Below are 55,462 nucleotides of genomic sequence, written 5' to 3'. Positions count from 1 at the left end.
TGAAAATCTGAATCCGATAGCACGGTTCACTGGCAAAAACCCGTCATGGCTCGATGAGCGCGGGCGAGCTCGTTCCTTAAACCACAAGGTATTTCAGAACAGGCTGCCCACCGAGGCAGAATGGCGGCGCTGGTTGTCCAACCCTGCCAATGGTATCGGCACCCTTGGGGGGCACAACGGTATCGACTGGCTAGACTTCGATGCTAAAAACTACCCATCACAAGAGGCATGCGATCGCGACGTAGAACTCATTCGCCAACGCATTGGGGCGACATGGGTAGAGCAGACCGGGTCAGGTGGCTGGCGGATAGCGGTTAGGCCACGGCAGCAACCTACCTTTACCAACTTCACCACCTCCCCCGATGGCGTTGGCCATATTGGCGAGGCGCTTTGGTCGGGGCGTTTTACGGTGCTGGCCCCAACAATTCACCCTAACGGCACCCCTTACCGGTTGGTTGAGTTGGCCCCAGTGGCAGAAGTTGAGTCGCTAGAGGCGATCGGCATCTATCCCACCAAAGACGAACAGGCCAACCAACAGCGCAAAGCAAAGCAGTCTGGCAGTACGGCCATAGTGTCGGCACCCAGCGACCCCAGCAGCAACCCCTGGGATATGCGGAACCTGTCCGACTACTTAGAGGGCACCCACGAACGCGGCAACTTTATCCGCTGCAAATGCCCGGCTCATGATGGCGTTAGCGACGATTCACTATTTATCAACCGAGACACCGGTGCCTTTAAATGCTGGTCAGGGTGTGACGGGGCGCGGATCCTGGCTGAGGCAAAGCGAATCGCGATCGCTGGTAGGTACAGCCCAAAGCCAGCCCCTAGGCCAAGAGCGGCTGCGGCAGGCCGGGGGGGTGCCAACGACCATCCTTTGGGGAATGACTTTGCTCGCAAGCTGGAAGCGCTGCTCAGGCACACGCCTTCCTTAGATCGAAGCGTCAAGCCAGCGAGGGCAGCGGCGTTAACGGCGGTGGATGCTGGCTCTACAGTGGTCTACACCCCTGGATGCTTGCCCCAATACCAGCCAGGAGGGCAGAAGCCTGCCTACACGGTTGAGCCCGACCAGATGAAGGAATTTATCATTGAGGCTGTGGCGAAAGGGTGGAACGTCCACGACAGACGGGATACCGGCGCGGGCAAGTCTTACCTCTTTGGGACGCTCAACGAAAGTGACTTTTCTCGGAACGAAGATGATCACGTGAAGCTGTACTACCTGGATACCAACCACAGAAACCCCAGCACGGCACCAATTGAGGAACGATTCACCGACATGCCAACCCGGCATAACGGGCTAGTTGTAGACGAAAGCCGTCACACAGCAATGGGCAAGCCTTTTTTGCGGAGGCCTGGGGCGGGCGATGAGGTAGACCGAAATACTGGTAACTGCATTCGGACAAAGGAATTTGCGATCGCACGCAGCAAGCGCTTACCTTGGGCCGACAGTGCCTCAAAGGACAATCCCCTTTGTCGACGGTGCCCGTTCTACGGAACGTGCGGACAGAGTGAGAGCATCGGCAAGTCCGGGCAAGGGTTTCGTGCGATGCGCCGGGAGGCACTTAAACACAGCCGCCTGCGCATGACACCGGAGCAGGCACCTAGCCCCGAGAAATTTTCCTACAGCGACGTGATTGTCGGATGGGAAGAAGCTGCAACTCTCCTTACTGCGGAGGCGGTGCAGGTCAGTGCCGATGACATAAACCGGCAATTCAGTCTGATTGCCAGCCGTGACCCTGAACTTTACGAGCGGCTGACTCCTGCCTACTTGGCCCTTTCACGGCTGCTCAATACCAAGCCAGGGCCACACGGGCTAGACCCTGAGCCGTGCATGGAGATTTTAGGGCAGCCCCCAAAATGGCTAGATGCGTCCGTCATCCGGCAAGTGCAGGCCGCTGGGGGAGAGGACATCAACTCTTTGCTGGGCGAAATTGACCGAGGCGACACAGACCCACTGACAAAAGAAATTACCAGCCTAAAGGGCAAAATTGACCGGCGGCAGCAGTGGCTGGCAGAGGTGCATCGCCGGTTCGATCTGGATCAAGAAGTTTCTCAAAACGATCTATTCTCTAGCCCAGAACCGATCCACGAATCAGAAGTCCAGCGGGAAACCCTAACCGGTGTAGCAGCGCTCGAAATGCGGCAGCAGATCTCTGATAAGACAGAGCAAATCGCCATCCTGCAAGATGAGCTGACGGAGAAATTAAGTCTGCGTGCTGCTTTACGAGCTGCAAATAGCAAACAGCGACGGGACGATAGGCGGCAACACGTCGATCGCTTGCTGTCAGCCCCAGTACAAGGGCTAGCTGATGTGCTCAGCATTTGGGCCGGACTAACCCCAGGCGGATCAATCGGGGCTAACTATAACGGACTGGTGTTATGCAGCCCTAACCAGCACTCTAAGGCGATCGCGCAGTCTGCCAGAGCCAATGTCTTCATTGACGCTACCGCAGATACCCTAGGGCTTGCCTTAGCGGCTGGTGTGCCCGTAGACAAGGTGCTGGTGGCGATCGCAGATACCCCAGCACCCAACAACATTCAGCGCATTCAAATTCCTAGCTATGGTCGAGCAGCTAAGAGCCGTGTAGAGAGCACGGACGAGCTGATCAATGCCCTTATAGATGCAATAGCGGGGGATTCTCGCAAAGCCGTAATCGACTGGAAAGATAAAGCCGACTGCCATGAGGGGGCCTCTGTGTTCCTAGCGCATTTCAGCGGCAGCAGGGGCAGCAACGAAGCGGCGGGAGTTGAGTTCCTATTCACCGTCGGGACACCATCGCCCCACGTCGGAGCCGTAAAGCAGCAATGGCTAGCACTAGGCGGCGAAGACTATTGCGCCTTTGATGCCTACTACCAAAACCAGGTGAATGCAGCCTTTATTCAAGGGGATGGCCGTCCCCGCGCCCATCGGTACCCTGACCGGCAGTTCGTGCATGTTTACATCACAGACGCAGCGCTCCCCTGGCCCAACGTGGAGGTCAAGCAGGCGCACGAGGTGACCCTAGATGCAGCCCGCCAGGGCGATCGCACCCGGATAGAAGTTCTGCGCACCATGCGCGACGTCATGGGGCAGGGAAAGAAGGTCACTCAGCAGGTGATCGCGGCGGCGGTTGGCGTTACTCAAGGCCAGATCTCCAACATTTTCAAGGTTCTTGGGGGGTGGGCCACCTGGAAAAAAATTATTAGTGCCTCTTTAGATAGCCTATTAAGGGACGCTAATAATTTTTTGGGAACCCTGGAGGGGATTACGGATGAGGTTAGGTCGATGGCCGAAACCCTTCTCCCCTCTGTGCTTGAAGCCTTTGATGGGACAGCCGCTTCGGTGGTGGCTGTCCTACAGGGCGTTGTTGACTTGGCAACAATGCTCAGTGAAGCCGACTTTTTGAAGGCGGTGGCGATCGCTCCCTCTAAAACTAGGGCTGCAATAGTGGCTCTTGGGGAGATCGTGATGGGTCAGTCGCCCCCTGGCCCCCTTGCCTTGCCTTGCCTGACCCTCGCACCCCCTGCGCACGGGTGTGCTGAGCAATCGCTACAAGCTGCTAAAGCTGGCATTCAATCCTGACAATATTTTTGCCTCGGCACAAAACCACTATGCCTAGATCGCGGTAAATGTGGTTGCGCTCTTCCTCTCCCATGCCATCCCAGAATGTGGGCTGGGCCAGCAAGGTTACCCATTCCCTTAATTCGACACTGTGCTGCTGCTGGTGTTGGGCTTGGCTGCGCAGGTGAGCCAGCTGGGCTTGCCGCTGCTCAATATCTCGCCTTAGCCCGTCGCCTGGGTATTGGCGATAAACATCCTGAAGTTTGCCCAGCTCCGACTCTAGGCGCAAAATTTCAGGGCTGGCAGTTGCCTCGGGTGGTTCGGCTAGGCCCAGGGCGATCGCCTCAGCCTTCGAGCAAATGACCTCCAAAATAGTGGGCTCGATAACCCGGTGGGGAATGATGCCCGAGTTAGGGCACTTAATATGTTGGCTGGTCTTCCCCCTGCATCGCCAGTAATAGGTAATGCCGCTCTGAAGATGACGGCTGCTCTGCTGCAATTTGCGATTGCAGTCGATGCACCGGCAAAGCGAACTAACGGCCAGGACACGGCGATCGCGTGGGTGGCTGCGATTTTGCTCCAGGCGCTGATGAATGGCTCGGCTCTCGGCCAAGGTGATTAAGGGCTGGTGGGTGCCATAAGCGATCTCGCTTTGCTCCAGACCTTTGCCATAGCGATAGTGGATGTTACCGCGCAGCTTTTCATTATTGAGCCATTCATTTAGCCCAGGAGCGGTGAACTTGATTCGTTGGCCCTGGAGCCAGCGGGCTAGGGTGGTGAGCTGCTCCCCAGCGAGAAAGCGATCCACAATCGCCCTGGCCAGCTCCCACTGTTCCGGGTTGGGGTGCAAGGCGCTGTTGTCGGCGGCCCAACTATAGCCGAAGGGTGCCTTCCCACCGACGCGGCCACGCTTGGCCCTGATCCGCGCCATGGCCCGACGGCATTTGTCGGCAGTGTCGAGGCGCTGGTGTTCATCGACTACGGCTTTGATCTGCACCCTCAGCCGCTCGTTAGGGATGTACATTGCCAGCTCTTTACCGGCGTCGAGGTCGATGATTCTGGCCCCAGCCCCCTCCAGTTCATCAACCCGGTTTGTCAACTCGGCAACATCCCGAAAGAAGCGCCCCTGATTGCAAATGACAACCTCGACAGGTTGAGATTGCACGGCGGCTAATGCCCGCTCCCTCAATTGCTTCCACTGAGGGCGGCCCCGATCACCCCCACTGAGGCGCTCAACATAAACCTCGCTACAGCCGTACTCCCTCAGCCGTTCCTCCTGAGATTCGATAGAGCTGGTTTGCTCATCGTTGAGGGTGCTCACCCTGGCATAGCCAAGGCGCAAAGTCTCTGATTCAGTCATTAGGTGTTGCCCACTTCTGACTAAATTGGAGGTTGGCTTTGGACTACTCATGGGGCACCTCCCCCTGGGGGCGATCGTCTGTCTGGGATAGGTCGACGGCTGAGGTACTGGACAGTGTGCCAGCTTGGCCCTTGCCCAGCTCGCGGAGACGCCGGAGCAGAATTTCTCGGGAACGGGGGGAAATCCTCATTGCTCCACCTCCCCGGCTACAACCAGGAGAGCCGCCACGTCCCAAAACTCACTACTAGTGATGCCAGTTTCTGACCACCAAAGCCCGATCGCAAAGCGCTGCGTCGGTGGTGGCCACCCGCTCACCCGCTCAATAAACTCAGCGATATCCGTTAAGCAAGGAGGCGTAACGCTGGCAGAATTTTGATTTATACTAGAATCGTCGCGCATTTCAAGACTCCTTAGTCTCAGCTTGCGTCTCTGAGCGCTAGCTCATCCTTGCAAACCAAAATCTCCGCCGCCCAGCGAAAATTGGTTTAAACGACAAACCCCAGCCCCGGCATAAGCCAGGTCTGGGGTTTGTTTTTGGATGTAAGGATGAGTCAGCGCTTCAGCGCCGCAGTGGGTATTAGGATTTGATAAACAATTGGTGCGATCGCCTCTCTCAGGGCACAGCGACTCGACACTAATAGAGATAGTAGCGCGGTTCGACGGGGTGGAGAACGTTGAAACTGCGATCGCCGAAAAATCTGACAGGTGACTCTGGGTTTCGCTGAACCAGAGCCCGATTGCGGTCTTTCTGACCGACGGGCACCAGCAAGCGAATAAAGCGAGAGAAGGACTTAGTCTCATTTGGCCACGGGAAGTTGAGGCCGCGAGGTGTGCGGCCTGGTGGGGTGCGATTGTGAATGGCTTTATTTGTCCGCCGCACCGTTTTTGTCTAGGCGGGCCTTAACGGCTTCTTCGATCAGAATGGCGCACATCTGAGACAGCGATCGCCGTTCATCGTCGGCCATCGAGTCAACCTGAACTTTCAGGGCCTCATTCAGGTATACAGCTATGCGCGGGATCTTTGCGGGCACGTCAACAGGCAAGTTTGGAGTCCCCATAAGTCTATATCCAATAGCGATTGAGAGTATCTTAGTGGGCTTCCGAGGCTTTCGGTAAAACTCGGTAGCACACCGTGACATACTTATGTTATCACTATTGTAGAAACCGAACGTAACGGATCCCTATAGACCGGTTCAGGAAGTCGCTCGGTTTTGCCTCAAATCACCTCAAACCCCAGAGACGACAATGCCTTTAACCACTTCAAAGACCAAGCCAACTATTGGGGGCGCACTGCCTACCCCGTCCGTATCAGTTCCGAATAACTCCTATGCGGTCAAGGTTGCGATCGCGGTAGGAGCCGGATTTTCCAAGGCCTATGACGGGGCTAATTTCTACCGTTTGCGATCGCTGGTCACCCGTGAGATTCCCCGCACTGGGGCCGCCTCAGCGGTGCAGTTGCGGGTCAAAATCACCAATTCCACCTTTGCCGGTGAGTTCGCCGCTGGTGAAAACCTCGACAACTCCACCACGCTGCTAAGCGTGGCTGATGGGCTCAAGGGCGATTGGTACGGGCCGCTTGCCCTTGCGATGTTGGCCCAGATAGCACCTGTCAGCGTGGAGCTATTTAACGTCAGCTTGGTGTGCTCAATCCCCAGCCCCAACATGGCCGACCAGCTAAAACCCCTGGTGGGTCTGCATGACGTTGAAGTGAATGGCCGTCGCGTGACGGTGAACATTACAGCCATTCGCCCCGTGCCCGAGGGGTTGGGGACTGCCTACGCGATCGCCTCCGGGCAGTCAGTAGCGGTGCTCGATCTGGGCTACCAGAACGCGACGATCGCAGGTTTTGACCCCACCACTCAGCAAATGATTGACGTGGTGAGCCTGAATGGTGGCGTGGGAGAGCTATTTGAGGAAATCAGCCGCCTGACCAATACCACTGGCACGGCCCCCACTGCTGAAGCTATCCGGCTAGGTGTTGAGGCTCGCACCTATGAGTTTTATGGCTACAGCGGCGAAAGCTTCAAGTGGGCCTATGAGCAAGCCTTTGAGCCCTGGCTACGTGCCCGCATCCATGAGGCCAAAACCAAAGGTGCCCACATTTTTGCCCGGTGCCCGGTGAAGGTCATTGCCGGGGGCGGCTCATTGCTGCCCGGTGTCGGTGAGGTCGCCCAGGCGATCGGGGTTAGCACCTGCCCAACCCCCCAACAGACTGAGTTGAAAGGAATCTACCGGATTTAAGTCATGCCCAAGCAGCGTTTTTTCCTGCCCCGTGACTACGCCCACCTCATTGGAGAGCGGGCAGCAGCAGCAGGTGTGAGCCCCGATATCTACCTGCAAACCCTAATCACTCAGGACTACATCGGGGGCCAACAGCCTCCCCAGGCACAGCCCGCGATCGCGCCGTCACCCACTGCTGACGAGGGATTGCAGCTATCCGGGGATTGGGGCGCTTTATCCCTTTAGCCGACCCAATATACTACCCCGGTTAGCCCTGCTGGGGCTGCGATCGCATAGATATTGTCTTCAATTTAGGAAAACGCTCAATGCTTGAATTCATCCCTCGTGAGCTCCGTGTTACTGAAGTAAAAGTCCCCCTTGACCATGTTGCCTCTATTATTTCAGTCCACTTGAATGCCTTGATTCCGCTCGCATATGCGGCAAAAGACCAAAGTGAGCATCCGAATTGGAGTCGAATTTACAGGGCACTTCAAGCGGCGATCGCTATTGCCAACCTCTTGGACACCGAGGGGGCATCTGCATTGGTCAAGCTTCCTGCGGAGCCACCTATTCAGCATTTTGTAATGCACCCAGGAGGGTATTTTGCCCCGGTGAAGATGATGCCGAGTTTTCTTCCTTGGCTCAAATGCGAAGCTCTGCCATATCTAGGCCTCTTACACGTCGCTGCACATGTCTGTGCGAGTGAGTGTGAAATTGCGTTCGGCACTAGCGAGGTTTACTACTGGGACAACCTGGCGCGGCTGATTAATGAAGCGGAATCGGGCTTGGTGTTCTTTGACGCTGATTCCTTAGAGCCACATTTTTCTCCCGACACCTTCAACTAGCTCTGCTGGCCCTGGCAGTGCTGGGGCTGGCGATCGCCTTCCTGCTGTACTAACCCGGGTTAGCACATGCGAATTTCCCGACAAACCTTAGCCTTGGCCGAGCGCCTGCAAGCCAACAGCGATCGCTCTGTAGATGACCCGGTTAAAGCCCACTTCCTACTATCCTCGGTTAACACCATGATCTACCGACTCATTAACTCTCTGCCCCGCACTTGGCGCTACCGAGCACAGCGTCTATGGATGCACATCCGCAACATCTGTGATTTGTTCTGGCAGCAATCGCCGCGCCGACTTTTTGAGGGTGCTTTTGTCGTTCCTTTTGCAGGATTTCTCTTGATCGGCCTGATTAATTTGCTGGACAAGCTTAGCAACTTTTTATGGTTAGCTTTCCTGCTCTATGGTGCCGTGCTGCTGGTGCTGTCGGTGTCCAAAGCGATCGCGCTACGGCTGACCCGGTGATCAGGATGGCGGTTCCTCCCACGGAGGGCGATCGCCGCCGGAAAATCTGCACCACCACCCAAGAACCACGCAGAACCAAGCGGTTCGCCCCCCTGTGGTTCTGAACCACGCAGAACCCAGAACCCCAGAACCACTAGAACCACCCCCACCATGCTCTATGTGTTGACCCGATTTATCTTGCCCCTGGGCTTTGCCGCCGTCGGTACCGCCTGGTCATTGGGGGGCGAATGGCAAAAGTTTTTGACCCACCAAGACGGGGTATTTAGCTCCTACCAAATCACTAACTTTTGCTTTAGAGGTGCCTTTATCTTTGGTGCCCCTGGTGCTGCCGTTGGTATCTCCATTGAGCAACACCTAGCCCGCCGCGATCGCACTGCAAAGGATCGCGCCAGGCAACGACTCATTGCCCAATTAAATGCCCTGACCGGTCGCAATTTGCCCGACGAAACCCGAGGGGCGATCGCCATGATTTTGGAGGATCTATCCAATGCCGATTAAGTTTGCCAAGCCGTTAGTCTTCGGCTGCATTGTGGCCGGGTCGCTGATTGTTGTCGGGGCCGTGCGCATCGCCAGTAAGCCCACCGCTACCGAGGCCGTTGACCCTAACGCCTCTCTCCCACAGATTAACCAAGCGGTGTCTGGTGCTTTTGGCGCAGGCCATGAGGAGGGCATGAGAGAGGCCGTAGCACCGCCAACCCTACCTGCTGCATTAGCCACCCGCGCCGCAGTGTTAGAGACTGCCCTGGAGTTAGCCCAGGCTGACGTAGACAACCTGCTATGCGCCCGTAGCGCTGCGTATCTGACCGCCGCGCAGAACCGCCAGCACTCTGATTCTGTTGATGTAGAGCGCTGGCTCCTTGACCAACTGGCCCAGGAGAACCGACAGGTTAAAGAACTGATGGCATCCAACGGCAGTATGGACGGCACTGCTACTCATGCCGCCGCCCTCGACTCGCCACTTCGCAACCGGGCTGCTATCTTGCAGGCGCTGAATGCTCTCTATGTCGGGGAGAACCGTAGCTGTCGGGTCGTGGCTTTCGACAGTTCCACCCAGATTGATAGCTTCAACTTTGAGGCTATGAGGATTAAGGAAGCGCAGCGTCAGGCCGTGACGGCTCAACCAGTGGAGGTGGGCAACGATGGCTAGTGTTTCCCGAGCATTGTTCCTGTGGAGCTTGGCCCTGGGCAGTGGTGCGATCGCAGCCAAAGGCCCAGCTATCCTAACCATCCCTGCTATTACCCTGGGCAGTGCCGCCGCCATGGTGGCCTATCAGGAGAGCCGCCAGCATGGCCTAAGTGATTGGGCCTTAGAAGCCTGGGACGTTGGCCTATGCCTTGGCACCCTGACCGCCAGCGCAGCCGCAGCAACTGCTGTAGACACCCGCGCCATTGCCAACCTACCCGCGCCGGTCGCTGATTGGTTGGCCGTCTCGACCGTTGACCCTACCACCGCAGAATTCTGGACGGCAAAGCGGGCCAGGGCATCAAAGATCTATGTCGGGGCCAGGGGCAGCGGCAAGTCGGTGCTGGTGAACTTTCATTGTTCACAGATGGCTGAGGCCGGTATCGACCTCAAGATCAGCGATCGCCACTATCCCGAGTCTCAAGAATGGTTACCCGGTATCGACCGCGAGACCTTTGAGCAGCGTTACCTGCTGAGAACCGCAGATGACAGCTTTGGGGCCATCCTCCACTTGCAGCAAACCCTGCACAACCGGATCGAGGGCCTGAGCCAAGACCGCAGCCCTAAGCACCTGGTCATTGACGAATGGGGGGGATTGGTGCGCAAGTGGACACCCCAGCAGACTAAGGCCGCTGTGCAGGCGATCGCCTTCATTTTTGACGAGGGCCGTAAGTTTGGCGTTGATATTTCCCTGGTAGTTCACGGTCTCACCCGCGAGAAAACTGAGCTTGACGAGGCGATTACCGGGGCTGCTGACCTGTATTTGATGGGGGATGCTCTGAGCCAAACCACCTACACCTACCCCGCCAGCCTGGCTAGGGAGAGAGGCCGTTTGCTCGATGCCCGCCAGCAGGCGATCGCCGCAGTACAGCCACCCCAGCGAGTGCTGATTTTCAGGGATGCCCTATCAGGAGAGGCTTACCCCGTGGTTGCCCCTGACCTGGCGCAGCCTACCCGTCTGGAGGTTGGCCCAGGCGTTGAGGAATGGTTGGCGGAGAATGCCGACTCAATCCGCGAGCTGGTCAAGCGTGGTTACACCGCCCGCCAGATTACTGACCATCTCAAGGTCAAGCGCCTAAAGGACAACCCCCAATACCAAGCCCTTAAAACCTTTCTACAGGAGCTAGAAACCAATGCTTAGATCTGTCGGCGGTGCTGCCAATGCCGTGGTGATTGTTCTCTTTGTGGTGACTGTGGGGGCGTTCTCCCTGGTGAGCATTCAGGGGCAACCCATGTTTCAGATCGTGCGTAACGTCATGCTCGCGGCCTTGGGCGAAGAAACCCAGGGCATCAACATTGAGGGCAAACCCACCCAGCAGCGCCTGGAATGCGACTACAAAACCGGATTGTGTAGCTGGAAATAGCACCCCATGGAAACTCTGAAATTCTTCTGTGTTGGTCTGCTCGCGGTGCTGATACTCAAAAACCTAAACGTCATCCAATGGCACGGGGGCCGCCCATCGGTCGATTTTGAGGGCACCCGTGAGGGCCTGGTAGACACTATCCAAGGAGAGGGGCAGCCCTATGACAGCAGCAACCCCTAATAACTATGGTTGGGATGAGTCTGCGGGCCGATGGCGTCACACCTCGACGGGGCAGTTTGCCAAGGGTGACAACCAAAGCCCACTACATCCCCCAGGCGTAAATCGGGATGAGCCCACCCCACCAGCGACCAATTCCCGCGCCAAAAGCCCATCTGCCCAGCCCTATGACTTCCGCCGGATCGAGCGGCAGATTAACGCCCTGGAGAAGTCGATCAAGGCAACGCCCAAGACGACTACTTGGACAGAAGTCGGTATTCTCTGGGGGCTATACCTGGTGACTATCGCCATCCCTCCCACCATGGCCACAGTGAACCACCTCACCTACAAATGGGAGCAAATTAGCCAGAGCAGGGCCGCTCAATGGCTGGGGTTGGCTGGGGAGAGTGGGGGCGATCGCGCTGCCGATGGCCAGAGCTACGCCTCTCCCATCGTTGGAAAATCGCTGCAAGACCTGGTCAATTACAAGCCCTCACCTGGCCAATCCTTTGGCCCTGAGACTGGCAACAAGCGCAGTTACGGGCCGCACGGTGGGGTCGACTTTGATTGTCGGGTCGGGGGTTGTGCAGGTGCCGCTGTCTCCAGCCCGATCGCCGGTCGAGTCTCTGAGATTCGCAAGATTGGCACCAGCGCCAATGGGGCCAGCTCGCAGGTTCATATCGTGGGCAAGGACTGGGCCGGTGAAGTAGAGCACCAGCTGGTGCATGTCGACAGCATTATGGTGTCTGTCGGAGATACCGTGACCGCCGGTCAAGTGGTGGCCAAGGTGAGTCCCACCGACAGCGTGAGCACCGGCCCTCACCTCGATTGGAAAATCAGGCGGGATGGGCAGTGGGTCAATCCGCAGACCTGGGCCAAAGAAGCACAGGAAAAGCGCACCAGCACCAGCGGGTTCTCTGTGGAGCAGTACCGCCAGGCGATCGCCGCTAAGGAATCAGGGCACAGCTACAGCGCCATCAACCCCGACAGCGGGGCACTGGGCAAGTATCAGTTCATGCCCGCCACAATGCGATCGGTTGCCCTTAAATGCGATGGGGTAGCATTCCAGCCCAGCACCCAGGAGTTTTTGAGCCGCCCTGAGCTGCAAGACAAAATCATGGACTGCTACACCTCAGCCGCACTCCCCACGATTCAGGCGAAGTCGGCAGACCCTAAGACCCAATGCCAGATGATGGCCAGCTACCACTACAGCGGCAACCCTGACCTATGGAACAATACCAAGCCGCAGACCTATAACGGGCGCAGCTATCCGTCGATCGCTAACTACACCGCAGCTATCTGCAAGGGGTTTTGATTATGTTCTGGGCACTGATTCTAGTTACTGCGATCGCCCTGTGGCCTCAGTCAATGGTCTGGGCCTTGTCTCGTATCGGCTATCTGCTACTGGGTGGCCTGGGGCTGTGCATCGCCTGGGTTGCGTTCTTCGGATAGCGCGATCGCCTTTTTATAGTGCGCCAAAACAAAACCCCCAATGGCACGGCACCATCGGGGGAGCTAACCTTGATGAACGAGAAAAGCCCCCGTGGAAAGTTGGAGGCTGGTAGCATCTACCGCGTAAAACATACTCAGGCCCAATCTATCGTCAAGCAGCCCAAAGCAAAAACCCACCAGTGCAGCGCCGCCGGTGGGGTTTTCAGTATCAGGTTTAAACATCGCTCTCGCCGCTGCCTGCCTATTGTGCCCGGTGCCGTGGGCGATCGCAGGGGGGAAGGGTGCGATCGGCCATGTGGCTTAGTCGGTGGTCTCAACCTCACCCCTGAACGCCTTGGCCAGCACATCGAGGGATACTCCCAGCGCAGTACATAGCCGCAGCATCTGGTCTGGGTCAAGACTGGGCACCGATCGCCCGCCCTCCCAGTTGCCGATAGTCTGTACCGACACCTTCAACGAATCAGCGATTGCCCGCTGGGAAACACCAGCCCGAGAGCGGGCCAACTTGAACCATTCAGCAAAACTCAACTTCACACGCGCAGCAGTCAACGACGGGGATAGCATACGCCCTCACTTGCGATTGAACAAATTAGTTATAGCAAAATAAATTGCTAATTAGCAAATTGAATGTTGACACAGCAAATCATTTTGCTATACTGGGGATATCCCGAGGGGGGAGAAAACCCCGAGGCAGGTGGGGCAGGGCCACCGAACCGGGCAACACTCCCCGCCGCCGCTGGGATGAGACCGGGCAAGCGCAACACATTCGCCGGACGGTGTAGGCAGGGTTCGACTCCCCGCTCCGGCCTTAGCCCCACCCACTACACGGGGCTGTCGTTTTTAGGTTTTGAGCCATGACCGCATTTGAGATTTTTCTGTACGCTGCTGCCGTTCTGACCGTTCTTTGGCTGAGGGCAGAACCCACGCCCGGCCCGCCGCTGGTCGATGATGACTTGCCCTCGCTGGGTGAGCTGCTGACCGAGGCTGAGGCATTGACCGCCCGCCCGGTGCCAGCGGTGGCCGCTGCTGTCGCTGCCCCGGTTGCGATCGCACGGGTTGAGGTGCCGACCGCCGACCTGGCCGCGATGACGTCGGTGCGGCTGCGGAAGGAATGCCGCCGCCGGGGTATCGCCTAGCGAGGGGTGAGGGAGGGGCGGAAAGCACCTCACTAAGGCCCAGATGCTTGAGGCGCTGGGTGCATGACCGACGCCTGGGGAGGTGACTAACCCAGGCACAACAAACCCCCATCGGGCTTTCTCAGGGCTACCGACGGGGGCTGTAAACCAAACGTGGAGTTTGACTATGACCGCAATTCTAGTACATACCGACCGCCCCGCCCTTAACCGTGGCTCTGACCGTATCACTGCCACCCGGTGGTATCGATGCCAGGGGCTGGTCTGGGAGCTTATCACCGCCATCGATGGCACTGTTACCCAGCAGCAGGTGATCGACGGCTTTAACGCCGAAGTACCCGATACGTTCCTAGGGCTGGGCACCCGCGATCGCCTGTTTGCCGCCGCCGCCGACCGTGGCCTTGAGCTGATCGACTTCTGGCCCATCCGCCGCCCGATCGCCGAATAGACCGCCCTGGGGCTGGCCCTCGCTGGCCCCGTCCGCCACACAACCGCCGGAGACACCGCCATGCCGAAATACAAATTTGAAACCGTCACCCTGGGCCAGGTTGATACCCGCGTTATCACCGCCCGTAGTTATGAGCAGGCCGTTAACCTGCTGTACTCCACCTATCCCCAGACCGATAGCGCCACCCTCAAGGGGCAGTCGAGGTAACCATGCCAACAGCAACACTCACAACCGCCACACTAGAGACCATAGGCCGCCCCAAGCCCAGCAAATACGAGGGCAAACCCAACTACCGCCCATGTCTATTCAAGATGGGCGACGGTAGCCAGAAGTGGAAAAGTTACAGCGAGGGAGCCCCTGAGCTGACCTGGTTAAAGAAGGGGCAGACCTACCAGGCCGCGATCGCATCTGACGGAGAATTTACCCTGATCCAACCTGCCGACACCTCCGCGCAGGCCCAGCCGGTGGCCGTCGCCCCGATCGCACCTCGACCCGCGCCCGCAGCTGCACCCGCAGCTGCGGGCGCTGCCGGTGAGCTGACCCCAGAGCAGAAACGTGCGATCGCCGCCTACGTCGAGACCCGAGCCCCATTGCTCAAGTTCTGCTACCAGCAGGCCAGTGCGGCCATGCCGGAGGGCTCAGAGGTTGCGATCGCCTCTGGTGCCGCCGCCCTATTCACCCAGGCCTGTCGGAGGTTTGACCTATGACCTACCAATGCCCCTACACCCCCCTGGAGCTGGCCACACTCAACCCTCACGGGCTTGACTATGGCGATCGCGTTGTCTTGCCCGATGGTCGCACGGGCACCGTCAGCAAATGCGGCTACAAGTGGGTCAGCGTCGATGCCGATACCGCCCCGGATTGGAGGGGCAAGTTTACTGAGCTACGCCCCTACAGACCCGAGGATGCAGGCCACCCCAGAATTCAGCAACTCTCTTTGTTCTAGCGGTAACCACGCCGCCGCCTGGGGTGCAACGCCCTGGGGGAGCCTGCCCTTTGGGCAACCATCCACCTCTTTGGAGTCCCACCATGATTTATCTTGCCTATGCCTGCGATCGTGCCCAAGCCCTCCTATCCGCCGCCAGCGCCAGCCTGCACGAGCAAGGCCACCAGCGCCTGAGCTATGCCCTGGAGGTGGCGATCGCTGTCCTGGAGACCACCGCCACCCATCTAGTTTGGCTGGGTCGCCCTGCCTGCGATCGCTAACCCGGTATCTACCCCGGTTAGTACCAAGTCTCTAGCCGATTGGCTGGAGGCTTCTTTATGCCGTTTTCATGCCGCTATTCCCGGATTGCTGACCTGCGTTAGTCTTGGGGCTATGGTCCACCAGAATTTGGCCCTATGACGCCTCAGGACACTGAACGAATCGAACGCTTTGTAACCAAGTGGCAAAACTCTGGGGGCAATGAGCGGGCTAATTATCAGGGTTTCTTCTTAGACCTGTGTGAAGCGCTGGGGGTAGATGGCCCACCGCCGAAGGGCAATGTTGAAGACGACCCCTACTGCTTTGACAAAGACATCAAGGTTTATCACCCCAGCGGCAAGGTGACGCCGGGCTACATCGACTTCTACAAGGCCAACCACTTCATCATTGAGGCCAAGCAGGGCAGTGAGCAGACGGGCAAAGGTACCGCTAGGCGAGGCACCCCCTCCTATCTGAAGGCGATGGAGAAGGCGTTTGTGCAGGCGATCGCCTATACCCGCAACGTTCACACCAAGCCGCCATTCTTGCTCACCTGCGACATTGGCAGTCACTTTGAGCTGTGGATGGGCTTTAACGGTGACTACGGGGGATACGCGGCCCGCCAAGATATTGAGCTGGCGGCATTGCGGCGGGAAGAGATCTTTGACCTGTTTGTGGATATTTTCACCAACCCGGATGCTCGCAACCCGGAGAAGATTGCGGCGCGGGTAACGCGGGAGGTGGCCGCTGACTTGGCAGCACTGACAAAAACCCTGGAAGGTCAGCACGAGCCCCAGGAGGTGGCCCATTTCTTGATGCGCTGCATCTTCACCATGTTTGCGGAGGATGTAGGGCTGCTGAAGGAGTATGTCTTCACCAATGCGCTGAAGACCCGTTGGCAGGAGAACCCAAAAAGCTTTAAGCCGGAGGTGGAGACCCTGTGGCAGGCGATGAACGAGGGGGGCAGCTTTGGCTTTCATGGCCAGCTGCTGCGCTTTAACGGCGGCTTGTTTGCGGAGCCTGTCGCGTTTGACTTGGCTGCTGACCAGGTGGCGATCCTGCTGGCGGCGGCGGAACGGGACTGGCAAAATGTGGAACCTGCCATCTTTGGCACCCTGCTGGAGCGGGCGCTAGACACCAAGGAACGCAGTAAACTGGGTGCCCACTACACGCCAAGATCCTATGTAGAGCGGTTAGTGCGTCCGGTGGTGATGGAGCCGTTACAGGCCCAGTGGGTGGTGGTGCAGGGGGAGGCGAAGCAGCAGTTGGGCGACGACCCAGAGCCAAAGCCCAGCCAAAAGAAGAAGGCGATCGCAACCCTAGAAGCGTTTCTCACAGAGCTGCGGCAGACCCGCATTCTCGACCCGGCCTGCGGGACGGGCAACTTTTTGTATGTGACGCTGGACTTGATGAAGCAGCTAGAGTCGGAGGTGCTGAAGCGCCTGGAGGATGTCACCGGCCAGGCCCAGCTCCGGCTCGACATCGACCAGGTGAACCCGTCGCAGTTTTTGGGCATTGAGATCAACCCACGGGCAGCGGCGATCGCAGACTTGGTGATCTGGATTGGTTACCTGCAATGGCACTTCCGGCGCTTTGGTGACTTGCCCCCGGTAGAGCCGGTGCTGCGGGAATATCACAACATTGAATGCCGGGATGCGGTGCTGGCCTATGACGGCAAGGAACCGGATGTTGCCCCGGTGACGGGGCAGGTGAGAACACGCTGGGGTGGGCACAAGATGCGGCATCCGGTGACGGGAGAGGAAGTGCCTGATCCGAGTGACCAGATTCCGATTTATCGGTACTTGAATCCTCGGCCTGCGGAGTGGCCGGAGGCGGATTATGTGGTGTCGAATCCGCCGTTCATTGGAAATGCATGGATTCGAGAAAGACTGGGTGATGGCTACGCAGCAGCTCTGCGCCAGGTTTATTCAAGCGTTCCCGACACAGTTGATTATGTGATGTATTGGTGGCACAAATCAGCAGAACTTGTTCGCCAAAAAAGATTGATGAAATTTGGCCTCATCACCACAAACAGTATTAGTCAGGTTTTTCAAAGAAAAGTAATAGAAAAGCATTTAGAAGCCAATAACCCAATTAGACTTTCTTTCGCAATTCCTAACCATCCTTGGACAGATGAAGGAGCAGATGTAAGAATTGCAATGACTGTTGCTTCGCTTGACTTGAAAAACTTTTCAAATCAAGCGAAGCTATTGCAAGTAATATCTGAGAAGAAAGGCAGAACACCAGAAGAGTCAGCAGAAAATATAATCTTCTACACATCCAGAGGAGTAACTATTCATAGCAATCTTCAATCTGGAGCTGATGTTAGCGTTGCCACTTTACTTCAAAGCAATCGTGGCCTTTGCTGTCCAGGAGTCAAGCTGCACGGCTCAGGTTTTATTGTGAAGCCTCAGGAAGGTAAACACTTAGAAAGAGATGTTATCCATCCATATCTTAATGGTCGTGACTTACAGCAGACCTCACGCAATTTTTCGGTGATAGACTTAAGTGGCTTTAAAGAGATTGATGTTCAGGAGAAGTATCCTAACGTTTATCAATGGATTTTTGAGAGAGTAAAGCCAGAGCGAGAGCAAAACAATAGAAAGGTTTATCGCGAGAATTGGTGGATTTTCGGTGAGCCAAGAGCTAATTTCAGGCCAGCACTTCAAAAACTGCCTAGATATATGGCTACTGTGGAAACCTCTAGACACCGAACTTTTGTATTTCTAGCTAAAGAAATCGTTCCGGATAATAAATTAATTTGTATTGCACTCGAAGACGCTTTTGCCCTTGGCGTTCTCTCCAGCAAGATTCATGTATTTTGGGCTTTGTCTACAGGAAGTCGTTTAGGTATCGGTAATGACCCGGTATACGTAAAATCCCGTTGTTTTGATTGCTTCCCCTTCCCAAATCCTACTCCAGAGCAAATACAGAAAATCCGCGACATGGGCGAACGACTCGATACCCATCGTAAGCAGATTCAATCCGACCATCACGACATCACCATCACTGGCATGTACAACATGCTCGAAAAACTCCGGGCCGGGGAAGCCTTCACCGACCAAGACCGCGAGTACAATGATCGCGCCCTGGTCAGCACCCTCAAAAAAATCCACGATGAGCTAGACCTGGCCGTGCTTGATGCCTACGGCTGGCCCCACGACATCACCGACGAACAAATCCTCGAAAACCTCGTTGCCCTCAACGCTGAACGGGCCGAAGAAGAACGCAACGGCCTCATCCGCTGGCTCCGTCCTGACTACCAGGCTCCCGACGAAGTGCAGCCCACTCAACAAGTCCTAGCGGGCACCACCGCCACCGAAGAGACTGCGATCGCTCCCGTCGAGCAACAGAAATTTCCCACATCATTCAAAGAGCAGCTTGCCGCCGTGCGCGACCTACTCCGCACCCAGGGCAGTGAATGGACAGTGGCCCAGGTCACCGCTCAGTTCAAAAACGCCAGCCGCAAACAAAAAGCCATCCAAGACTGCCTCGACAGCCTCACCGAGCTGGGTGTCATTGCCGTCCACACCGAAGACGGCCCCCCCCGCTGGTACATCGCCGACCTACAGAAAGCGGCTTGAGCGGCTTGCAGATACGCGATCGCATGGGTCCACAGCTACGCATTTGCAGCATTCATGAACAGCTCACAGGGCAAGAGGCTGCGAGTATGCCAACACTTACGCTTCCTTTGCAGCAATTGGCGAAATCCTAACCCTAGTGTCTGGTCTAATCTGTTACCCACGTCGCTAATGCTGATCCATCAGGGGTAGATAGGATCAATCTTCAACAAACATTCCTGGATTTAGCCTTATAAAGGCTTGGCAAACTTCATTAATCTTGTCTTTGTCCGCAATTTCAGCATATAGAGATATCTGAAAAACATCCATTCTTATATTTTGACTATCTAGTTCCCCAGGTATAACCGTCAAGCTGCGTTTAACAATTCCAGCTGCTGCATTCACCAAAAGCGAGCGATTTTCACCAAGTCCCCAAGATTGAATTTCAAACTCATCTCCTACTTGCAAGCCTATATCGAAATGATATGTAGCGAGTTCAATGAAATATGGTGAGTCGGAATGCTTAACACTCTTAAGAGGCAAAGCCACATAGATTCTGGAACGCAGCAAAATTCAATTCCCTATTAAGAATTTTTCAAAGTATACCCAAGATGATGATGTGAACACGTCTTTTTATTTCTGCCACCTTACTGCTGGGAATAAGGCACCCAACATCGCCAGATACTGGATTACCGCCTATCAGACTCGCCGGTAAGGAATATGCAACCGCGCTACCGCATCTTGCTTAGCCCGGTCGGGCCGCCGGTCATACCGGGCCGTCGTCGTGGGCGACGAGTGCCCCGCCAGCTGCTGCACCACCGACAAGTCAGCGCCCGCGTCCAGCAGGTTGCCCACAAATGTGCGCCGGAAATCGTGAGGGCTACAGCTAGCCACCGCAGCCCCACCCCGCCGCCGGTTCACAATTACCTGAATCGCCTGGGAAGTCATCGGCTTAGCCTGGTGAATAATGCGATCGCCCTTATTCACTGGCAGGAACAACGGCCCCGCCTCACTTCCCCGCCGCCGGAGCCAATCAGCCAGCGCCGCCCGCCCGCCCTCGGGCACGTACACCACCCGCTGTTTATTGCGCTTAGCCTTTCGCACTGTCAGCTTGCCTTCATCTGGGGTGTAGTCCTCCAGCGCCAGGGTGGCCACCTCAGAGCGCCGCAGGCCCACCAGCAGCACCGCCAATACTGCCCCGTCCCGATGGTCGATGTTGCGATCGCCCGTGGTGCAGTTTCCCAGCAGCGCCGATACTTCGCCAGGGTTAATGTCGCGCCCCGCCGGTAGGGTGCTGCCCTGAATGTTACGCAGGTCAGCCGCTCGCTGGTAATCCTCCACCGTCATCAGGCCGAGCCGCCAGGATTCCTTCAGCACTCGCCGCAGCGCCGACAGCGCTTTATTTGCCGTCGCTGGAGCACAGCGTTCCTGAAGCCGGGAACGAATTGCCGCCGTGTGACTGTAGCGCAGACACCACCACGGGAACCCCAGCCCCACGGCCTGCACCTGGGGCTCGCCCACGAACACCTCAACCAGTAGATCCAGCGATCGCGCGATCGCCCGCCGTGACCCTTCCCCCAAACTCTCCAGATACACCCGTCCCGGATGAGGCACACCAGGCGGTAACACCGAGGCACCTAGCGCCATCTCCCCACCACCGACGACTAACCCCAGTTCGTAACGCTCCAAGTCTGCCACCGTGACGATCTCTAAAATAGCTTGCGAGAACTAACATTCTCATAAGCTATTCTAGGCCCATTTTTCGGTGACGACTACCCTATGGGCGTTCCCGTCATTACAATAGGCGACAGCATAGACTCATAATTAGACAAGGCAAGGAGCGATCGCCCATGGCCATGGACACTGTTCGGATTCCGCCTGAGTGGAAACAGTCAGTGATGACTTTTCGAGACGTCGTGACGCCGGAGCACGGCCAAGATGTTGTGGAGGCGATCGCCAACTTGGCCGCCACCGAAACCGGGCAAGAGTTACTGGCGCAGCTGGGGCCGTTGTCCGAGGCGCTGAAGGAAAATCCCAGGAGTACGCTGGAGGCGATCGCCGCCTTGGTCGAGGGTGAGCCCCTACCCAGCGCCGTACCAGCTGCGGGCAGTAGTGCATTACTACCCACAATGCAGGGCCGCCCGGTTCCCTACGCCCTGGCCGGAATGGTGGGAGAGATTGTCGAGCTGCACAGCCACAACCCCGCCGCCGCCCGCAAAGTGCTCCAGGATGCTCTAGCCGCCAAGGTAGAACCGGTGGCCGCGCCGGTGGCTGGGGTGAAGTTCAAAATCACTAACGAGTTTCTGAGCGCCGATCGATTCCCCTGGCAGAATGGGCGGGATATAAAAATTCCCGTGGACCAGACCATGGGGCCATGGCCTGAGAGCGATGTTGCCAAGATAGAGGCCGCGATCGCCGCCAGACCAAAGACTCTCCCCGGTGGCCGCCCGACTGCGCAGGGGGCGACGGTGCTCGTGCGGCTCTAGGCCGCGATCGCAACCTGCCGCAGTTTATGGAGAGCTGCTTTATGGAGCTTTCGCGCCCTCTCTGTGCTCAGGCCGAGGGTGGGGGCGATCGCCGGGAACGATTTACCAGCGATCGCCCGCTGCACCAGTAAGTGCATTTCGGTGGGGCTAAGGTTGGCTCGCCCAAGGATGGTGGCTAGCTGCTGCTGCTGGGCCAAGCGCTCTAGCCCGTCATCAGCAGGCGCTGCAATCAGGTCTCCCAGGGGTGCATCTTCGCTACCCACGGGCCGGTCGAGGGAGGCTAGGTGGCCGCGCTCAAAGGTTAGTAGGCTTTGCAGCTGTTCAGGCTTCAGGCCTATGCTTTTGGCCAGGGTGCCCAGTTCTACCGACGAGGGCGATCGCCCCTGCTGCTGCTCAAACTTGCGAACTAGCGATCGCAGCTTGGAAAGCTTCTCTACGATATGCTGAGGCAGCTTGATGGGTCTGCTGTTGGTGGCCAGCGCACGGGTGACCGCCTGACGAATCCACCAGTAAGCGTAGGTGCTGAAGGTAAACCCCTTGGTGGGGTCGAACTTATCCACGGCGGTGGATAGGCCGAGGGTGCCCTCCTGAACCAGATCCAGAAATTCCATGCCCGAGCTTCTATACTTTTTGGCGATCGCTACCACCAGCCGCAGGTTAGCCTCTATCAGCTTGCGCTTTGCCCGTTGCCCGGTGGCCACCAGGGCGGGGGAGGGATTCTCAGTCGTGAGCCAGGCTTGAACCTCCTTGGCCTGCTCGATGGCTTCAGCGTGAGTAAGCAGAGGGATTCTGCCGATTTGGCGCAGGTAGTTCGTAATAGGGTCTGCTGAGGTGATTCCTTTGGGCATGGTGGGCGATCGCAGTACAGCAGCCCTATTTTGCGCGATCGGCTATGGGAGTGCGATCGGAGCGGGCACGCCTTAACTGGCAAGGTTTTCCCCTGCCCTGCCTCTAGCCCAGTCAGGCGATCGCCTATGACCTGAAGCTTTCCTTCGAGTGCGATCGCGATCGCGTCATGCTGCGGCGTAGTGGTTAGAGCTTTTTGAACGTTTTTGAACTTGCGCTCAATCTCTAGGTAGTGCAATCGCACCTGCTTGCCCTCTGGAGTCCCCGCCATCATGCAGAACTGCTTAAAGCAATCAACGGTTAAAAGGATACGCTCGGATGGGCGGCCAACATCACCGGGGTTTTTATCCGAATTGATAAAAAGGTAATCCACGCCTTCGACAAAATCGGCCTCTAGCTTCCGTTTAGCGTTGCCCTTGGAACTGTACCCAATCCAATCCCAAGCAAGGTCAAAGTCAACTGGATAGGCATCTTGAGACTGCGCGATGTGCTCAAACGCCATAGAGTAACTACCCCCATCCGTCCCTGTAGACAGCACCGTGAACGATGGAACGCCCTGCACGGTAAACGATGGGATACCCAAAGTCTCAGTTCGAGACTCGGATTGAGACTCTGAGCGAGATAAGGTTGACCACCGTACTTACCCCGGTAAGCACCAGCAACGCCGATTAGGTAAGCTATGGGGAGCGAAACCCTTGAGATTGTTAGATTTGGTAGCTTTCCGTGGCTGATCTAAGCGCCAACCAAAAACGAGCTTGCTTGGCATTGGCCCAAGGCCGAAAGGTTCAGGACGTGGCCAAAGAAGTAGGAGTGCGCCGCGAGACAGTCTCCGAGTGGAAGCGCAAGCCTGAGTTTGCCGCGCTGGTGACCGAGCTACGCCGCGATTTATGGCAAGGGGCCGTCAGCAGGGCGATCGCCATGGTGGATGATTGCATTGATACTGCCCACGCGATCGCCACCGGGAAGGACAGCACGGCGAAAGCCAGCGACAAACTAGCCGCAGCAAGAATAATCCTTGATTGTGCCGGGAAGATTGACGCAATCGATCTGGCCGATCGCGTGGCCGCCCTGGAGGCCCAGTCCGAGGCCGAGGGCTAGGGCTAGGGAGCAACTGCACGGCATTGCTGGTCATGCAGTCTGACTATCTAGGGTCATGCTTGGCATTTCCACCGCCTTAAAGCAGCTAGGGCAAAGGTCTGCATAGAGATTTTCCTGGCTCTCTGTTACCCAAGTGATGAAAAGCCGTGCATACCGCTCAGAGCAACAGGTTTGGCAGCGATCGCACGTCACGTCCCCGATGCAGGCCCCGGTGGGCGATGTTCTGCGTAGACCCTCAAACCCTGAGCGCCCTGGGTGTTCCCTCATCCATCGCTTAAACTGCTCCTGGCGGGTTGGCTCCAAAACAAACTCTATGCCCATATCACTGGAGCATTGATGGCAGATGTCGGCGGATAGCTGATCACCAATGGGTTGAGCCGTGCGCCGCTTCTTGGACTCTGTAACCAGTTGCCACCAGCCACTCAGGGTATATGTTCCCCCAGCTGCTGGAACGCCACAGCGATCGCAAACACAAACCTGGGTCATGGTTCTGACTCTCCCCTGCTGCTTGGTGGTGCCCCCATTTTGAAGCAAAACCCTAAAAACTACAGCTTATTGCTAAGCGTGATGATGGCTGCGGCGCTTCATTAGCCATCACCTAGTGCCGGGAACCATAGCCCGTGCCCGTGGGGGCCACCACAGCCGGAGGCAGCACACATCAGAAAGTCCAGCAGTTCTATCTCGTCACCTTGCCGCGATCGCTCTTCATCAACCGGGATGTTGTGGGACTGCGCCCAGGCTGTCATTTCAGCTATTCGCAGTTTGGGGCTGGTGCCGGTGATGCGGCGAGGGGGCAGAGGCACTTGCCGTAGGCTATTGAGGTCGCGCCACTTGAAGGCACAGCGGTGTTCCAGTGCAGCGGCGGACACCTGCGGGGGCTTTAGCCCCAGGTCATCGATCAACCAGCAGGCAGAGGCGATCGCTAGGGCGTGGGCCAAGGGCACCAGGCCACCGCGATGAAACTCGTACCCAGGCCAGGAGTAGAGAGCGCCTACATCTTTGCAGCACCACTGCCAGGGCCAATCAGATTCCCACTCCCGAGGGGCATCGCTGTAGAGCCACTGAACAAACCCCGCCATTGTTTTGCAGTGCTCTGGTGGGCAGAATAGCCGTCGCTTGCGATCGATTTGTTCCTGCCAGTCGGGTGTTTTGCTTCGCCACGCTTTAGATCTCCACCAATCCGGTTCTTGGTGCCGGTGCCAGAAGCTGTAGCAATCCGTCAGTCGCCACCAGCAGGCTACAGTCGCGGCCCTCCCGACGAGGAATTGCTCGAGGGCGCAATAGGGCCGCCAGCTGCGATCGGTGACCAAGGCGTAGTCTGAAAACTCATCATCCCACCAGCCAGGGCCAATGGGAGACGGTGGGGCACCGCCGCCGCCCTCAAGCTTGGCAACCTTGCGCTGGAGATTCGTTAGAGACATAGAAAAAACCCCGCTTTATGCGGGGTAGAAACGTCATGACCTCGACAAAATTAAGCCACCACGTGGGTGGGGCTGGGGTCGAACACCTCAACCCGATACTGAACATAGTCGCCCTGGCGCTTTTGGGCGGCCTGCATAGAGGCGATCGTTTCCGCCCAAATATCGCCGGGTAGAAGGTGCCAGGTATTGCAGGCGATCCTTAGCTCATGGCCATTGGGGCTGGTGAGTGTTGTGCAAACCATCGTGGTGCTGCGCAGGCAAAGCCATATTGCGCCGGGTGGGGTGGGATTCATAGCGGTTGTGGCCCTTGCTCGTGATACATCTGCTGAAGAAAGGTTGGCTCGCGGCCTGCATAGTGGTCGTGAAATTCGTCGAGCTCCAATCGCTGGTGCTCGACGAATACCCGGTTGTTGCCATCAAGCACTAGGGCCACGGGGCCGCTATCGGTGGCGATCGTAATTCGCTGTCCAGGCTCAAGGTTGTTGAGCTGCATCACCAGCGCCTGGTGGTCAATGCCGTACTGCATTAGATTTCGTCGTCCAGTCCGAGCGCCCAAAGCCCTTGCAGCGCCGAGCCGAACGAAGGCTCGCGACGGGCATAGCCCGCAGATTTCGCCATTGGGTTGCCAACCGGTTGATCGTCCATCTCGGGGGGCCGGGTCGAGGTGGCTTGGATTTTGCCGTATTGATCCAGGGTTATCTGAACACCGCCGACGGTAATGCTTTGCCCTGGTTGCATTTGAGCGATCATCTGCTGAAGCTGGACCTGGGTGATTTCCTGCAAACCGCCCGCTGTTTTTAGCAGCGCCGGGCCATCCAGACCGCCGCAATCTTCTTGAGCTGTCATCCAAGCGCGTTGTAGTCCGTTCATGGTTTTGCCTTTGGTGAGAGTGAAACAAACAGAAAAGCCCCCACGCTAGGCGGTGCAGGGGCGAGTGCTTACCGGGGTTAGTAAGCAGAAAAGATGCCTGGCCGTGATTCTGCTGGAGCAGGTTGGCGCATCCCATCACGCAGTTCTTCAACCGCTGCTGCCACGGTGGCAAGCTGATCGGATAGCTCCTTTTGGGCGGCCACCTGCAACCGCATTACTTCAGCGAGCGCGTCTCCCGAGTGCGCAGAGCGCTCCCCAAAGTCATTTTTTGCGGCTTTGTCGGCAATCCCGTGGAGGCTTGTGGCAATAATGCTCACTTGCTTTTCCACGCGATCGAGGCGTGCATCGAGGCGAGCGACAAGATCTCCTGTTTCGGCTTCGCGCTGCTGCACCCGCTGAATCAGCCCCATAATCTGGGTCGAAAATTGGGTGAGCTGCTTCTCGGAGCGCCGCCGCTCATCCACCAGCGCATGGATTTTACCCATGGCCTGCTGCCCCAGACTTTCAACCTGGTCGGTGGCGTCAATCGCCCTGCCCATTGCCAAATCGCTGGTGTGGCTCGCTGCCTTGAGAAGCTCCCACAATTCCGACGGTGGCCTGGGGGTCAGCCGCTCTGGATGAAAGATGGGCACGAGGGTGCCTCTTGAACTTTTAGGCCGCAAGGTCATGGGGGGTTCCTATCGAGGGATTTTCTCTGCACCGCCGCACCGCCGCCGCCGCCAATTCACCAAACTCAGCAGGGGAGAGGGCATAGCCCAAGCCGCTGGAGGCCTGCACCATCCACCGGGCCTCAGATTCGCTGTAGAGGCCGCCGAAGGGTTCGCCGCTATGGCGGCACCACGCAGCCAGCCAGCGCCCCGAGGGGCGAAAGGCGATCGGGCAGATATTCACGGTGGGGGAAAGCTTGCGCAGTAGACAGACTACCGCTTTTAACTATCTTAGCCCGAGCGTTCGATCAGGAACAGTTGCCCAGAACAAAACTACCTGAGGGGTGGTTGTGGGCAACAATGCAGCGCACCGCCCCATTGCGAATTACGGTTTTGAAGATCTCCCTGGGGTGGGCCAGGGTCTCGGTGGCGGTGCCAATGGTGATCACCCGGGTGCCCAGCAGCCGGTGGCGCACGTCGAGCAGCACTACTGCAAAGCGCTCCTGGGCCTGCCACATCAGCTCATGGCTGAGGGCAGCGGCGGCGATCGCCGGATCGTCAACCACTGTACTCTCAGGGGGAATGGCCTGGAGCACCCGCTTGCCCAGCTCGATCGCCGCCAGAATGGTGGTGGCTTTGGCTGGGCCAACCCCAGAGATTTGCTCCAAATCGTGGGCCGACACGTCACGAAAAGCGGTGAGCGGATCTCGCTTATGCTGCCCCATCTCTTGTAATATCAGCTGGCCAAGGCCCACCGCCGACAGCTTGCCCGGCCCCTGGCCGGTACCCAGAAGAATGGCCAACAGCTCTGCGGTTGAAAGACTTTTAGCACCGTAGGCCAGCAGTCGCTCCCGGGGGCGATCGCTGGAGGGCATGTCCATCACGCGGACATGGTAGGTCATAGTAGCACCCCTGACAGTCGGGCCAGAAGCCCATGGCGATAGCCAGCCCGGCTCGATATCAGTTGTTTTTCGACCAACTAACGGTTCACGATGGGACTTGGCTTGATGTTAGTTAGCCCAATCTGATCGCGATCGCCAACATACTGGTTGTCACATATCTTGCTCCCCTGCACCCCCGATATCAGAAAATCCTGGGTGCAGTCAACTGTCTAAGTCACCTCACTGCGTAGTTCTCTATGACCTTGTCACTGCCCACCGCCGCCGCTATTGCCACCGCCCGCCAGCGGCTGAGCCAGTTTAGCTGCCTCACCACCCCACCCCACCTCAGCGCCGCCGAAGCCGACCAAGTGCGGGCCGACCTGCGCGACTTTAATGAATGGTCTGACTACCAGACCCTGGGCATCTGTGCCAGTGACCTGAGCGAGGGCAAGCGGGCGATGGAGTCATTTTTGGCGGCCCTGGGGGTGACGGTCAGCCTCGACCTACCGGCGCGGGAGGGGCCTGTTTACCTCAAGTTCAACACCCTCAAGGGGGCCTGGTATCTAGACGACTACAGCGGCCCCTCGCGGGGTGTCTTGATCACCTTTCACACCTCAGAGCCCGAGCTGGCAGAGCTATCGGGTACCTATGGGCCTTTTCCCTTTGGTCTGTTTGAGTAGCTCAGGTTAGCTACCAGCCGCCCACACCCCACTCCTGGCTGTACTCAGACGCTGCCGCGATCGGAATGGCCCGAGGCACATCTTGAAGCACCTGCACCTGGATGATCTGGTTGGGCTCAACCACAATGTGCTGGGGCGACGTACCCACGACAGTAGTCGCCCCGATCAGGGCACCGCCCAAGAGGCCCACGCCGCTAAAGCTGGTGAGCACCATCAGCGCCAGCGCCCCAATTCCAACCCCAGCGGCCAGGCGGGGAGTACTGACTTCAGGACTGCCGACCAGGTAGTCGGTGGTGGTGGCAAAGGTCACCTGCTGCCCACTGGGGGAGATCAGCTGTTTGCTCACCCAGCGCTGGCCGTGGCCTGCGGGGCTGGGCTCAAACTGCCCAATTAGCTGACTGCCAGCAGGGGCGACGATGCCGTTGGTAATGGGGTCGCGAATATCGTGGGCTAGCAGCAGCACCTGGTTTTGGGTGGAGTTGATGTTGAGGTCGAGGGGTTGATCGCCGACGTAGCGCAGCTCTAGCACGGTACCGGCAGCCACCAGGGTGTCTGGAGAGAGCGGCCGCTCGGCAGGGATCGGATCAACCGCACCGGGGTAGGCCGCCTGGCGGTTACTGCTGGGCAAGGGGCTGCCAAAGAGAATGGGGTCTCCTGCCGCCGCCAGCACTACCGGATCGGCAGGGGGAATGACCGTACCCTGGGTTCTGGTGGTGGGGGCAGTGGGCACCGCCAGCAAGTTGGGGTCTGCGGCCACGGGCACAGTGGCGATCGCAGGCGGCTCTTGCACGATCGCATCGGCCAGGTCAGGGCTGGGGGCAGCGGCTGCGGCAGGCGGCTCAACGGCGATCGCCGCCGAATCAACGGCCGGAATCGCCGGTTCAGGGACCGCCGGGACTGCTGGCAATGGTGCTGCCCAGGCTGGGGCGGCGGTGGGGGCGATCGCGGGTGCCCCGGTCTCTGGGGTAACAGCTACCTCTGGAGTGACCACCACCTCTGGAGTGACCGCCACCTCTGGGGGCGGCATTACGACGATGGGCTGACCGCTGGTTTCACCATCAATGGGGGCAACAGGGGGTGCTGAATTCATGGCGACCGCCGATGGATTGTCGATCGCTGCGGGTTCTCCAGAGACCGCAGCAGGGCCAGGTGAGATGATCCTAGACGGCAGCGGCGGGGGTTCGAGGGCGATTACCGCACCATTGACAGGAGAGATTGAGGGTACAGCCTCCAGGGCCATGTCTGGCACCGCCGCTGCCCCCTGGGGTACTGTGGCCACAGGCCCGACCTCCGCGTCTAGCTCGGCCAGACTGGGCACCGACACCTGCTCTCCTGGCAGCCCCAGATTAAAGGGGTCTACGGGTAGGGTGTCGGGCAAGTTCGTGAGGTTGTTAATGTCGCTGGGCAGCATCAGGTTGGCGGCAGAGGTGCTCAAGCGCCCGGTGCCCGCCGCCGGAAAGCCCAGCCTGGGGTCATTACCGGGGATCACCGGCAGCTCTACAATCATGCCAGCAGAGGGCAGACCAGGGGCGGTGGCCAGGGAGGGGGCACCGCCGGGAGTAACCAGCGCCGTGAGCATCCAGCGGGTTTGGTCGCCTGCGGCGATCGCCACCAGACTAGCCCCTTCAGCGGCCAGCTCTGCGCCGGGAGCGAGGTCGAGCACCACCACCGTGTCGCCATTGACCTGGCTGAGGCTGACCTGGCTGACGGCACCACCGTAGCGCTCTGCTGTTGCCACCGCCCCCATCTGGGTCTGGGGAATGGTCAGCACCAGACGATCTGGATTCTGCTCTACGGCGTATCGGGGCGTAATGCCGGTGGGCAGCGTGAAGGTGAGCTGCTGAGTATTGGGGTTAAACTGCCAGGCGGTAAGGCTATCGGCTTGGGCAGCGGGGCAGAGTAGCAACAGGGTCGACGCCATCAGCCCGGCCCCGGCCCAGCCCCCTAACCGCAGGGAACCATGGCTCATTTCAGAATTGCCCAGATGACTGGAGTGCGATCGCCCAGACAGACGAGAGGAGCGTGGGCGGCCAGAAGATGAGTGGTCGGAGTATGCCATAGGACTGTTTCTCTGTGGTGCGGTGTGAGGAAGACTGCGGGTCACCATTTCAACAAACGCTAAATGCAGCGTCAAGCTGGTATAGATCTGACCTAGATGCAGCGTTGACCCCAAAGCCTAACTAAGGATACGCAGATTCTTAAAATTTGCAAGGGGGATGGAAATGTTTCTCAGGGGAACTGGGAAAGCAGGAATTGCGTCGCGAGGACAAGGGGTTCTCAGGGGTTAGCCAATAAGGCTTAGGTTACGTACCGTTGCACTCTTGGGAGAATTGCAACCGCTGGGGCACCCTGGGGCTACCACGCACTCACACTCGCTTGTCTTTGGAGGCACCGCACCATGGTTTGTTCTACAACCGCCCCTCGCACGACGTTACTGATTAGTGGACTGGCGGCCCTCATGCTGATGCCCATGGTGGGGCCAGCTGCTGTGGCGCAGACCTCGACCCCGACCCCAGCAGAGACCCCAGAAAATACACCTACTCCTGGGGAAGCTGAGGCTGACCTGGGGCCTCGCTTTACCTGCCAGATGCACAATGGGCAGTACACCGTGATGTATGCCCCCACCAGCCAGCCGGGGCAGGCCTATCCCTGGGCGGTGCCTCAGGATATGGGCAGCGCCTGGCCCGCCGATCGCCGCTGTGCCGAAATTAGCGCCCGCCTAGAGCGCTATCGCCCCGATGGCCTGCTGGCCCTCGAAACCTCGGTCGAGAATGGCTACAACACGGTCTGTGTCACGACCGAGGCCACCTCAGGCTGTCGCATTGTGTTTACGGTGCCCCCTGGGCAAGATGCGACCCTAACCCGCGATCGCGTCTTTGACAACCTGGCCGTCGCCGACCGGGGCGACCAAACCCAGGGGGTGACCACCTTTGCCGGGGGCAATAACAATGATGTGCTGGGGCAAATCGGCAATATTCTAGGGCTGCCTAGCACCTCTATGCCGACCCGCACCAGCCCCCAAGGCATCAACCTCAAGCCCTTTTTAGACCCTGCCGATGGGGGCACGGGTACCCGCTTGAGCGGTGGTCAACCGTCGGGTCGCCCCCTCAACCCCGATGCCTTTCGCTAAAGGCATGTCGGGGCGCTGATGGGCAAAGGGGAGCCTTTCGTGGTACTCAGAAGGCAGTAACGGCGTGGCTCCCATGTTTATCCCTCCCGGTTTTATTCAGCGTTCGGTGGTTCTCGGCCTGGGTACGGTAGCTTACGTTGAGGCCAATCCAGCCTTTTGGTCTGCCCCCCCGACAAACGCTCAACCGCTGGTATTTGTTCACGGGTTTGGGGGTGGGTCGTCAAGCTACGAGTGGTCTAAGGTGTACCCGGCCTTTGCCGCCGACTATCCGGTGCTGGCCCCTGATTTGATGGGCTGGGGCCAGTCTGACCACCCCGATCGCCCCCTCACCACCGCCCACTACGAGACCCTGCTGGTCGATTTTTTGCAATCCCGCTGCCCCGAGCCACCCATCGTGGTGGCCTCTTCCCTTAGCGCGGCGATGCTGGTACGGGTGGCCGTTGCCCAGCCCGACCTGGTGCAAGGATTAATTTTAGTGGCTCCGGCGGGGCTGGCCGACTTTGGCCAAGACCCCAGTGGCTCAGTGGTCAACCAGATTGTGCAGCTGCCCCTGGTCGATCAGCTGCTGTACCGAGGGGCGATCGCCACCGCCGAAGGCATTCGCCTGTTTTTGGCCCAGCGCCAGTTTGCCGATGCCAGCAAAATCTCTGAAGAAATGGTGGCCGCTTATCTGGCCTCTGCCCAGCAGCCCCATGCCGATGTGGCGGCTCTGGCCTTTGTGCGGGGCGACCTGAGCTTTGACCTCGCCAAAGCTTTACCCCAGCTCACCACACCCACGGTAATAATCTGGGGCGAGGCGTCGCAGCTCACCCCCATTGAGACGGGCCGCCGCCTGGCCACACTCAACCCCACTGCGATTCGCCGTTTTGAGGGGCTGCCGGGGGTTGGTCTCACCCCCCACCTAGAGCAGCCAGGGCTGACTATTGGCCTCATTCAGCAGTACCTAGCTGATGAATTGACCTAGTACCTACTCCAGGGATTCTCGGTAGCGGGCCAGCAGGGGCTGTAAAAAGTCGTAGCCGTCGACGCCAATCACCGCTAAAAACTGGCGACGGTGGTCGTTGAGAATACCATCAAAGGTCTCAGGGCCGATCTGACCATAGAGAATACTGAGCAGGGCGGCGGGCTGTCGCCATTCGGGGGAGTCGATCTGATGCAGCAGGTACATGCCCAGGCAGCCGGTGAGAACGGCCTGCTCAAGGTTGCCATCGCCCTCGTGGGCCGCAGCTAAGTTGGCAAAATTAGAGGCCATCAGAAAGCGATCGCCGATTGCCTGGGCCACCTGTAGCCCGGTTTGGAGCGACTCGATCGCCCCCTTATACTGTCCCAGCTTGAGCTGGGCAATGCCGAGGCTGTTGGCGCAGAGGGCCTGGCTGGGGCGATCGCCCACCTGGGCTGACAGGGCCAGTCCCTGTTCTAGGTAGCTAAGTACGGTCTCATACTGTTCGGTCTCTAGCAGCTGCGATTTGCCCTGGGCCACCTGGCTATAGCCGAGGTTGGCCAGAGCGTTGGCTTGACCGATGCGATCGCCCCCCTGACGCGCCAAGATCAGCGCTCGCTGGCTGTGGGCCTGGGCAGCGTCAAAGTCTTCTTGGGCCACACAGGTGCGGCTGAGGTGGTTGAGGCTTGCGATCTCACAGGGCATATCTTGGGCGTCACGGGCCACCTCTAGCGCCTGCTGGTGAAAGCGCTGGGCCTGGCCGTAGTTGCCCAAGGCCCGCTGAGAATAGCCCAGCAGGGTGAGAATGCGGGCTTTCACCGCCGTGTTGGGGACGGCCTGGAGGGGCCGATCGAGGTAGTCGAGCAGCGCCCGCAGAGGCTCGCCCGAGAGGGCCGTAAAGAGACCGCCGTAGAGGGGGAAGTAGCTCTGGTTGGCAAACTGGCGCAGCCCCTGCACTGCCAGTTGAAACGATCCCATGGCCAAGGTGCGCTGGCCCTGCCCCTCCAGACGGTTTGCGATTTGCCCCCACACCACCGCAAAGGTGAGAAAGGTAGCGATGGAGAGGCGTTTACCCGCCTGAGGATCGTAGGGCTGGCGGTCAAACCAGTTCACCAGCGCTAGCTGTAGACGCGGCAAGACCACGCTCCAGACGACCCAATCGGTGACAGCAAGGGGGGCGGCAATGCCAGCAGCAGTCACCGTTTGGTGCTGGGCCAGATCTTCAAACAGGCGTTTGAGGGCCGGATGGCTCACCACGCGACCCCAGTGCTGCCACGGCCCACTGCGATCGCCCGGCCCACTAAACCCCATCTGCTGCCCCTGGGCATAGATCCACCCCACCACCTCACCTTCGAGCTGCTGCCAGGCGGCAATGCCCTGATCGAGACCAGTGGCCAAGGTAGTGAGGGCAGGGGCAGCCTCGGTGGCGGGGGTGTCAGGGGCGTCAGCGGCCTGGTAAAGAGCCTTGGCCAACTGCCCCAGCTGATCGCGCGAGAGGGCTGGGTCGCGGTTCGGGTCAAGGATTGTCATCAGCTCAGACAGGCGCTGATCGGGCGGTGCGCCAACGATCTCAGCCTCAGCCCCGGCCATTGCCGCCGTGGCCTGATTGTCGGCCTGCCACCGCTGCCACTCGCCTTGGATGGTGAGCAGAGCCCGGTGCCGCCGCACAGCCTTGGCATGTTTGAATTCGTCATCGCCGGGAGCCAGTTCAGGCTCTAGGGCGGCCATGGTGGCGGCTAGGGCACGCTCAAACAGTTCACCGCCGCCGGGCTCTATGCCCCCTTGCAGCATGCGGTAGACCTGCTGCTTCGACTGAATCTTGCCCTTGAGGGTGGCGGCAACAATTTCATCGATGAGGGTTTGGTAGGGCTGAGCCATGGGTCAGGGAAAAATCCTAATAAGCGAAAGGGCCACCGCTTTAACTATAGCCATCGCCAGAACCGTTAGGACATGACCTTAGCCCCTTAGCACAGGGTGTATGCCCTTGTGCTGTCCCAGCTCTCGCTCGGGGGAGGGGCAAAGCGTGACACCAAATCCGAATCCCACGCCCCCGATTTCTAAAAGGCCAACCTGTAGGGGCGCACCGCTGTACGTTCTGCGGGATCAGGGGTAGCCAACAGCGCTGTAAGATGCCTAGCCGGTTACAAATGACACATTCAACGATCTATAAAGACCTGAGCTGCTAACCGCCCGATCGCCCGAAACCGCCTCAGTGGGATAGTCTGGATGGGCTGCATTCTCAGGTGTCATCTATGGGTGGGCCACCCTGGAGCATCACCCACGCGACCGTGCATCGGCTGCTACGCCAGCGCCCTCTGATGCCCCCCGCAGCCGCTGTTTTAGTGGCAGTGTCGGGGGGGCAAGACTCGGTGTGTCTGCTCAAACTGCTGGTAGACCTGCGGCCCAAGTGGGGCTGGCAACTGCGCGTGGTGCACTGCGATCACCGCTGGCGATCAGACTCTGCTGCCAATGCTGAGTTTGTGCAGAGACTGGGCGATCGCTGGGCGATTCCCTGCCACATTGCCGTTGCCGATGCCCTCTACCCCACCGAAGCCGCCGCCCGTGAGTGGCGCTACCGGGTCTTTGCCGACCTGGCCCTTCAGCAAAACTGCACCTGCGTGGCCACGGGGCATACAGCCAGCGATCGCGCCGAAACCCTGCTCTACAACCTGCTGCGCGGCAGCGGCACCGACGGCCTGCAAGCCCTAGCCTGGCAGCGCCCGATCGCCCCTGGGCAAGCCATCACCGTCGTGCGTCCCCTGCTCGATCTCACCCGCCAGCAGACTGCCGATTTTTGCCGCCAGTACGACCTGCCCATCTGGGAAGACGCCACCAACCGCGACACCAGCTACGCCCGCAACCGCATTCGCCTAGAGCTGCTGCCCTACCTACAGCAGCACTTTAACCCTGGGGTAGAAGCCACCCTGGCCCACACCGCTGAACTGCTGACCGCCGAGGTGGAGCTGCTGGAGTCGCTGGCCGATGAACTCTACAGGGCTGCGATCGCCAGCCCAGCGATGGCTGGGCAATCCTGGAAAATTGTGCGATCGCCCCTTACCGCCGCCCCCCTCGCTCTACAGCGACGGGTGCTCTACCGGTTCCTGCAACAGACCACCTCAGCGCAAGTCAGCTTTGACCACGTAGAGAAATTGCGATATTTGCTCAGTGCTCCCAACCGTAGCCAGAGCGATCCATTTCCCGGTGGGGCGATCGCAATCGTCAACGGTGAATACCTAGAGCTCTGCCCCTAGCCCCTAGTCAGCGTTGGACTCGGGGTAGGGGTCGCTCAGCTGCTCGGTCTCGGGGCAATCGTCAGAGACATTAATTTCCACATCGCCTCGGGGCACAGCGGCCAAGCGCTTGGTTACCGCGCCGATACTCTCCAGACGCACCATCTCTTCCCAAGAGCAAATTTCGTCGTCTTCCTCGGTTTCGTAGCGAAACGTGACTAACTCGCCTTCAATGTCTAAAATCTTCGCCCGCTCAATCCAACGCTGTTGATCCCGAAGAAAAATCCACACGTCTTGACCATCACAACAGAGTTGATAGATCTTGCGGTGTAGCATAATCGCGGCTCCTTCACAGGTAACATCAACGCTCGTTCGCTTAGCGATTGCCGGGGGCGTTATCCCGATGAGTCTAGGCAAGGGGGGCTGGGCTAACTGGTTTAACCAAACCTTGGGAACTGCTGCTCCTTTCATTTTTACTGCTCTTCGCCTGTCATGGCGCAGGCTAGGCAGATTGCCATCATAATCACAGTCCAATAGGCACTAATGAACTAATTTTAGCTAATCGTGGAACTCTACCGATGATTCTCTGGCATCCACCCTTCTCTTACCAACGAAGCTGGTCTTGCAGTGTAGCAAGTCATACCATCGGTTGCCCACGTGGCTCAGTAGCCGATCTAGACTAGAGAACACATTACCCAGGGGTGCACCCTGCCTCAAGGACAGCCAGGCCAAACGCTATAGTGAGGCTCTGCCCCTGTTCCCTGATCTGCCCTATGTTGCTGCATCTCTGCACCTGGCCCGAAGTCGAGACCTATCTGACTCAGTCGACGGGCATTATTCTCCCCATTGGCTCAACCGAGCAGCACGGCCCCACGGGGCTGATCGGCACCGACGCCATCTGCGCGGAGGTCATTGCCAAGGGCGTGGGCGAGGCGGCCAATGCCCTCGTGGGCCCCACCATTAACGTGGGCATGGCCCTGCACCACACCGGTTTTCCGGGCACCATGACCCTGCGCCCCAGCACTCTAATTGCGTTGATTCAAGACTATCTTGCGCCCCTGGTGCGCCACGGGTTTACCCGCTTCTTTTTTGTCAACGGCCACGGTGGCAACATCGCTACCCTCAAGGCGGCTTTTGCCGAGGTCTATACAGCCCTGGCTACCGACCAGATTCCCAATGCCGAGCGGGTACGCTGCAAGACCGCCAACTGGTTTATGGCCCGGTCAGTCTACACCCTGGCCAAAGAGCTTTACGGCGATCAAGAGGGTTCTCACGCGACCCCCAGCGAGGTGGCTTTGACCCAGTACGCCTACCCCGACTTTATCAAGCAGGCGACCCTCGACCCGCAGGTGGCACCCTCAGGCCACGCCATCTACAGCCCCACCGACTTTCGCCTGCGCTACCCCGATGGCCGCATGGGATCTAACCCCGCCCTGGCCACCCCCGAGCACGGCCAGCAGCTCTACGAAGCAGCAGTAAAAGAGATCACCAGTGACTACCTGGCGTTTTTGGCCGCTGACTAATACCAATCGGCTCTGTTGCATGAATCGTTCAAGGGTCACCATTTCTCTGATAGGGGCCGTGATCTAAGCTTCAACCGGATATCTCTGGGGCTTAGCCAACTGAATTCATGCCCTTCAGCGCAGCACATGGCCAGAATAACTCGACGGCTTGATGTCGCCACCGTCGCAATGACGACGTCACTGTGTGTCTGAGAGGATCCTCCTGGTCACGTCCATGTTGTCACCAGCCGGTCCGCTCAACCATACGGTGAGACGTCCTCGCGGCTTCAGGCCAGCGTTATACTCAGACCAGTTACAGATTCGGTACTGCATCGGCGTCAGGTTTTCGGTGATGCTTAAACCTTAGGCCTTTACCCCATCCGTAACACCCCTTTCATGCAACAACGCCCTGTGAAACTCTTGCCGTCATGGGTTCTGCCAGGGGCGACTTGAGCCTATGATGCATAGGGATGCCGATGCGATCTATTTAGCCACTGTCCACTTTGACCTACCAGCACACTAGCCAAATAGAGACACAAACCGATCCCAGTGAGCTTAAGTCGGTGCTGTCCTGGTTTGATCAATTCCAGGCATCGCCCATTCCCCACAACATTTGGCTCCAGTGTCAGCTAGCCCTGATCGAGGGATTTACCAATGCTGTGCGCCACGCCCATGCCGGGCTGCCAGCCACTACCCCCATAGGCATTGAGGTGGTCGTCAGCGATCGCACCGTCGACATTCGCATTTGGGATCGCGGGCCTGGCTTTGACTTAGCTACCGTGCTGCGTCATAAGATTTCAGTTAATAACCCCGACTCTGAGGGCGGCAGGGGGCTCAAGATCATGTATCTAGTGGCTGACCGGCTCACCTATGAGCCCAGCCCAGGCTCGGGCAACTGCTTGCATTTGCATAAGGCTTTTGCTCTCTAGAAAACTGGTCTATGGCCCGTCCGATCGCCCACGAGGTAATCCCATGATTTTTCCCACCATGCCTGTGACGACTGCTTGGGAGAGCTGGCTGCTGGGGGCTGTTCTTAACGGGCTGCTGCTGGCGATCGCCTGGCGTCTGCCCAAAAAGTTGCTCACTCCGGCGGGCTACCTCCACGCCTGGGGGCTGGGGGTACTGATCTGGGGCTGCCTGGGTTGGCGAGGCTACGCCGTGATAATGACCTATTTTTTGGCAGGCTCGGCAGTGACCCGACTGGGCAAAGCCCGCAAAGAGGCCGCTGGCATTGCTGAGGGGCGATCGGGGGCGCGGGGGCCAGAAAACGTCTGGGGGTCAGCCCTGGCGGCGGCAGTTTGTGGAGTGGCGATCGCCCTGGTCAGCAGCTTGGCCAGCCCGGCCCAGTCAGACCTGTGGTTGCCACCCCTAGCCCTGGCCTACGTCAGCAGCCTAGCCACTAAGCTCTCCGACACCACGGCCAGCGAGGTGGGCAAAGCCTACGGTCAGCGTACCTTTTTGATCACCTCCCTCAAGCCAGTACCCCCCGGTACCGAAGGCGCAGTTAGCCTAGAGGGCACCCTCGCCGGGGTTGCCGGATCATTAGTCATAGCCCTGGGGGGCTGGGCCGTGGGGTTAGTGAGTCCCTGGGGCATCTTGCTTTGCCTGGTGGTAGCCTCGATCGCCACCACCGTTGAAAGCCTGATTGGGGCCACCCTACAAACCCAGATTGCCTGGCTGACCAACGAGCTGGTCAATGGCATCAACACCACTCTCGGAGCATTGTTAGGGCTTCTGCTTGGCCTTTGGTTTCAGAGCCTGGGCCTCGGCTAGATCTGGGAAATTGGCCCTATCGTCATCGTCACCTCGGCTAGGGCAAAGCAAAGTTGTAAAGGGCCGACCGACGGAGTTCCGTAGAGGCACGGATGATTTGCTCCAGGGCTTGAACCCAGCATCGAATGGGTTAAGCCTACGTTCAACCTTCCCGGACGAACTCTGAAATATTTCAGGAAAGTTTACACAAACCTCATAGAGGTTATCCGGATGTACCGATCAATCCGTGGAATTCCCTAGGCTTAAGTTCCGTAGGTCTGCTGTCGATGGTTGAGGTTCGAGTCAGCCTTAATGGATATAGGCTTTGCTGATGTTAGCCGCAATCTACATCTCCCTCTAAGGGTAAAGCAAGGGTCGTCAATGTTGTTTAGGGAGCGTCTACCCTCAGGCTTAACTCGGTTAATTCTGAGGCAACAGCGGTAAATCAGGATGTACAATCAGCTCGAACAAAAGTCCCGGTCCTATTATTCGTTTATAGCCATTGGATCGCTATCGCTATTAGTCTTAGTCTTCATTCAGGCCTTTGGGCTAATTGGGGCTGCCAGTGCCAACAGCCGCGATGAATTTCCGGGTCGCCGCCAGGGTGGGGGCACTCACTGGGTAGCTCCCTCGCCGTCTCTGACAGAATAGTTTCCCATAGCCATGGTCAGCACGGTGAGGAAATTCCATACCCTTTCGCAACGATGGCTATAGGTCGTTGGCACGGCCTCAGTTTTTGTCATCAGAGACGTGCAAAAATTTGATTGAGCTCACAAACAAAACCCGCGCATGCGCGGGTTTTGTTTGCGTAACTGCGGTATTCATGTTTAGGGAGAAGATCTGCTAAGTCATTAGCCTTCAGCTCCATTGCCGAGGCTAGGGCCACTGACCGGTGTTGGCCGGAACAGCGCTGCGCTGCTTAGCCTGGCGGCGCTGGCTAGTCACCCGTTCTAGGCTGAGAGAGATAACGCCCAGGGTGACTAAAACCACTCCCATCCATTGAATAAACAGCAGCGCTGACTTTTCTCCAGGGGTGATTAAAAAGGCCAGAATAGCCGTAACTACCGGGCCACTGGCAGCGACAATCGATGCCTGGGCAGCCCCCAGTAGCTTCACTCCATAGTTATTAAACAAGTACCCCAGCAAGGTGAGCAGGCCTAACATCCCAGCGCTGACATAGAGCCCCAGGGAGCTGGCTGGTGCTCCTGGAGAGAGGCCAACTAGGGAACCAACGATTAAAATCAGGCTGGTCAAGATGAAAATGGTGCTGAACTGAAATAGGCTGACCGAGACCGGATGTAGCCGTCGAAAGCATAGCTGCATGGCGATCAAAAACAGGGCAAAGGCGACGCTGGCCAAGAGGGCTGCTGCTACTCCCCAGAGCGATACCCCGTTGCCGCTGAGGTCACTGTAGATGCGGGGCAGGGCCGTGAACACGATGCCCATGCTGATAGCAAACATCACCACCAGCCGCAGGGGGGTGGGCCGATCGCCAAACAGAAACCAGGCCAAGGGCACTGTAATTAACGGATACATAAACAGTAGCGTTACCGCTACCCCTGGCCCTACGTCAGCTATGGCCTTGTAGATTAAAATTTGCGATAAAAACAAAAAACCACCGCTGGCAATCACCTGGATTAGCGGTCGCCGGTAGTCACGGCTAAACATCTGTCGTAAATCACGGCCTACGGTAGGGTGCAGCCGAGGGGCTATCAGAGCCAGCAGCGGTACCACCACCACCATTCGCAGCCACAGTAACAGCAGTGAGTTAGGAATGGTCAGCGGCAGCACAGCTTCGATCGGTACGCGCCCGAAAATCTGCCCCCCGTAGCCGATGACTCCTACAAGGACGTTGTGCAGCGACAGTGCCAGGGTAGACAGCACAACGACGATAATTCCCATCTGAGGATTTATGGTCAGAGCGCGATCGCCGCGCTCCGCTGGGGCTTGATGGCTCACCTGAGGTTGATGGCCAGGGGGCACAGCTACGCCTGGGGAGTCCGTATATTCGCCGCTACTGCCGTTGGGGGCTGGGTTGGCCTGGGGGCTGCGGTAAGTTTTTCTCAGCGGTAGAGCTGGCCCCGACAGCGGCGAACGATGGTCGGGGCCAGCGGTCGGGTAAACCTGAGCGGTGGAATCAGGGGGCGAGGCGGGGGGGCGATCGTATTCACCCCAACCGCTTGTCCTCAGATCTCCGACTGCCACCCCATTCCCCGTAGGACTGGGGGGCAGAGGGTAGCTGTTTGGGTTGCTGTGACCATTGCGGCTAGCAGATATCATCTGGCTCTGCAACTGCTGGCCGAGGCGGGCTACCAGTGCTTCGAGAATGGCTTCTCCCTGCTGCTCTACATTTTGCATGCGGCTGATCTGCTGGGAAATACTGCTGTGGTAGCTAGTCAAGTCTTGCTGGAGAGAGGCCAGGGTGGTTTGCAGAGTGGCATCAAGGGCGGCTAAACCCTGGCTGGCCGCAGAGAGGTGACCTGCGCCATATCGAGGACTGGTGGCCTGAAGGGCGTTGGCATTGGCTGCCGCCAATGAGGCTTCGAGGCGACCTTGAAGGTGGGTGGCCAGAGCCACAGCTAAACGCTTGGCCCAGGCCTGCTGCTGAGCAATCTGCTGCTGGTTAAGGGTCTCGCTATAGCTACTCTGCAACTGCTGATGCTGGATTCGGAGAGCTTCATAGTCTCCTTCTAGGGCTTCAATATCGGCCATCAACCGCTGTTTGCGAGCCTGCATATGGGCGATATCGTCGGCCATATGGGTCGAGACCTGCTGATGGAGGGCAGCTAAATCTTGGCCCAATACCCGCAGGATCATAACCGCAGCCTGGGGGTCAGACGGCGCGGCAGAGGAATCAGGTAGATGGTCAGCAGGCCCCATGGTTTTTGTCTCTATTTGTCTCTAACAGTGTCTTGTGTTGAGTCTCTGACGATGCCCTGTCTCCGGGTGACTTGTCTCCGGGTGGCTTGTCTCTGACGGTGCCGTCATCGGAGTCGAGTGGCTAAGTTGACGGTTGGCTCCTAAGTTTAGCTGGCGATCGCCAAACTGACCCAGGCTGACTCGACTATCCTCAATGGTAGTATTGTGCTCAAAAAATCATCAAAGATCTCTAGTTAGAGTCAGACAAGATGGCCTGGGTAAGCCCAATGCTGCAATCGACAGGCGACTTCTTGGCCGCCAGGCTCTCTAAGCGCGTTGCCTACTGGGTGTTTTTAAGCATCGTCTTGATTGAAGCGGTGATTTTGGTGCCATCGGTCATGCGCCGCGAGCGCGAGCTGCTGAACTATCTGCGATCGCTATCGACGGCCCAAGCGCTAGGTCGGATTGATGCCGCTGTGCTAGCTAACCTGCAAGACGACAAATTAGTCAATCACCTCCAGGGTATCCAGACCAATCAGGTGATTTTGGGCGGCGCTATCTACCGTCTCGATGGCACTTTGGTAGGCCGTTTTGGAGAAGTTCCCAATTTGACCTTGGCCCAGAGCCAGCAGGCCATGCGCCCTGACCGCTACTATCGTCGTCAGCGCCGCTACGATGCCGCCTGGGATATGCTCCCCCTACGCGATCGCTACGTGCTGATTGTGCGCCACGACGCTACCTGGGTACAGCGCGAATATTTTGCTTTCATTGGTCGCATTGTCGGATTGGTAGTCATTATTTCTGTCTTTGTTACCGGTGCCACCCTGCTGGTGCTGCACCGTCTCCTGATCAGGCCGGTCATGCTGCTGCGCCAGGATCTACTCACCGCGGGTCAGGCCATTGGCGATGACTACGACACCCAAGCCCTTACCTTTGCGTCTCTGCCCCAGGCCAGAAACGATGAATTGGGAGACGTCATTTACGCCTTCGAGCAAATGTTTGGGCAAATTACTGTTGCTGTAGCTATCCGTAAACAGAGCGAAACCCGCTTTCGCACCCTAGTCGAACAGGCTGTAGATGCCTTTCTTGTGATCGATGGCAGCGGCCGTATTATCGACGTCAACCAGACTGCCTGCAACAGTCTGGGCTACGGTCGCGATCAACTCCTACAGCTCTCAATCGATGATATTCAAACCACCTATAGCCCTGCCAACTTTACCGAGATCTGGGGACAGCTTCAGCCAGGGGCACCCCAAACCCTGGAGGGCTGGCATCAGCGCCAAGATGGCACCAGCTTTCCTGTAGAGGTGCGCATGGGAAGGCTAGATCCCGAGAGCAATGATCTGACCCAATCAGGTCAACGCTACGTTTTAGCCCTAGCTCGCGATATCAGCGATCGTCGTGCCTCTGAAGCGGCCCAGGCCCGCTTGGCAGAAATCGGCGAACTGGCCGCCATGATTGTCCATGAGGTGCGCAGCCCACTGACTACAGTTCTGTTGGGGCTCAATTCCTTTCGTGACCTTGACCTATCTGAGCGGGCTCAAATGCGCCTTACCCTCGCTTTAGAGGAATCAGAGCGACTGCAAAAGCTACTCAGCGAAATTTTGCTCTATTCCCGCGAACCAACCCTTGACCTAGCCCCGGTCGAGATCAATGACTTAGTGAAAGCCGTGGTGACCACCCTAGCAGACAACCAAAGCGAGTCTCTAGACTGGCTTCAGTTGGTCACCCTGGACAACCCAATTACCGTTTGGGGCGATCGCGACAAGCTCAAGCAGGTATTCATCAACTTGATCACCAATGCTCAGGAGGCCTGCGGCCTAGGTGACATCATTACCTGGACGATCAGCCCTCCTACTGGCGGCAGCGTCAACATTTGCATTCACAACTGTGGTGAACCAATTTCACCTGTGGTGTTGCCCAAGCTCACCCAGCCATTTTTTACCACTAAGCCCTCGGGCAATGGGCTGGGCCTGGCCATTACTAAGCGCATTGTAGATGCCCACCTGGGTCAACTGGCGATCGCATCATCGGCTGAAGGAGGCACCACCGTGACGGTTACCCTACCGCTGGCAGACATATCATCTGCGGCCAGCCCAGCCTTTTCGGGGCGGTAACGCTGCTCCGGTGAAGGAACCGACAGCCCCAGGCATCGATCAAAATGGACAATTGGTATCAGAAGGCATCGAGATCTAAGGCTTTTGAACCACCTTCTTCAATCAGCAGCAAGATTTTACCCAACTGCGACCAGATCAGCAGACCGCTAAGGAGGGTCATTGGCACCCCCATGGCATAAGCTGCCTTCGCCGAAAAGCCAAACAGCTGAATACCCGAGGCTAAGAAAACACATACACCGGCGCAAATTCCAAAGAAGGGAATTTGCAGCCGAGGGCCACGCAGAGTCGCTAAGATGCGGGTAGATCGTTTACTATTCCACTCGTTGACTGACTGCTGGAGCGAGGTACTAAAGGCATAGCCCGAAGACACAGCGGCTAAAAACCCAGCGAAAAATAAAACGTAGGGCGGTTGTGGGTACACAGGGGTAAGAAATAAAACAATACGTTACGTTTTTTGATTATACGGGAGAGCGTCGACCTATCTATACCGATAAGCGCTTCTCCTTGCTTAAACCTGATGGGGTTGAAATCGGCAGTGGGTTAGGCTCTCAGAACCTGTCGCAACCCCCCTACAGCTGGCACCAGTTGCTCAGCCTGATCCAGCGAGTATTGAGTGATGGCTCCCCAGGCGACTCCCAAAACGCGATCGAGGGTGATGTCTTCTTTGACCAAAGCCCACAGCCGCTGCACCTCCTGGGTGTGAAGTCGATCATCTTCGGTGAGAGCTAACACAATCATCTGCCTGAGATGAGCGCCTTCCTCAGACATCAGATAGCCAAAGCCCAGCCCAGCGGTAGGGAGAAGGTCAAAGCCGGTGTCACCCTGGGCGATCGCCAGCATGTTTTCCAGACGACTCCACTGCAACTGTCCGTCTTGAAACAGTACCTCCAGCAGTCGCTGGCGCAGGGCCGGGGTTTCGCCTAGCAGTAGGCGGCGGGCCACGTAGGGGTAGGCCACATTGAGAATTTTGAAGTTGGGATTCAGGCTCAGGGCTAGGCCCTCCTGGGTGACCAGAGAGCGAATGATCAGGGCAAATTTGGCCGGCACCCGAAAAGGGTACTCGTACATCAACTCTGAAAACTGGTCAGTGACAGTTTTGAAATTAAACTCTTCTACCTTGGCTCCGATCGCGTCACCCAAAACTCGGCTCAGGGCCGGAATGATCGGCCCTAAATCGGTGTCTGGGGTCAAAAACCCTAGGGTGACAAAGTCTTTGCCCAGTTCCGCAAAGTCCTGATTGATCAGGTGTACCACCGCATCGACCAGGGTTTCTTTGGTGGTCTGATCGAGCTGATCCATCATGCCAAAGTCGATGTAGGCCATGCGGCCATCGGCTAGGGCAAACAGGTTGCCCGGATGGGGGTCAGCGTGGAAAAAGCCAAACTCTAGCAGTTGCCGCAGGCCAGCAGTGACGCCGATTTCAATCAGTTGATCTGGGTCGAGGTTGCCGGCCTCTAGGGTGGCAGTATCGGTAAGCTTGCAGCCCTCTATCCACTCTAGGGTGAGCACCCGCTGACTACAGTAGGGCCAGTAGATGACCGGAACCTTAATCGTGGGGTCGTCTTTAAAGTTGGCGGCAAAACGCTCGGCATTGCGACCCTCGTTGAGGTAATCGATCTCTTCAAAGAGCTTGATGCCAAACTCATCGACAATGAGCGTCAGATCGTGACCCAGGTTGAGGGGCAGGAAGCTGCCCAGCCATCGAGCGGCCCACCGCATCAGGTAGAGATCTCGGCACAGCACCGGGCGCAGGTTAGGCCGCTGCACCTTCACCGCCACCTCTTCGCCAGAAAATAACCGCCCTCGGTAAACCTGACCAAGACTGGCAGCCGCCACGGGCAGCGGTGAGAGAGAACTAAATACCTCCTCGGGGCTGTAGTCGAGTTCAGCCTCTATGATGGCCATCGCTTCCGTCGTTGGAAAGGGTGGCAGCTGATCTTGCAGCTTGGTCAGCTCATCGAGAAAATCTTGGCGAATTAGGTCAGGGCGAGTCGAGAGCGCCTGACCAACTTTGATAAACGTGGGGCCGAGGTCAGTCAGCACCTGACGCAGCTGCGCAGCCCGGCGGGGGCGGTTTTGCACCTCCTGACCCAGCCAGCGATCCATCTGAAGCCCCAGCACGAAGGTGCCCAGCCACCAGAGAATTTGCGTCACTCGCCAGCCTAGGGTAACCAGTCGCCAGCGAAAATAACGGGCGATCGCCGCTGGGTCGTAATTGCCCATAGAAGCCGGATCTAGACCTGCCACTGTGTTACTCCCTAGGTTGGTTTGGTGCAGCCCCGCCCGCAGATAGCTCTAAGCAACCTGCGGCAATGGGGTCTCACTCTGTCTAGCACCCACCACCAAAGGGGAAACAGTAGGGCGATGCGAGGGAGGGAATGCCCCAAACTCGGGTTAATCTTCCTTAAATATAGTATAGGAAACTACAAGGGATCGTTGTCTGTGAGTAGGGAGATCTACTCAGGCGACGCTGGTAAAACCGGCCTGCTATCTGGACATCTCCTAACAGTCCTGGTTGCTAACAGTACTGGGCTGTCTTTAGCTCCACCTTGGCCAGAGTCGCCTTTAGAGCCGCTATCACCTGTTCCTGGGCAGAGCTCTCTAGCTCAGGGAACATCGGCAGGGACAGCACTTGGTGGGCGGCGGCCTCGGCCTGGGGCAAGTCGCCAGGACGGTAGCCCAGGTGACGATAGACCGGTTGTAGGTGCAGGGGCAGGGGGTAATAGACCATGCAGATCACCCCAGCTTCGCGCATCATCTGCTGGATCTGGTTGCGCTCCTGACCCGCCGCTGTAGCCTGGGGTATGCGCAGGGTGTACTGGTTCCACACCGATTGGCCAAAGGTGACGGGCTGGGGGCGTACCACTTCGTCGACCTGGTTAAGCAGGCTGTGGTAGCGATCGGCCACCTGCTGGCGCTGCTGGTTCCAGGTGTTGAGGTGGCGCAGCTTGATATCGAGAATGGCTGCCTGTACCGAGTCGAGGCGGCTATTGATGCCGATCGCCTCATGGTGATACTTAATCCGGCTGCCGTGCTCGCTGAGCATGCGGGCGGTAGCGGCCAGTTCGCCATCGTTAGTGGTGATAGCGCCGCCGTCGCCGCAGCCGCCTAGATTCTTAGTGGGGAAAAAGCTAAAGCAGCCCACTTGGCCAATGCGCCCGACGGGCTGATCCATCCATTTAGCGCCGGTAGCCTGGGCACAGTCTTCTACCACGGCCAGGCCATAGCGAGCGGCCAGATCCATCACGGGCCCCATATCTACGGGGCGACCAAATAAATGCACCGGCACGATGGCGCGGGTGCGATCGCCAATGGCGACTTCTAGCTTGGTCACATCTAGGTTAAAAGTATCTAGATCAATATCGACAAAGACCGGGGTTGCCCCCACGGCGCTGATCGCCTCCGCCGTGGCAATAAAGGTAAAGGGCGAGGTGATCACCTCATCGCCGGGGCCAATGTTGAGCGATCGCAGAGCCAGATAGAGAGCATCAGTACCAGAATTACAGACAATGCAGTGCTCGGTGCCGACGTAGTTGCCAAAGGCCTGGGCAAAGGTGTCAACCATGGGGCCATTGATGTATTGGCCAGAGGCCAGCACCTCGGCCACGGCCGCATTGACATCAGATTGAATGGTTTTAAACTGCCCCGTTAAATCAACAGGAGGAATTACACTCACTCGCTCACACTCACCTAGTGGATAGGCTTTAGTTTACCGCAACCCACGGCTGCTACGGATGGAATGCCGAGGCTGACGGCGGTCTAAAATTGGCGGAGGTGAGGCAGCGATCGCCTCCACCTGCATTCACAGCCCCCCTTTCCCCTAAGAACCTTGAGTCAACCTCCTGTCACTGATTTTTCTCCAGACGATGGCCCAGAGGAAATATCGACCGAGGCCGATCGCCGCTGGATGCAGCGCTGCCTAGAGCTAGCCGCCATGGCAGCGGGCCGCACAGCCCCTAACCCGATGGTGGGCTGCGTCATTGTGAACCGAGGCCTGGTCGTGGGCGAAGGCTTTCACCCCAGGGCCGGTGAGCCCCACGCCGAGGTCTTTGCCCTGGCCCAGGCGGGTGGTCAGGCGCGCGGGGCCACCCTCTACGTCAGCCTTGAACCCTGCAACCACACCGGACGCACCCCCCCCTGCACCGAAGCCATTGTGGCCGCTCAGATTCGGCGAGTGGTGGTGGGCATGGTCGACCCCGACCCTAGGGTCTCCGGAGCGGGCATCGATCGCCTGCGCCAGGCGGGCATTGAGGTTACCGTTGGCGTCGAGACCGCCGCCTGCCAGCGGCTCAACGAGGGCTTTGTCACCCGAGCGACCCGCCAGCGCCCGCTAGGGCTGCTCAAATATGCCATGACTCTAGACGGCAAAATTGCCACCACCAGCGGCCACAGCGCCTGGGTCACCGGCCCCGTCGCCCGGGCCGCTGTGCACCAGCTGCGGAGCACCTGCGATGCAATCGTCGTCGGTGGCAATACCGTACGCTGCGACAATCCCCACCTCACCACCCACGGCCACAGCCTTCACAATCCCTGCCGAGTGGTCATGAGTCGTCGTCTCGACCTGCCTTCTCAGGCCCACCTTTGGCAAACCGAGGTAGCCCCCACCCTGATCTTTACCAGCCTAGAGGCCGACCCCCATCGCCAGCAGTCGCTGCAAGATCAGGGAGTAGAGGTGTTAGCCCTACCGGCCCTCACACCGAGAGCGGTGACCCAGGTGCTCTACGATCGCGGCTGCGCCAACGTTCTGTGGGAATGTGGCGGTCAGCTAGCTGCTCAGGCTATTACCGATGGCGTCATCGATAAGCTGTGGGCCTTTGTGGCACCAAAACTGGCGGGCGGACAACAATCTCCCACCCCCATCGGCGATCTGGACATCCACACCATGGACAAAGCCTTGCCTCTAGAGCGCGTCACCTGGCGCACCTTGGGCAACGATCTATTGGTCGAAGGTTACCTCCAACCCTAGGCCGCTCATGCCTCAAGACATCTAAATCACTTTGAAGACCGGCATTCTAGGGATAAATGCGAACCAGACGGGGAATCTCGTAGGTCAACTCGCGATCGCGCATAAAAGCATCCAGCGTCAGCCTCAAGTCTTCGGTGCCGCGAAAAGATTCAATACGTTGGCAAACCTGGCCCTGATCAAACATCAGTAGGGTAGGCAAGCTAGAGAGGCGGTAGGCATTGGCCAGGCGAAGGTTTTCGTCGGCATTGACATCCAGCACCAGCACCTGGCCCTCCCACTCAGACTGAAACGCCTGCAAAACCGGAACTATCATTTTACAGAGGCCACACCAGGGGGCCCAAAAATGAACGAGAACCGGTAGCTCTGACTCTAAAACGGCTGCTCTAAACGTGGCGTCACCAACAGACATTGATAATAACAACGTAAAGGATATTTTAAAAAAGCCGCTGGGCCTACCTTCCGGGAGAGCCTAACGGAGCGAACTATTATTTTGCAGCCTAGTTAGGCTCCTGATTTTCATCTGGGATCATTGTAGACCAGTTGAGAATCCAAGGTAATGGTCAAAATCAAGGATTGTGCCAGATTCCTAACACAAATTTTCCCCAGGACAAGGAATAGTCCTACCCTCACATCGGCAGCGATGGATAAGACCCTGCCCGCAGACTAGCAAGCCAGGGGATGGTACTGCTGAAGCAACTCTAGGGCAGCCTCAGCCGGCAGCGGTTTGGCAAAGAAATAGCCCTGGCCGTAGTCGCAGCCCTCCTGCTGCAGCATAGCCACCTGGGTAGCGGTTTCGACCCCCTCGGCGACCACTTCCATACCGAGCTTTTGGCCCAAAGTCAAAATGGTGTTGATGATGGCGCGGTCTTCGTTACTATTTTCGAGGCGGCCCACAAAGGACTTATCGACCTTTAGTGTATCCATCGGGAAGCGGTGCAGGTAGCTTAGGGAAGAATAGCCAGTGCCAAAATCGTCGATCGCCAGCTTGAGATCGAGGGACTTGAGCTTCAGCATCAGGTCAATGGCTGCATCCACATCGCCCATCACCATGCTCTCAGTGATTTCAAGCCGCACACAGTGGCTGTCTACCTGAGTTTCCCGCAGGGCGGCCTCAATTTGGCCGATCAAGTCGGACTGACCAAACTGGCGATTGGAGAGATTGATGCTCATGGTCAGGTGGCGATAGTGGGGAAAGGCCTCGTGCCAGCTGTGCAGCTGCCGACAGGCTTCGCGAAAGATCCACTGGCCCAGGGCCATAATTAGTCCGGTCTCTTCTGCAGCGGGGATAAAAGCGCTGGGCAACACAAAGCCCCGTTCTTTTTGGTGCCACCGCACCAGAGCCTCAAACCCTGCCAATTCACCCGTTTGGAGCTTGATAATCGGCTGGTAGTAGAGCAAAAATTCCTCATTGTCGAGGGCGCTAATCAAGTCGCTTTCGAGCTGTAGGCGATTGACGGCCTCGGTCAACATGCCAGCAGCAAACACCTCAAACCGAGACTTACCCAGCGACTTGGCCCGGTACATGGCGGTGTGGGCATCGCGCAGCAGATCGACGGGCTTGTGTTCTAGCTCAGGCTGGGTGATGGCCACGCCAATGCTGAGGGTGCTGGGCAGTTTTTGTCCGCGCAGGGTGAGCGGCTCTGACAGCACATACTGGAGGTGATCCATCAGCTGTCCGGCCTCGGCGGTGGGCTGATTGGTCAGCAGCAGGGCAAATTCATCGCCCCCCACGCGGGCCACCCTGGCCTCAGGAGGAAGGTGCTGCACCAGCCGCTGGGCCATCATTCGCAGTACCTCATCGCCCATCTGGTGACCCAGGCTCTCGTTGATTACCTTGAAGCGATCGATGCCCATAAAGGCCACGATTACCGGTGGGTCAGAGAATTGTCGCTGCTGTAGAGCCTGCTGAATAGTGCCCATAAAGGCCTCGCGGTTGGGCAAACCCGTGAGCGAGTCGTGGGTAGAGCGGTAGAACAATTTGTAGACCAGCACGATGGCCGTTGCCACCACCATGCCGGTGACGGGTTCTGCTAAGGGTAGCCATACCAGACGGTTGACCCCGACCCAGCCGGTCGTCATCATGCCCGTTAGCAGCAGACCGCTTGATAGCAGCAGGCCACTGGGCCGCTTCATTGCCCAGGCTGCACTGCCGGCGGCCAAACACCAACCCAACAGCCATAGCCCTTCTGCGGGGGGGGGCAGCACCCGATAGAGGGCGGGCTGCCCGCTGACAATATCGAGCAGTTGCTGCACCATCTGACCGTGAATGACTACCCCAGGCATGGTGAGTTCATTGTCTTGGTCAAAGCTAAAGGGGGTATAAAAACGGTCTTTTAGACTAGCGGCGGTGGTGCCGATCAGCACGATATTGCCGTTGACCCAGGCGGGGTCAAACTTGTTGCTTAGCACCTGACTGATGGAAAGGTGCCGGGCGGGCATGTGGCCGCTGTGGTAGTGCAGCAAAATCTGGTAGCCGCGGCTGTCGACATCTTGGTAGCCGCCGTCTTGGCCCGATAGCACTGGGATGGCGCGATCGCCCAAATGCAAATGACTATCTGTGGCTTTGAGTGTTTCTGTTGAATAGCCAGCGTAGGCCATCACCACCCTCAGCGCAAAGGAGTAATAGCCTCCATCGGGGCTGCGCACGTACACTAAACTGCGGCGAATGACACCGTCAGAGTCGGTAGGAAAGTCATTAAACCCCACCCGTGCGTCTTCTACCGTGGGCGGAGGCGGCACTTCATCTTGGCCAATGGTGCTGCCCACATTCATGATAGCGATCAGGTTAGGGGCCGCCATTGCCCTGATCAAATCGTCAGATCCCGGTGGTCGGAAGCTGCTGCGATAGAGATCTAGGCCCACCACTTTGGGATCGTGAGCCTGGAGATTATCAATCACCTGGGCCAAAATGTCATCGTTGAGGGGCCAGCCGTACTGGCGAATGTCGGCCTCGGTTATGCCCACGATAGTCATGCGCGGGTCAAGATCTACGCTGGGGCGCAATGGTCCTGAAAGGCCGGTCTTTGACCATCGCACTAAGTGGTCAAACAAAAATAGCTCAGCCGGTTCAAGACCATTGATAACCTTGAACCCAGTGACTAAGGCGCTGGCTAGCACACTGGCCAACAGTACAATCTTGCCCCCGGTCTGAAGCGGTATGGCTCTCCACCAGCGAGAGGCCCGAGGAGCAAGTCTGCGGCGCAGACGGTGGCCAATTGTATTGATCGCCGTTTTCACGTGGACTAAGTCCTTGAAAATAGAAACTGGGCAATGGTAGAAGTCTCAAATAGCACACCCATAGTCTGACTTCCCGAGCAAGCCCGGCCCAATAGCCTAAGCGCTGTAGTAGCTGCTCGGTGGCTGTCGGTCAAGTTACTGCCACAGGGCAGCTCAAAATTGAGGCTAGGTCTTGGATAACTGATGCTCAGCATGCCCAGATCTCGACGAGTAACTAGCGCCCTTGACACATTCCTTTAAAGATGTGAGCCATCAATATTTTTGTTGGCCATGTCCGCCACACCCGCAGGTGGGCTCCGTCGCGATGGGCCTAAAGGAGCCATGCAGAGCGTAGACCACAAGCTGGAGCACACTCAGAAATGGGCTGTCAGGCTGGGCTGGGGTCTAAGAGCCTTAACTTGAGCCTGCGTGCACAACCCAAGTTGCAGCAGCCTGCCAGGCCTAGATCTTTTTCTCAAGCAGCACTCTAATGCAGCCCTGCGAGAAAGTTCAACAATAACAACGGAGAGAGAGGGATTCGAACCCTCGTTAGAGTCACCCCTAAACAGCATTTCCAGTGCTGCGCCTTCAACCGCTCGGCCATCTCTCCAGGGGACGGTGTATCACCGCTGAGTGGCTATCGTATCAAATAATGGAGTTGGTTAACAGGGGCAGACGAATTTGGCTAGAGAAAATGTCCAAACGGTCAGTGGGGAATTTTTCATGAGATCATGACAGTGAGGCTACACAATGCCCACTAGAATGCCCACCAGGGCAGAACCTACTGGAGCGATGTCTCATTAGGGCTGATCTCCTGGGGTCATGCTCGTCGGCCTTTTCGGCACACTGATCTTTTTTTACCTCGCCTGAGTCAACCTGTTGCTGTCATCTCCTCATTTTTCGACCCTATGGCCTGCACCCACACTATCTCAGTCCACCATCGTCAAACTGGGCGTATTTACACCGTTGAGGTGCCAGAAGACCGCTACATTCTCCAATCTGCCGAGAGCCAGGGAGTTGAGCTACCGTTTGCCTGTCGCAACGGCGCTTGCACCACCTGCGCCGTTCGCCTACTAGAGGGAGAAGTCTACCAACCTGAGGCTATGGGTCTCTCTCCTGACTTGCGCGCCCAAGGCTACGCGTTACTCTGCGTCAGCTATCCCCGCAGCCCCATTCAGGCCGAGACCCAGGACGAAGACGAGGTCTACGAGCTTCAGTTTGGCCGCTACTTTGGCAAGGGCAAAGTGCGTCGAGCCCTCCCCCTAGAGGAAGACTAGGCTGTCCAGCTCTGTAAAACGTTCCGCAGATCCATCTTTCCTGTCTACCCGAGCTATGTTTTTGCCGCCTGCCTCTGATCTCCAGCGCTGGTTAGACAGCGCCACCGAAGCCGCCCTGGCCGCTGGAGCAGTACTCCAACACTACTGGGGTAATCTCACCACCATTGACGAAAAGGGGCGATCGGGGGATCTCGTCACCGAAGCCGATCGCGCCGCCGAGGCCGAAGTCATGGCCGTGCTTCGTCGCCATCTCCCCCCTGACCACGGTATTTTGGCCGAAGAGTCGGGAGCTTTAGGCAACCCCGATGCCGATCTACTGTGGGCGATCGACCCCCTCGATGGCACTACCAATTACACCCACCAATACCCTTTTTGCGCGGTTTCCATTGGCTTGTTGGCCGAGGGCGAACCGGTGCTGGGGGTGATCTACAACCCCATTCACCAAGAATTATTTCGCGCTGCTGCTGGCCTGGGAGCTACCCTCAACCGTCGTCCCATTCATGTCTCTGGCACCGATCAGCTGGCCCAGAGTCTATTGGTGACCGGGTTTGCCTACGATCGCCGCGAAACCTCTGACAACAACTACGCCGAGTTTTGCCACTTCACCCATTTAACCCAGGGGGTGCGCCGGGGAGGCTCAGCGGCGATCGATCTAGCCTACGTGGCCTGTGGCCGCCTCGACGGCTATTGGGAGCGGGGCCTGGCGCCCTGGGATATTGCCGCCGGCATTGCGATTCTGCGTGAGGCCGGTGGCCAAGTCACAACCTACGATGGTGCGCCCCTCGACATCATGGCTGGGCGGTTGCTGGCCACCAATGGTCACATTCACAATGCCATGGGCAGTATTCTTAGGCAGATTAAGCCCCTCGCGCTGCCGCCACTCGATCTAGACTTTCCCGGCTAAAAAACCATAGGAGACAGTTAAACTGTGGTGGTCTGCCCCATTGACGTTGGAGGGGTGGCACCAGAGTATAGTGCCAGGGCCTGTCTCCTCAAAACCACTTCCTTGAGCACCGCATCCCCGCGCCATCCCCCAGGTAAGCGACTATGAAACCAGACCAAGGGCTTTTTCAATTGGGTTTTGACGACTTTCACGCTGTGCTAGGGGTACCTATTACCGCCGATGCTAAAGCCGTCCGCAAGCGCTACCTGACCATAGCTCGCAAGCTGCACCCCGATAGCCTAGGCGGTGCAGCGGTGGCAGATGCCCGTCAAGCGAGCGAGATTTTATCTAAATTAGTTAACCCCGCCTACGAAGCCTTAAGCCAAGAAAAATCGGCTACGGAGCACCTGCTGGTGCTCAAACTCAAAGGGCAGTCGCTCCGCCGAGGCAGTGCGCCGCCCTCGGTCTCCACCGCTGCCGCCCAGGCCCTGATCAAAGTTCCCAACAGCGAACAGGTCTATCGACAATCTGTAAACGCCCTCGCTGAAACTCAGTTTGATGATCTCAACACCATCACTAGCGTTATGGGCCAGCTCAGTGAGCTCAATCTGGTCTATCTCTACCGCAGCACTACCCAGATAGAGGGGGCACCCGCTAAACCACCGGCTCAGGCGGCAGCACCCATGCCCTCCGCCCCAGCCGCAGGGTCTGCCCCGCCCCCCAGGCCGGCCCGAACCATTCTAGAGAGCTACATCAACCGGGCTCAGGGGTACGAGCAGACCCAAGACTACAGCCGCGCCATTATGGAACTGCGAGAGGCAGTCAAAACGTATCCCAACGACGGCCAATGTCACAGCTATCTGGCCGCCTTATATCTCAAGGCCGGGCAGGGTACGATGGCTCGCATTCACGCTAAGCGCGCGCTAGAGATTAACCCCAATGACGAGAGGGCTAAACTTGTCTACACTCGGGTAGACAAGGCCGGATCTACCACCGGGTCGGCGAAGCTCTCTGGCCTCAAGTCCGCCAGTGGCAAAGGGACTAACCCTAAAGACTCTGACAAGGGTGGCGGCTTTTTTGGTCTATTTGGAGGTAAGAAAAAATCATGATCTACCAGCCTCCCGCCGGTGCCCGCGATCTGCTGCCCCTCGACGTGGCCCAAAAGCAATGGATTGAAGATCGTCTGGAGCAGGTGTTTCAGCGTTGGAGCTACCACCGCATCATTACCTCTACCGTAGAGCAGCTAGACACACTCATGGCTGGTGGGGCGATCGATCACGATGCTGTGATTGAGCTGCAGCCGTCGGCAGGCAAGCGATTGGGCCTGCGCCCAGAGCTGACGGCTTCGATTGCCCGTACTGCGGTCACCCGATTGGCTCGGGTGACCTATCCCCAGCGCTTGTACTACAACGCCAATGTCTTTCGTCAGGCGGCCCAGGGCAGTCACGGCACCCAGCAGGAGTTTTACCAGGCGGGGGTAGAGCTGCTGGGAGCAGGGGCCGCCGTGGCTGACGGAGAGATTGTGCTGCTGCTGCTAGACTGCTTGGCCAGCCTGCGCATTGAGTCATGGTGTTTGATTTTGGGGGATGCTCAGCTAACCCAGGCACTGCTCGAGCCCTTTGCCCCCGACCAGCGCCAGGCGGTGCGCCAGGCCCTGGCCGATCTAGACCGGGTGACCCTAGAGACCCTAGATCTATCCCCTGATCTGCGCCAGCATGCCCTGTACTTGTTAGACCTGCGGGGCCACCCTGAGGACGTGT

Annotated in this window: 56 protein-coding genes, 1 tRNA gene and 1 pseudogene (2 of these 58 cut by a window edge); 33 read left to right on the top strand and 25 right to left on the bottom strand. The window is 57.9% G+C overall.

Annotated elements, in window-relative coordinates; all coding sequences use genetic code 11:
- Nucleotides 1-3,559 carry the 3' portion of a bifunctional DNA primase/polymerase gene (locus tag AC0QKW_RS23475; RefSeq protein ID WP_473153530.1) on the top strand. It extends 173 nt beyond the left edge of the window, so only the last 3,559 of its 3,732 coding nucleotides appear in the window; its start codon lies off the left edge, out of view; it ends in the stop codon at nucleotides 3,557-3,559.
- Here the strand turns inward: AC0QKW_RS23475 and AC0QKW_RS23470 are convergent.
- From AC0QKW_RS23470 to AC0QKW_RS23455, 4 genes are all read right to left on the bottom strand, one after another.
- Nucleotides 3,537-4,898 carry a recombinase family protein gene (locus AC0QKW_RS23470; protein WP_473153529.1) on the bottom strand — a complete coding sequence of 454 codons (1,362 nt, stop codon included), beginning with the start codon at nucleotides 4,896-4,898 and terminating at the stop codon, nucleotides 3,537-3,539. The two genes, AC0QKW_RS23475 and AC0QKW_RS23470, sit on opposite strands and share 23 nt — an antisense overlap.
- A gap of 43 nt (nucleotides 4,899-4,941) precedes the next feature.
- Nucleotides 4,942-5,088, bottom strand: coding sequence for a hypothetical protein (locus AC0QKW_RS23465; RefSeq protein ID WP_473153528.1), 147 nt, complete (start codon nucleotides 5,086-5,088; stop codon nucleotides 4,942-4,944).
- Nucleotides 5,085-5,297 (bottom strand): hypothetical protein, encoded by a 213-nt coding sequence (locus AC0QKW_RS23460; RefSeq protein ID WP_473153527.1) that lies wholly within the window; start codon nucleotides 5,295-5,297, stop codon nucleotides 5,085-5,087. Before AC0QKW_RS23460 ends, AC0QKW_RS23465 begins: the two co-directional genes overlap by 4 nt.
- Before the next feature lie 464 nt (nucleotides 5,298-5,761).
- Nucleotides 5,762-5,956 (bottom strand): ribbon-helix-helix domain-containing protein, encoded by a 195-nt coding sequence (locus AC0QKW_RS23455; protein WP_473153526.1) that lies wholly within the window; start codon nucleotides 5,954-5,956, stop codon nucleotides 5,762-5,764.
- Between the two features lie 187 nt (nucleotides 5,957-6,143).
- Here AC0QKW_RS23455 and AC0QKW_RS23450 point away from each other — a divergent pair, with 187 nt between their 5' ends.
- The 10 genes from AC0QKW_RS23450 (at nucleotide 6,144) to AC0QKW_RS23405 (ending at nucleotide 12,440) form a co-directional block, all read left to right on the top strand.
- Nucleotides 6,144-7,139 (top strand): ParM/StbA family protein, encoded by a 996-nt coding sequence (locus tag AC0QKW_RS23450; protein WP_473153525.1) that lies wholly within the window; start codon nucleotides 6,144-6,146, stop codon nucleotides 7,137-7,139.
- A 3-nt stretch (nucleotides 7,140-7,142) separates the two neighbouring features.
- A complete protein-coding gene (locus AC0QKW_RS23445; RefSeq protein ID WP_473153524.1) occupies nucleotides 7,143-7,364 on the top strand; it encodes a hypothetical protein in 222 nt (73 codons plus the stop codon).
- Nucleotides 7,365-7,444: 80 nt separating this feature from the next.
- Complete coding sequence (locus AC0QKW_RS23440) at nucleotides 7,445-7,963, top strand: hypothetical protein (protein WP_473153523.1); 519 nt, start codon at nucleotides 7,445-7,447, stop codon at nucleotides 7,961-7,963.
- 66 nt (nucleotides 7,964-8,029) lie between these two features.
- On the top strand, nucleotides 8,030-8,422 hold the full coding sequence (locus AC0QKW_RS23435; RefSeq protein ID WP_473153522.1) for a hypothetical protein: 393 nt from the start codon (nucleotides 8,030-8,032) through the stop codon (nucleotides 8,420-8,422).
- Nucleotides 8,423-8,572: 150 nt separating this feature from the next.
- Complete coding sequence (locus tag AC0QKW_RS23430) at nucleotides 8,573-8,920, top strand: hypothetical protein (protein ID WP_473153521.1); 348 nt, start codon at nucleotides 8,573-8,575, stop codon at nucleotides 8,918-8,920.
- Complete coding sequence (locus tag AC0QKW_RS23425) at nucleotides 8,910-9,569, top strand: hypothetical protein (protein ID WP_473153520.1); 660 nt, start codon at nucleotides 8,910-8,912, stop codon at nucleotides 9,567-9,569. Before AC0QKW_RS23430 ends, AC0QKW_RS23425 begins: the two co-directional genes overlap by 11 nt.
- A complete protein-coding gene (locus AC0QKW_RS23420; RefSeq protein ID WP_473153519.1) occupies nucleotides 9,562-10,746 on the top strand; it encodes a hypothetical protein in 1,185 nt (394 codons plus the stop codon). Before AC0QKW_RS23425 ends, AC0QKW_RS23420 begins: the two co-directional genes overlap by 8 nt.
- Nucleotides 10,739-10,969: a hypothetical protein gene (locus AC0QKW_RS23415; protein ID WP_473153518.1), complete on the top strand. Its 231-nt coding sequence runs from the start codon at nucleotides 10,739-10,741 to the stop codon at nucleotides 10,967-10,969. Before AC0QKW_RS23420 ends, AC0QKW_RS23415 begins: the two co-directional genes overlap by 8 nt.
- A 6-nt stretch (nucleotides 10,970-10,975) precedes the next feature.
- Nucleotides 10,976-11,149 carry a hypothetical protein gene (locus AC0QKW_RS23410; protein WP_473153517.1) on the top strand — a complete coding sequence of 58 codons (174 nt, stop codon included), beginning with the start codon at nucleotides 10,976-10,978 and terminating at the stop codon, nucleotides 11,147-11,149.
- Nucleotides 11,130-12,440, top strand: coding sequence for a peptidoglycan DD-metalloendopeptidase family protein (locus AC0QKW_RS23405; protein ID WP_473153516.1), 1,311 nt, complete (start codon nucleotides 11,130-11,132; stop codon nucleotides 12,438-12,440). The genes AC0QKW_RS23410 and AC0QKW_RS23405 overlap by 20 nt, the downstream gene beginning before the upstream one ends.
- A 437-nt stretch (nucleotides 12,441-12,877) precedes the next feature.
- Here the strand turns inward: AC0QKW_RS23405 and AC0QKW_RS23400 are convergent, their stop codons facing one another.
- Nucleotides 12,878-13,111, bottom strand: coding sequence for a helix-turn-helix transcriptional regulator (locus AC0QKW_RS23400; protein WP_473153515.1), 234 nt, complete (start codon nucleotides 13,109-13,111; stop codon nucleotides 12,878-12,880).
- Nucleotides 13,112-13,431: 320 nt separating this feature from the next.
- On the opposite strand from AC0QKW_RS23400, the gene AC0QKW_RS23395 reads away from it, so the two are divergent.
- The 7 genes from AC0QKW_RS23395 (at nucleotide 13,432) to AC0QKW_RS23365 (ending at nucleotide 18,925) form a co-directional block, all read left to right on the top strand.
- Nucleotides 13,432-13,713, top strand: coding sequence for a hypothetical protein (locus tag AC0QKW_RS23395; RefSeq protein WP_473153514.1), 282 nt, complete (start codon nucleotides 13,432-13,434; stop codon nucleotides 13,711-13,713).
- A 166-nt stretch (nucleotides 13,714-13,879) separates the two neighbouring features.
- A complete protein-coding gene (locus AC0QKW_RS23390; protein WP_473153513.1) occupies nucleotides 13,880-14,158 on the top strand; it encodes a hypothetical protein in 279 nt (92 codons plus the stop codon).
- Nucleotides 14,159-14,218: 60 nt separating this feature from the next.
- Nucleotides 14,219-14,365, top strand: coding sequence for a hypothetical protein (locus AC0QKW_RS23385; protein ID WP_473153512.1), 147 nt, complete (start codon nucleotides 14,219-14,221; stop codon nucleotides 14,363-14,365).
- Between the two features lie 2 nt (nucleotides 14,366-14,367).
- Nucleotides 14,368-14,865: a hypothetical protein gene (locus tag AC0QKW_RS23380; RefSeq protein WP_473153511.1), complete on the top strand. Its 498-nt coding sequence runs from the start codon at nucleotides 14,368-14,370 to the stop codon at nucleotides 14,863-14,865.
- On the top strand, nucleotides 14,862-15,104 hold the full coding sequence (locus tag AC0QKW_RS23375; protein ID WP_473153510.1) for a hypothetical protein: 243 nt from the start codon (nucleotides 14,862-14,864) through the stop codon (nucleotides 15,102-15,104). The genes AC0QKW_RS23380 and AC0QKW_RS23375 overlap by 4 nt, the downstream gene beginning before the upstream one ends.
- Nucleotides 15,105-15,187: 83 nt before the next feature.
- Nucleotides 15,188-15,364, top strand: coding sequence for a hypothetical protein (locus tag AC0QKW_RS23370; RefSeq protein WP_473153509.1), 177 nt, complete (start codon nucleotides 15,188-15,190; stop codon nucleotides 15,362-15,364).
- A 135-nt stretch (nucleotides 15,365-15,499) separates the two neighbouring features.
- Nucleotides 15,500-18,925, top strand: a complete 3,426-nt coding sequence (locus tag AC0QKW_RS23365) for a class I SAM-dependent DNA methyltransferase (RefSeq protein WP_473153508.1) — start codon at nucleotides 15,500-15,502, stop codon at nucleotides 18,923-18,925.
- A 195-nt stretch (nucleotides 18,926-19,120) separates the two neighbouring features.
- Here AC0QKW_RS23365 and AC0QKW_RS23360 read toward each other — a convergent pair whose 3' ends face one another.
- Nucleotides 19,121-19,450 (bottom strand): hypothetical protein, encoded by a 330-nt coding sequence (locus tag AC0QKW_RS23360; protein ID WP_473153507.1) that lies wholly within the window; start codon nucleotides 19,448-19,450, stop codon nucleotides 19,121-19,123.
- Between the two features lie 150 nt (nucleotides 19,451-19,600).
- The gene (locus AC0QKW_RS23355; RefSeq protein ID WP_473153506.1) at nucleotides 19,601-20,599 is read right to left on the bottom strand and encodes a tyrosine-type recombinase/integrase; all 999 of its coding nucleotides are present in this window, start codon (nucleotides 20,597-20,599) and stop codon (nucleotides 19,601-19,603) included.
- Between the two features lie 152 nt (nucleotides 20,600-20,751).
- Between AC0QKW_RS23355 and AC0QKW_RS23350 the strand changes: the two genes are divergently transcribed.
- Nucleotides 20,752-21,387: a hypothetical protein gene (locus tag AC0QKW_RS23350; protein WP_473153505.1), complete on the top strand. Its 636-nt coding sequence runs from the start codon at nucleotides 20,752-20,754 to the stop codon at nucleotides 21,385-21,387.
- Here the strand turns inward: AC0QKW_RS23350 and AC0QKW_RS23345 are convergent.
- A complete protein-coding gene (locus AC0QKW_RS23345; protein WP_473153504.1) occupies nucleotides 21,384-22,235 on the bottom strand; it encodes a sigma-70 family RNA polymerase sigma factor in 852 nt (283 codons plus the stop codon). The two genes, AC0QKW_RS23350 and AC0QKW_RS23345, sit on opposite strands and share 4 nt — an antisense overlap.
- A 790-nt stretch (nucleotides 22,236-23,025) precedes the next feature.
- Between AC0QKW_RS23345 and AC0QKW_RS23340 the strand changes: the two genes are divergently transcribed.
- The gene (locus AC0QKW_RS23340) at nucleotides 23,026-23,331 is read left to right on the top strand and encodes a hypothetical protein (RefSeq protein WP_473153503.1); all 306 of its coding nucleotides are present in this window, start codon (nucleotides 23,026-23,028) and stop codon (nucleotides 23,329-23,331) included.
- A gap of 587 nt (nucleotides 23,332-23,918) precedes the next feature.
- Here the strand turns inward: AC0QKW_RS23340 and AC0QKW_RS23335 are convergent.
- The 7 genes and pseudogenes from AC0QKW_RS23335 to radC form a co-directional block, all read right to left on the bottom strand.
- Nucleotides 23,919-24,752, bottom strand: coding sequence for a hypothetical protein (locus AC0QKW_RS23335; RefSeq protein ID WP_473153502.1), 834 nt, complete (start codon nucleotides 24,750-24,752; stop codon nucleotides 23,919-23,921).
- 50 nt (nucleotides 24,753-24,802) lie between these two features.
- Entirely contained in the window at nucleotides 24,803-24,994 is a 192-nt protein-coding gene (locus AC0QKW_RS23330; protein ID WP_473153501.1) for a hypothetical protein, read from the bottom strand.
- Nucleotides 24,995-25,041: 47 nt separating this feature from the next.
- Nucleotides 25,042-25,278, bottom strand: a complete 237-nt coding sequence (locus AC0QKW_RS23325) for a hypothetical protein (protein ID WP_473153500.1) — start codon at nucleotides 25,276-25,278, stop codon at nucleotides 25,042-25,044.
- Nucleotides 25,278-25,622 (bottom strand): hypothetical protein, encoded by a 345-nt coding sequence (locus AC0QKW_RS23320; protein WP_473153499.1) that lies wholly within the window; start codon nucleotides 25,620-25,622, stop codon nucleotides 25,278-25,280. The genes AC0QKW_RS23325 and AC0QKW_RS23320 overlap by 1 nt, the downstream gene beginning before the upstream one ends.
- 77 nt (nucleotides 25,623-25,699) lie before the next feature.
- Entirely contained in the window at nucleotides 25,700-26,290 is a 591-nt protein-coding gene (locus AC0QKW_RS23315; RefSeq protein WP_473153498.1) for a hypothetical protein, read from the bottom strand.
- Nucleotides 26,274-26,513, bottom strand: coding sequence for a hypothetical protein (locus AC0QKW_RS23310; protein ID WP_473153497.1), 240 nt, complete (start codon nucleotides 26,511-26,513; stop codon nucleotides 26,274-26,276). Before AC0QKW_RS23310 ends, AC0QKW_RS23315 begins: the two co-directional genes overlap by 17 nt.
- A 91-nt stretch (nucleotides 26,514-26,604) precedes the next feature.
- Nucleotides 26,605-27,171 (bottom strand): annotated as a pseudogene (gene radC, locus AC0QKW_RS23305) (RadC family protein); the annotation flags it as partial.
- Nucleotides 27,172-27,407: 236 nt separating this feature from the next.
- On the opposite strand from radC, the gene AC0QKW_RS23300 reads away from it, so the two are divergent.
- Nucleotides 27,408-27,830: a DUF1824 family protein gene (locus AC0QKW_RS23300; protein WP_473153496.1), complete on the top strand. Its 423-nt coding sequence runs from the start codon at nucleotides 27,408-27,410 to the stop codon at nucleotides 27,828-27,830.
- Between the two features lie 10 nt (nucleotides 27,831-27,840).
- Here the strand turns inward: AC0QKW_RS23300 and AC0QKW_RS23295 are convergent, their stop codons facing one another.
- Complete coding sequence (locus AC0QKW_RS23295) at nucleotides 27,841-29,889, bottom strand: AMIN domain-containing protein (protein WP_473153495.1); 2,049 nt, start codon at nucleotides 29,887-29,889, stop codon at nucleotides 27,841-27,843.
- Nucleotides 29,890-30,228: 339 nt separating this feature from the next.
- On the opposite strand from AC0QKW_RS23295, the gene AC0QKW_RS23290 reads away from it, so the two are divergent.
- Complete coding sequence (locus tag AC0QKW_RS23290) at nucleotides 30,229-30,960, top strand: COP23 domain-containing protein (protein ID WP_473153494.1); 732 nt, start codon at nucleotides 30,229-30,231, stop codon at nucleotides 30,958-30,960.
- A gap of 73 nt (nucleotides 30,961-31,033) precedes the next feature.
- Nucleotides 31,034-31,924, top strand: coding sequence for an alpha/beta fold hydrolase (locus AC0QKW_RS23285; RefSeq protein WP_473153493.1), 891 nt, complete (start codon nucleotides 31,034-31,036; stop codon nucleotides 31,922-31,924).
- Nucleotides 31,925-31,927: 3 nt separating this feature from the next.
- Here AC0QKW_RS23285 and AC0QKW_RS23280 read toward each other — a convergent pair whose 3' ends face one another.
- Nucleotides 31,928-33,778 carry a tetratricopeptide repeat protein gene (locus AC0QKW_RS23280; protein ID WP_473153492.1) on the bottom strand — a complete coding sequence of 617 codons (1,851 nt, stop codon included), beginning with the start codon at nucleotides 33,776-33,778 and terminating at the stop codon, nucleotides 31,928-31,930.
- A gap of 374 nt (nucleotides 33,779-34,152) precedes the next feature.
- Between AC0QKW_RS23280 and tilS the strand changes: the two genes are divergently transcribed.
- Nucleotides 34,153-35,151 carry a tRNA lysidine(34) synthetase TilS gene (gene tilS / locus AC0QKW_RS23275; protein WP_473153491.1) on the top strand — a complete coding sequence of 333 codons (999 nt, stop codon included), beginning with the start codon at nucleotides 34,153-34,155 and terminating at the stop codon, nucleotides 35,149-35,151.
- A 3-nt stretch (nucleotides 35,152-35,154) separates the two neighbouring features.
- On the opposite strand, the gene AC0QKW_RS23270 is transcribed toward tilS, so the two are convergent.
- Nucleotides 35,155-35,466 (bottom strand): DUF6679 family protein, encoded by a 312-nt coding sequence (locus AC0QKW_RS23270; protein ID WP_473153490.1) that lies wholly within the window; start codon nucleotides 35,464-35,466, stop codon nucleotides 35,155-35,157.
- A gap of 437 nt (nucleotides 35,467-35,903) precedes the next feature.
- Here AC0QKW_RS23270 and AC0QKW_RS23265 point away from each other — a divergent pair, with 437 nt between their 5' ends.
- From AC0QKW_RS23265 to AC0QKW_RS23255, 3 genes are all read left to right on the top strand, one after another.
- Nucleotides 35,904-36,653, top strand: a complete 750-nt coding sequence (locus AC0QKW_RS23265) for a creatininase family protein (RefSeq protein ID WP_473153489.1) — start codon at nucleotides 35,904-35,906, stop codon at nucleotides 36,651-36,653.
- A gap of 482 nt (nucleotides 36,654-37,135) precedes the next feature.
- Nucleotides 37,136-37,561: an ATP-binding protein gene (locus AC0QKW_RS23260; protein ID WP_473153488.1), complete on the top strand. Its 426-nt coding sequence runs from the start codon at nucleotides 37,136-37,138 to the stop codon at nucleotides 37,559-37,561.
- A gap of 43 nt (nucleotides 37,562-37,604) precedes the next feature.
- The gene (locus AC0QKW_RS23255) at nucleotides 37,605-38,405 is read left to right on the top strand and encodes a TIGR00297 family protein (protein WP_473153487.1); all 801 of its coding nucleotides are present in this window, start codon (nucleotides 37,605-37,607) and stop codon (nucleotides 38,403-38,405) included.
- Nucleotides 38,406-39,260: 855 nt separating this feature from the next.
- Here AC0QKW_RS23255 and AC0QKW_RS23250 read toward each other — a convergent pair.
- Nucleotides 39,261-41,264: a DMT family transporter gene (locus AC0QKW_RS23250; protein WP_473153486.1), complete on the bottom strand. Its 2,004-nt coding sequence runs from the start codon at nucleotides 41,262-41,264 to the stop codon at nucleotides 39,261-39,263.
- A 266-nt stretch (nucleotides 41,265-41,530) separates the two neighbouring features.
- Between AC0QKW_RS23250 and AC0QKW_RS23245 the strand changes: the two genes are divergently transcribed.
- Complete coding sequence (locus tag AC0QKW_RS23245) at nucleotides 41,531-43,360, top strand: sensor histidine kinase (protein WP_473153485.1); 1,830 nt, start codon at nucleotides 41,531-41,533, stop codon at nucleotides 43,358-43,360.
- A 58-nt stretch (nucleotides 43,361-43,418) separates the two neighbouring features.
- On the opposite strand, the gene AC0QKW_RS23240 is transcribed toward AC0QKW_RS23245, so the two are convergent.
- From AC0QKW_RS23240 to AC0QKW_RS23230, 3 genes are all read right to left on the bottom strand, one after another.
- Nucleotides 43,419-43,781, bottom strand: coding sequence for a hypothetical protein (locus tag AC0QKW_RS23240; protein WP_473153484.1), 363 nt, complete (start codon nucleotides 43,779-43,781; stop codon nucleotides 43,419-43,421).
- Between the two features lie 119 nt (nucleotides 43,782-43,900).
- The gene (locus AC0QKW_RS23235; RefSeq protein ID WP_473153664.1) at nucleotides 43,901-45,583 is read right to left on the bottom strand and encodes an ABC1 kinase family protein; all 1,683 of its coding nucleotides are present in this window, start codon (nucleotides 45,581-45,583) and stop codon (nucleotides 43,901-43,903) included.
- Between the two features lie 295 nt (nucleotides 45,584-45,878).
- The gene (locus AC0QKW_RS23230) at nucleotides 45,879-47,036 is read right to left on the bottom strand and encodes a DegT/DnrJ/EryC1/StrS family aminotransferase (RefSeq protein ID WP_473153483.1); all 1,158 of its coding nucleotides are present in this window, start codon (nucleotides 47,034-47,036) and stop codon (nucleotides 45,879-45,881) included.
- A 153-nt stretch (nucleotides 47,037-47,189) separates the two neighbouring features.
- Here AC0QKW_RS23230 and ribD point away from each other — a divergent pair, with 153 nt between their 5' ends.
- Nucleotides 47,190-48,326 carry a bifunctional diaminohydroxyphosphoribosylaminopyrimidine deaminase/5-amino-6-(5-phosphoribosylamino)uracil reductase RibD gene (gene ribD / locus AC0QKW_RS23225; RefSeq protein ID WP_473153482.1) on the top strand — a complete coding sequence of 379 codons (1,137 nt, stop codon included), beginning with the start codon at nucleotides 47,190-47,192 and terminating at the stop codon, nucleotides 48,324-48,326.
- A 46-nt stretch (nucleotides 48,327-48,372) separates the two neighbouring features.
- Here the strand turns inward: ribD and AC0QKW_RS23220 are convergent, their stop codons facing one another.
- The 3 genes from AC0QKW_RS23220 to AC0QKW_RS23210 form a co-directional block, all read right to left on the bottom strand.
- Nucleotides 48,373-48,735 carry a thioredoxin family protein gene (locus AC0QKW_RS23220; RefSeq protein WP_473153481.1) on the bottom strand — a complete coding sequence of 121 codons (363 nt, stop codon included), beginning with the start codon at nucleotides 48,733-48,735 and terminating at the stop codon, nucleotides 48,373-48,375.
- 254 nt (nucleotides 48,736-48,989) lie between these two features.
- Nucleotides 48,990-51,563, bottom strand: coding sequence for a putative bifunctional diguanylate cyclase/phosphodiesterase (locus tag AC0QKW_RS23215; protein WP_473153480.1), 2,574 nt, complete (start codon nucleotides 51,561-51,563; stop codon nucleotides 48,990-48,992).
- A 502-nt stretch (nucleotides 51,564-52,065) separates the two neighbouring features.
- A tRNA-Ser gene (locus AC0QKW_RS23210) sits at nucleotides 52,066-52,152 on the bottom strand.
- Between the two features lie 298 nt (nucleotides 52,153-52,450).
- Here AC0QKW_RS23210 and AC0QKW_RS23205 point away from each other — a divergent pair.
- The 4 genes from AC0QKW_RS23205 to AC0QKW_RS23190 form a co-directional block, all read left to right on the top strand.
- Nucleotides 52,451-52,819, top strand: a complete 369-nt coding sequence (locus AC0QKW_RS23205; protein ID WP_473153479.1) for a 2Fe-2S iron-sulfur cluster-binding protein — start codon at nucleotides 52,451-52,453, stop codon at nucleotides 52,817-52,819.
- 55 nt (nucleotides 52,820-52,874) lie between these two features.
- Nucleotides 52,875-53,723, top strand: a complete 849-nt coding sequence (locus tag AC0QKW_RS23200; protein WP_473153478.1) for an inositol monophosphatase family protein — start codon at nucleotides 52,875-52,877, stop codon at nucleotides 53,721-53,723.
- Nucleotides 53,724-53,866: 143 nt separating this feature from the next.
- The gene (locus AC0QKW_RS23195; protein WP_473153477.1) at nucleotides 53,867-54,811 is read left to right on the top strand and encodes a J domain-containing protein; all 945 of its coding nucleotides are present in this window, start codon (nucleotides 53,867-53,869) and stop codon (nucleotides 54,809-54,811) included.
- Nucleotides 54,808-55,462: the 5' portion of an ATP phosphoribosyltransferase regulatory subunit gene (locus AC0QKW_RS23190; protein WP_473153476.1), read on the top strand. 590 nt of this gene lie beyond the right edge of the window; only the first 655 of its 1,245 coding nucleotides appear in the window; the start codon lies at nucleotides 54,808-54,810; the stop codon falls past the right edge of the window. Before AC0QKW_RS23195 ends, AC0QKW_RS23190 begins: the two co-directional genes overlap by 4 nt.

The organism is Pseudanabaena sp. PCC 9330 (assembly GCF_055795045.1).
This window is presented reverse-complemented; position numbering and strand designations above follow the sequence as displayed.

What these genes read in the sequence shown, in the direction of transcription:
- AC0QKW_RS23450 (WP_473153525.1), top strand. Translation starts at nt 6,144, where the DNA reads ATGCCTTTAACCACTTCAAAGACCAAGCCAACTATTGGGGGCGCACTG.
- AC0QKW_RS23345 (WP_473153504.1), bottom strand. Translation starts at nt 22,235, where the DNA reads ATGCCCAAAGGAATCACCTCAGCAGACCCTATTACGAACTACCTGCGC.
- AC0QKW_RS23320 (WP_473153499.1), bottom strand. Translation starts at nt 25,622, where the DNA reads ATGAACGGACTACAACGCGCTTGGATGACAGCTCAAGAAGATTGCGGC.
- AC0QKW_RS23300 (WP_473153496.1), top strand. Translation starts at nt 27,408, where the DNA reads ATGACCTTGTCACTGCCCACCGCCGCCGCTATTGCCACCGCCCGCCAG.
- AC0QKW_RS23350 (WP_473153505.1), top strand. Translation starts at nt 20,752, where the DNA reads ATGGCCATGGACACTGTTCGGATTCCGCCTGAGTGGAAACAGTCAGTG.
- AC0QKW_RS23375 (WP_473153510.1), top strand. Translation starts at nt 14,862, where the DNA reads ATGACCTACCAATGCCCCTACACCCCCCTGGAGCTGGCCACACTCAAC.
- AC0QKW_RS23295 (WP_473153495.1), bottom strand. Translation starts at nt 29,889, where the DNA reads ATGGCATACTCCGACCACTCATCTTCTGGCCGCCCACGCTCCTCTCGT.
- AC0QKW_RS23195 (WP_473153477.1), top strand. Translation starts at nt 53,867, where the DNA reads ATGAAACCAGACCAAGGGCTTTTTCAATTGGGTTTTGACGACTTTCAC.
- AC0QKW_RS23220 (WP_473153481.1), bottom strand. Translation starts at nt 48,735, where the DNA reads ATGTCTGTTGGTGACGCCACGTTTAGAGCAGCCGTTTTAGAGTCAGAG.
- AC0QKW_RS23420 (WP_473153519.1), top strand. Translation starts at nt 9,562, where the DNA reads ATGGCTAGTGTTTCCCGAGCATTGTTCCTGTGGAGCTTGGCCCTGGGC.
- AC0QKW_RS23430 (WP_473153521.1), top strand. Translation starts at nt 8,573, where the DNA reads ATGCTCTATGTGTTGACCCGATTTATCTTGCCCCTGGGCTTTGCCGCC.
- AC0QKW_RS23435 (WP_473153522.1), top strand. Translation starts at nt 8,030, where the DNA reads ATGCGAATTTCCCGACAAACCTTAGCCTTGGCCGAGCGCCTGCAAGCC.
- AC0QKW_RS23325 (WP_473153500.1), bottom strand. Translation starts at nt 25,278, where the DNA reads ATGCAGTACGGCATTGACCACCAGGCGCTGGTGATGCAGCTCAACAAC.
- AC0QKW_RS23405 (WP_473153516.1), top strand. Translation starts at nt 11,130, where the DNA reads ATGACAGCAGCAACCCCTAATAACTATGGTTGGGATGAGTCTGCGGGC.
- AC0QKW_RS23390 (WP_473153513.1), top strand. Translation starts at nt 13,880, where the DNA reads ATGACCGCAATTCTAGTACATACCGACCGCCCCGCCCTTAACCGTGGC.
- AC0QKW_RS23415 (WP_473153518.1), top strand. Translation starts at nt 10,739, where the DNA reads ATGCTTAGATCTGTCGGCGGTGCTGCCAATGCCGTGGTGATTGTTCTC.
- AC0QKW_RS23470 (WP_473153529.1), bottom strand. Translation starts at nt 4,898, where the DNA reads ATGACTGAATCAGAGACTTTGCGCCTTGGCTATGCCAGGGTGAGCACC.
- AC0QKW_RS23335 (WP_473153502.1), bottom strand. Translation starts at nt 24,752, where the DNA reads ATGTCTCTAACGAATCTCCAGCGCAAGGTTGCCAAGCTTGAGGGCGGC.
- AC0QKW_RS23445 (WP_473153524.1), top strand. Translation starts at nt 7,143, where the DNA reads ATGCCCAAGCAGCGTTTTTTCCTGCCCCGTGACTACGCCCACCTCATT.
- AC0QKW_RS23270 (WP_473153490.1), bottom strand. Translation starts at nt 35,466, where the DNA reads ATGCTACACCGCAAGATCTATCAACTCTGTTGTGATGGTCAAGACGTG.
- AC0QKW_RS23395 (WP_473153514.1), top strand. Translation starts at nt 13,432, where the DNA reads ATGACCGCATTTGAGATTTTTCTGTACGCTGCTGCCGTTCTGACCGTT.
- AC0QKW_RS23460 (WP_473153527.1), bottom strand. Translation starts at nt 5,297, where the DNA reads ATGCGCGACGATTCTAGTATAAATCAAAATTCTGCCAGCGTTACGCCT.
- AC0QKW_RS23280 (WP_473153492.1), bottom strand. Translation starts at nt 33,778, where the DNA reads ATGGCTCAGCCCTACCAAACCCTCATCGATGAAATTGTTGCCGCCACC.
- AC0QKW_RS23255 (WP_473153487.1), top strand. Translation starts at nt 37,605, where the DNA reads ATGATTTTTCCCACCATGCCTGTGACGACTGCTTGGGAGAGCTGGCTG.
- AC0QKW_RS23370 (WP_473153509.1), top strand. Translation starts at nt 15,188, where the DNA reads ATGATTTATCTTGCCTATGCCTGCGATCGTGCCCAAGCCCTCCTATCC.
- AC0QKW_RS23235 (WP_473153664.1), bottom strand. Translation starts at nt 45,583, where the DNA reads ATGGGCAATTACGACCCAGCGGCGATCGCCCGTTATTTTCGCTGGCGA.
- AC0QKW_RS23410 (WP_473153517.1), top strand. Translation starts at nt 10,976, where the DNA reads ATGGAAACTCTGAAATTCTTCTGTGTTGGTCTGCTCGCGGTGCTGATA.
- AC0QKW_RS23245 (WP_473153485.1), top strand. Translation starts at nt 41,531, where the DNA reads ATGCTGCAATCGACAGGCGACTTCTTGGCCGCCAGGCTCTCTAAGCGC.
- AC0QKW_RS23200 (WP_473153478.1), top strand. Translation starts at nt 52,875, where the DNA reads ATGTTTTTGCCGCCTGCCTCTGATCTCCAGCGCTGGTTAGACAGCGCC.
- AC0QKW_RS23455 (WP_473153526.1), bottom strand. Translation starts at nt 5,956, where the DNA reads ATGGGGACTCCAAACTTGCCTGTTGACGTGCCCGCAAAGATCCCGCGC.
- AC0QKW_RS23465 (WP_473153528.1), bottom strand. Translation starts at nt 5,088, where the DNA reads ATGAGGATTTCCCCCCGTTCCCGAGAAATTCTGCTCCGGCGTCTCCGC.
- tilS (WP_473153491.1), top strand. Translation starts at nt 34,153, where the DNA reads ATGGGTGGGCCACCCTGGAGCATCACCCACGCGACCGTGCATCGGCTG.
- AC0QKW_RS23285 (WP_473153493.1), top strand. Translation starts at nt 31,034, where the DNA reads ATGTTTATCCCTCCCGGTTTTATTCAGCGTTCGGTGGTTCTCGGCCTG.
- AC0QKW_RS23265 (WP_473153489.1), top strand. Translation starts at nt 35,904, where the DNA reads ATGTTGCTGCATCTCTGCACCTGGCCCGAAGTCGAGACCTATCTGACT.
- AC0QKW_RS23330 (WP_473153501.1), bottom strand. Translation starts at nt 24,994, where the DNA reads ATGGTTTGCACAACACTCACCAGCCCCAATGGCCATGAGCTAAGGATC.
- AC0QKW_RS23365 (WP_473153508.1), top strand. Translation starts at nt 15,500, where the DNA reads ATGACGCCTCAGGACACTGAACGAATCGAACGCTTTGTAACCAAGTGG.
- AC0QKW_RS23205 (WP_473153479.1), top strand. Translation starts at nt 52,451, where the DNA reads ATGGCCTGCACCCACACTATCTCAGTCCACCATCGTCAAACTGGGCGT.
- AC0QKW_RS23425 (WP_473153520.1), top strand. Translation starts at nt 8,910, where the DNA reads ATGCCGATTAAGTTTGCCAAGCCGTTAGTCTTCGGCTGCATTGTGGCC.
- AC0QKW_RS23250 (WP_473153486.1), bottom strand. Translation starts at nt 41,264, where the DNA reads ATGGGGCCTGCTGACCATCTACCTGATTCCTCTGCCGCGCCGTCTGAC.
- AC0QKW_RS23315 (WP_473153498.1), bottom strand. Translation starts at nt 26,290, where the DNA reads ATGACCTTGCGGCCTAAAAGTTCAAGAGGCACCCTCGTGCCCATCTTT.
- AC0QKW_RS23440 (WP_473153523.1), top strand. Translation starts at nt 7,445, where the DNA reads ATGCTTGAATTCATCCCTCGTGAGCTCCGTGTTACTGAAGTAAAAGTC.
- AC0QKW_RS23385 (WP_473153512.1), top strand. Translation starts at nt 14,219, where the DNA reads ATGCCGAAATACAAATTTGAAACCGTCACCCTGGGCCAGGTTGATACC.
- AC0QKW_RS23380 (WP_473153511.1), top strand. Translation starts at nt 14,368, where the DNA reads ATGCCAACAGCAACACTCACAACCGCCACACTAGAGACCATAGGCCGC.
- AC0QKW_RS23290 (WP_473153494.1), top strand. Translation starts at nt 30,229, where the DNA reads ATGGTTTGTTCTACAACCGCCCCTCGCACGACGTTACTGATTAGTGGA.